Here is a 50,201-nt window from a genome sequence, read left to right as displayed (position 1 = left end):
CGCCGACCCGCAGACGACGGCAACAACGGCTCCAAAATAGCCCAATCGGAATCACTCAAAACAGCAGAACGGGACATCCCCACAGCATCCCAGAACACTGACACCACGTTTAGGAGACACGCCCTAGTTCGGTCACGCGCTCGCGGCTGGAGCGGGCAACCAGCGTGTAGCCCTTCTTCTTGACTGCGGGCAGGGTGAGCACGAAGTAGATGGTGAGGATACTGACGACGATGACGCCTGTCACCCCGTCGATGATGCCCGTGCCGACGCTCAGGAGGCCACCGGCGATGCCGAGAAGCTTGCTGGGGTCGGTGAAGAAGGCGGTGACGCTCGAGAGGATGCCGTCGACGTCGATCCTCGGCCCGACGTTCGCGGTCACCCACTGGAACCAGGCCTGGTCCGGGAGGTTCTGAACGAGCGCCGTCAGCTGGCCGCCGATCACGGACACCTGCGCGGTGACGGCGGGGATGATCGCGAACACGAGTCCGATGACGGCACCGAGCACGATCACACCGTGCACCGCGGAGGCGGCCCAGCGGGGCCAGCCACGAGCCGACGTGCGCTGCAGGAGCGGGTCGAGGGCCATCGCGAGGAACAGGGGGCCAGTCGCCGTGCTCGTCGAACGGTGGGGGGCGTCGGGCTCGTGCTCATGGGCTCAGAGTACCGAACCCGACGCTCGGGGGAGGGGAGAGGGGTGTGGACTACTCCTGCCGGGCCAGCTCGTGGAGCGTCGGGTAGGTGGTGTACCCCTCGGCCGTCGAACCGTAGAGCGTCGACGGGTCGAGCTCGTTCTCGGGGTGGTCGCCCTCCCACCGCTCCACGAGGTCGGGGTTCGCGATGATCGCGCGCCCGACTGCCACGGCGTCGGCGAAGTCGCCCTCGATGAGGGTGGTCGCCTCCTCGCGGGTGGTCATGTGGCTGAAGCCGCTGTTCACGACGGAGCCGCCACCGAACCGCGTGCGGAGCTCCTGCACGAAATCACCGGTCGGGTCGGCGTGCAGAATGCTCACGAACGCGAGTCCGAGCGGAGCGAGGGCATCCATCAGCGCCTGGTAGGTGGCGCGCACGTCGTCTGCGTCGGTCTCGAGCACGTCCTGGATGTTGTGCGAGGGCGAGATGCGGATGCCGGTGCGGCTCGCACCGATCGCCTCGACCACGGCCTCGACGACCGACACGACGAAGCGGATCCGGTTCTCAGGGCTACCACCGAACTCGTCGGTGCGCTGGTTCGACGCGGGGGAGAGGAACTGGTGCAGCAGGTAGCCGTTGGCCGAGTGCAGCTCGACGCCGTCGAGGCCGGCGCGCACGGCGCGGCGGGAGGCTTGGACGAACTCGCCGCGGACGACGGCCAGTTCGTCGGTCGTGAGCTCGTGCGGCACCGGGAACGGCTTCTTGCCTTCGGGCACGTGCACGTCGCCTTCGATGGCGATAGCGCTCGGTGCGATGATGCGGGGCGTCCCGGTGATGTCGGTGTGCGACACGCGTCCGCCGTTCATCACCTGCATGACGAGCTTTCCGCCGCGCTCGTGCACGGCGTCGGCCACGCGCTTCCAGCCGGCCTCCTGCTCGTCGGTCACGATACCGGGCTGGCCGGGGTAGGAGCGAGACTCGGCGCTCGGGTACGTGCCCTCCGTGATGATCAGGCCGGCGCTCGCGCGCTGCGAGTAGTGCTCGACGTTCAGGTCGTTCGGTACGCCGGACGCACCGGAGCGGGTGCGGGTGAGCGGTGCCATCACGAGGCGATTGGCGAGGTCGATGCTGCCGAGGTTGAGCGGCGAGAAGAGATCCACGGAGGTCCTTTCGGGGGTTGCCGCCGTCTGCGGCACCACAACCCCAACGCACGGGGCGTCGACGCATTCCCCCCGTCGCGGCAGAACAGGGGATTCAGCTGGTTGCGGCCGGAGGCGCCGGTGAAGGCGAGGCTCGATTCGCTCGGTTTCATCGGGTTCTGGGCGTTCTGGGCGTTCACAGCGACCTTCTCACGTCTCACAGCGGGCGCGCGGCGGCTGGCCAAGATCCCATGGTGACGCACCGCCGCTCCGCGCGGCGCAGCGGCTCGTTTGCGATTCCGGCAAGAAGAGGCGATCTTGGTCGACTCTTCTTCGGCAAGACGATGGGGGCACGACATATGGTGAAGGGACACCCGTCACGGCAGATCGGCTGGAATGAATGAGCGCTGACACCATCGCCCTCCCCGGCATGCTCCCCTCGCGCATCCTCGCGGCGCTCGGAATCACCGAGACGCGTCTCGAGATCCTGCGGATCCTCCTCTCGCGGCCGGAGACCACCACAGCCCAGCTCATCCGGGCGACCGGTCTGTCGATGAACGGGGTGCGCGCGCACCTCCAGGCGCTCATCGGCTGCGGGCTCGTGGAGGGCCGGCGAGCCACTCACCCGCGCGGATCCGGCCCGATCACCTACTGGCGGGCTGCAGCCGACGATATCGAAGACCTGATGGATCAGCTCTGTCGCTACCTGCTGGCCTGATCGCCGCGGGTCAGCGTGTGGCCGGCCGGTCAGCGCGGGGCCATGCGGGCCAGCGCGGACGGTGCGGCGCAGCCGGGTCAGCGTGGGGCCATGCGGATGGCGCCGTCGAGCCGGATCGTCTCTCCGTTGAGGTATTCGCTGTCGGCTATCGTCAGCACGAGGTCCGCGAACTCAGCGGGTCGCGCGAGCCGGGCGGGGAACGGCACCGACTTCGCGAGCGACTCGTTCACCGCTGGGCCGAGCGCCGCGAGCATCGGAGTGTCGACGATGCCGGGAGCGATGGTGACGACGCGGATGCCGCTCGAGGCCAGATCCCTCGCCGCGGCGATCGTCATCGCGACCACCCCACCCTTCGAGGCGGCATAGGCGATCTGGCCGATCTGCCCCTCGAACGCCGCAACGGATGCCGTGTTGACGACGACGCCGCGCGCCCCGAACTCGTCGTAGGATTCGTCGCCGGCCATCTTCGCGGCGGCGAGCCTCATGACATTGAACGTTCCGACGAGGTTGATGTCGATCGTCTTCTGGAACAGGGCGAGGTCGTGCACGCCCGACTTCGAGAGGATGCGGCGGGCCGGCCCGATGCCGGCGCAGTTCACCACGACCCGCAAGGGGCCGTCGATGCCGTCGATCGCCTGCTGCACCTGATGCTCGTCGGTGATGTCGGCCGCCACGAACCGCACGTTCGCGGGCAGCGTCGCCTTCTCCAGGGCGGCCGCCAGATCGACGCCCGTGACGGTCATGCCCTTCTCGGCCAGGGCCAGGGCCGTTGCCGCACCCAACCCGGAGGCCGCGCCTGTCACGAGAGCGTGTGCGCCGGTGAATTCCATGTTTTGTCTCCTTGGTGTTTCGTCGAGACGGTGTCTCGTGTGGCCGTACAGGTCTCAGCTGGGTGTGCGGAGCCTCAGCGTGCTGTGACTTTCCCGAAGAGCGACGCGATCGGTGCGATGACCAGCGGCCGGGCCGCGATCCAGGTCGCCACCATCACGACGAGCGAGGCGAAGAAGATCCCGAAGCCGATCCAGTTGACCTCATCGCTCGAGCCGTACATGTGGTTCAGGTTGCGGAGTGCGCCCGTGGCGAAGACCAGGGCGACATGCACGATGATGAAGCCGACGAAGAACAGCATCACCGGGAAGTGGATGGCCCGGGCCACCTCGATCGGGTAGGCGGCGTTCAGGCGCGTGGTGCGCTTCGGCCAGATTCCCGACATCCGCACCCCGGTGAGGGCCGCGAGCGGGGCGGCGACGAAGACGACGATGAAGTACATCAGCTGTTGCAGGCTGTTGTAGGTGACCCAGCCGTTGTCGGTCGGCCATTCCAGCGTGAGGTAGTGGATGAGCGCGGAGACGGCATTCGGAAAGACCGCCCAGCTGGAGGGCACCAGCCTCAGCCAGTGACCGGTCGCGAAGATCAGCACGACGAACACCACACCGTTCAGAAGCCACAGCACATCAAGGGCCTGGTGGAACCAGAGGTTGAGGCTGATCCTTCGCTTCGTCTTCGCCCAGCGCGCTGTCCAGAAGGCGCTCGGCCGCTTCTCGGTGCGCACCTGCCAGCCCGAACGGATGATCAGCACGATGAAGAACGCATTCAGGAAGTGCTGCCAGCCGATCCAGGCGGGGAAGCCGGATTCGACGGTGTCGGGCAGCGGGTACTCGCCCGGGTAGGTCTGCAGGAAGTCCTGAACGACGCGGTAGGTCGTGAGGCCGCGCACAGCCAGCACGGCGACCGCGGCCACGAGGAGCAGGGCGAGTGAGCCGAGCACGACCTGCGTGGGTCGCGGCAGGTGCCGCAGCCGGGCGATTCCTGTGGTGGCGCCGGCTGGCGTGGGTGCTGCCGCGCTGGTGCTGGGTGCGGGGCTGGTGCTGGGTGCGGATGCAGCTCTGGTCGAGATGATGATGGGGGACCGCGCACGCGGGGCAGCGGTGCGGGCCGCGTTCGGCGCGCGGGTCGGCGCGGGTGCGGCAGGCCTCTCGCGCGCGGCATCCCGCTCGGGTGCGGCAGTCCGTTCGGGGGTCGTGGGCCGCTCGGGCACGGGAGCTGGCTTGGCGGGAGCGGATGCCGCTTCTGAACCCGCTGCGGCGGCCACCGCCGACGCAGCGACAGCGGGGCCGGTCGGGCCCGTCCCGGCCGACGCCGGTGGCCACGGTTCGGCCCCGGCAACCCGGGGGAGGCCGCGACGGTGAGAGCCCGACGGGGTGCCCACTGCGGGACGTGCTGCCGCCGGAGAACCCTCCGCCGGCGGCAGCGCTGTCACCGGTGCCGCTGTTGCTGCTGCCGCCGCCGCTGTTGTGGCCGCGGTCGTGGCGGCGGGGGCGCCAGTCATCGCGTCGATCGTGGGCGCCGGCAGCGCATCGTCGTCGGCCGGCGGCCACGGTTCCCCGCGGGCCACGCGTGGCAGGCCACGCCGGAGTGGCGCGGCTTCCCCCCGCACAGTGCCAGCCACTACTGCTTCTTCTTCTCGAGGGCCGCGATCAGCTGGGGGACCACCGTGAAGAGGTCGCCCACCACCCCGAAGTCGGCGATGTCGAAGATCGGGGCGTTGCTATCTGTGTTGATCGCCACGATGGTCTTCGCCGTCTGCATGCCCGCCCGGTGCTGGATGGCGCCCGAGATGCCGAGCGCGATGTAGAGCTGGGGCGCCACCGACACTCCGGTCTGGCCCACCTGGAAGCTCTGCGGCACGTAGCCCGCGTCCACCGCCGCCCGCGACGCACCCACGGCGGCACCGAGGGTGTCGGCGAGTTCGTCGACGAGCGCGAACTTCTCCCGCGAACCGAGCCCGCGGCCGCCCGAGACCACCGTGGTAGCCCCACGGAGCTCCGGGCGGGTCGACTTCTCGGTGGTCTGTGTGAACGTCTCGATGGTGGCGACGGGAGTCGTCGAGGCCTCGACCTCGAGGGTCTCGGGCCGGGCATCCGTCGCCGCTGCCCTCTGCTCGATCGAACCCTGCCGGATCGTCACGACGGGGGCGCCGAAGGTGGCGGCCGAGTCGACGGTGTACGTTCCGCCGTAGACGGAGTGGTGGATGACCACGCCCTCATCGTCGCGGGAGATGCCGACGGCGTCGACGCAGATGGCCGAGTGGCTGCGGGCCGCGAATCGGCCGGCGACCTCGCGACCCTCGATCGAGTTGGAGATGAGCACCGCTCCCGGGCGGACGGCCTCGACCGCGGCCTGGAGCGCAGCGACGGTGGGTGTCGCGACCTCGGTGAGTACCTGTGCACTCTCCACGACCAGCACGCGGGCGGCACCGAGCTCGGCAGCGGCGCGCGCTGCGGCCGCCCCGGTGCCGGGTGCCACGACGATCAGCGCCACGGGAGTGCCGATTCCCGAGGCGGCTCCCAGCAGCCCGGCCGCACTCTTCAGCGGTTCACCGTCGGGTGTGGTGTCGACCAGCACGAGGATCGGTTCGCGCATTCTGTCGGTCATTCTCAGTTCCTCGGTCATCTTCTCCTCCTCGGCCATCTCCCGCCCCTCTCAGACGAGCTTGTTCAGGAGGAGGAAGTCCGCGAGCTGCTGCCCACCATCACCCTCGTCGACGATCTTCGTTCCCGCGGTGCGTGGCGGTTTGCGCCCGACGCTCAGCATGATCGACCGGGGGACGCTCTGGTCGGCGGGATCGATCCCCAGGTCTGCAGCACTCAGCGAGACCACGGGCTTCTTCTTGGCCGCCATGATGCCCTTGAAGTTCGGGTACCGGGCTTCGGGCAGGCTCTCGGTGATGGCGACTACCGCCGGCAGGGCTGCGCGGAGTGCCATGGTTCCCGCGTCGGTGAGCCGCACGCCGGTGATTTCGGTCTCGGAGATCTCCACGCTCGAGAGCGAGCCGGCCAGGGGGACCCCGAGGTGCTCGGCGATCATCGAGGGCAGAACCCCGCCGGATCCGTCGGTCGAGAGATTTCCCGTGATGACGAGGTCGTAGCCGGTCTGCGTGATCGCGGCGGCGAGGATCTCGGCGGTGAGCCCGAGGTCGGCACCGGCGAGGGTCTCGTCGGCGATGTGCACGACGCTGGTCGCGCCCATGGCGAGCCCCTTGCGGAGGGTTGTCGACGCCGACTCCGGCGCCATGGTGAGTATGACGACCTCGGTGTCGGGATGTGCATCCCGGTAGGTCAGCGCGACCTCGAGCGAGCGTTCGCCGATCTCGTCGAGCACCGCTTCGCTCGCGGCACGGTCGGCCAGACCCGTCTCTGCATCGAGCGTCCGATCGCCGTAGGTGTCGGGCACTTCCTTGACGAGAACGATGATCTTCACTGGTTCAGCTCCTTGGCTTCTGATTCTGTCGAACACGTCGTTGCGGCCACAAGGTGACGGTCACGTCAGCAAGGTGTTCCACCCATATTGTCACCTGTACCGATGATCTACCAGCACGCCCTAGTTTATTGGTGCACGTCCTTGTAGAGTCGGGGAGAGCGCAGGCATCGAGGCAGGCGAGACGAGAGGGATTGTCCATGGTTCGCGAAATGACCCTGCTCGCCGACGCCCCGGCACCGGATGACCTGACCGACGACCAGCGCGACATCATCGATACCGTGCGCCACTTCGCCCAGGAGGCCCTCGCGCCGCATGCGGTGGAGTGGGACCAGTCAAAACACTTCCCCATCGACGTGCTGCAGCAGGCCGGCGAGCTCGGGCTCGGCGGTGTGTACGTCCGTGAAGATGTGGGAGGCTCGGCGCTCAGTCGGCTCGATGCCGTGCTGATCTTCGAGGAGCTCGCGCAGGGCGACACCACGATCGCCGCCTACATCTCGATCCACAACATGGTGGCGTGGATGATCGACACCTACGGCAGCGACGCGATCCGCCAGCAGTGGCTGCCGGGCCTCTCGGCCCTCGAACTGCGGGGCAGCTACTGCCTCACCGAGGCGGGTGCGGGTTCGGATGCCGCGGCCCTCCGCACCACGGCCGTCGTCGACGGCGACGACTTCGTGCTGAACGGTGAGAAGCTCTTCATCTCGGGTGCCGGATCCTCTGCTGTCTACGTCGTGATGGCACGCACGGGGGGCCCCGGTCCCAAGGGCATCAGCGCCATCGTCGTGCCGGCCGACACCCCCGGCCTCACCTTCGGCGCGAATGAGAAGAAGATGGGCTGGAACGCGCAGCCCACGGCGGCCGTCTGGTTCGACAACGTGCGGGTTCCGAGATCCAACCTGCTCGGCGAAGTGGGTGGCGGGTTCACCATTGCCATGAAGGGGCTGAACGGCGGGCGACTGAACATCGCGGCGTGCTCCCTCGGCGGTGCGCAGTGGGCGTACGACAGGGCCGTGGCCCACGTGAAGGAACGCCAGACCTTCGGACATCCGCTCTCCGACCAGCAGGCGCTCGTGTTCCGGCTGGCCGACATGCGGATCCAGCTCGAGGCGGCCCGCGGGCTGCTGCGCCGCGCGGCCCGGGCGCTCGATGCGGGGGCGCCCGACAGGGTGGAGCTCTGCGCCATGGCGAAGAAGTTCGGAACCGATGTCGCGTTCACTGTTGCGAACGAGGCTCTGCAGTTGCACGGTGGATACGGGTACCTCGCCGAGTACGGCCTCGAGAAGGTCGTGCGCGACCTGCGGGTGCACCAGATCCTGGAGGGCACGAACGAGATCATGAGCCTCATCGTCGGACGATCGATCATCGCGGGCGCCGTATGACGGCTGCCGATTCCGGGCCCTCCGTCGCCGGGCCCTCCGTCGCCGGGCCCTCCGTCGCCGGGTCCACTCTCGCCGAGCCCGAGGTCTCGGAACCTGAGGTCGTGTTCGCCCTGCGGGGGCAGCTCGGCGAGATCGCCCTCAATCGGCCCCGCGCCATCAACGCGCTGACCCACGGCATGGTCACGCTCATCCGGAGGCAGCTCGACGAGTGGGCGGCGGCTCCGGATGTCGCCACCGTCGTGCTGGTCGGCCGGGGTGAGCGCGGGCTCTGCGCGGGAGGCGACATCGTCTCGCTCTACAACGACGCGACGACTGGCGACGGGCGCGCCTCCCTGGCCTTCTGGGCCGACGAATACGCCCTGAACGCAGCCATCGCCCGGTTTCCGAAGCCCTACGTGGCCCTCATGGACGGCATCGTGCTGGGCGGCGGCATCGGCCTCTCGGCCCACGGGTCGCACCGCATTGTGACCGAGCGTTCGAAGCTCGGGCTGCCCGAGACGGGTATCGGGTTCATCCCGGACGTCGGGGCGACCTGGCTGCTGTCGCGCGCCCCCGGCCGGCTCGGCACCCACCTCGCCCTCACGGCCGGAACGGTGCGGGCGGGCGACGCGATCGAGGTCGGGCTGGCCGACAGCTACGTGCCGAGCGAACGGTTGCCCGACTTGCTGGTCGCCCTCGAGACGACCGACGCGGATGCCGCGATCGCTCTGTTCTCGGTGACGCCACCCGACTCGGAACTCGCGGCCGACCGCGGTTGGATCGACGCGGCCTATGCGGCAGACACCGTTCCGGGCATCCTGGCGCGGCTTCGCGCGGATCCCTCGAACGAGAAGGCCCTCGCCACCGCTTCGACCATCGAGAGGAAGTCGCCCATCGCGGTCGCCGTCTCGCTCGAGTCGCTCGACCGGGCGGCCGCGCTGCCCGACCTCGAATCCGCGCTGGAGCAGGAGTTCCGCGTCTCGGCGAACGCCCTCACGTCGCACGACTTCGCGGAGGGCGTGCGCGCCCAGGTCATCGACAAGGACCGGAATCCGCAGTGGGAGCCCCGCTCGGCGAGCGAGGTCAGCCAGGCGCAGATCGACGCCTACTTCGCCGCTGCCACCTGGCCGGAACCTGTCGACGGATCAGAACCCCCCAACTGACCGGCACCCCTCAACTGACCGGAACCACAAGGAGAGACATGCGCATCGCATTCATCGGGCTCGGGCACATGGGCGGACCCATGGCCATCAATCTCGCGCAGGGAGGCCACGATGTCGTGGGCTTCGACCTCGTGCAGGCGGCCACCGAACCCGCTCGCGGGGCGGGTGTGATCATCGCGGAGTCAGCAGCCGAAGCCGTCGCTGGCGCCGAGGTCGTGATCACGATGCTGCCGGCCGGGCGCCACGTGCTCTCGGCCTACGCGGGCACCACCGAGGCGCCGGGCCTGCTCGCCAGTGCCGCACCCGGAACCCTCTTCATCGACTCGTCGACCATCGCAGTGGACGACGCCCGCCAGGCGCACGATCTCGCGCTCGCGGCAGGCCACCGGGCGATGGATGCGCCGGTCTCCGGCGGCACGGTGGGAGCCGAGGCCGGAACGCTGGCGTTCATGGTCGGCGGCTCACACGAGGACTTCGCCGTGGCCGAGCCGATCCTCGCCATCATGGGCGCGCGCATCGTGCACTGCGGCGGAACGGGACTCGGCCAGGCTGCGAAGGTCTGCAACAACCTGATCCTCGGCATCACGATGATCGGGGTGAGCGAGGCCTTCGTGCTCGGCGAGAAGCTCGGGCTCACGAACCGGGCGCTGTTCGACGTGGCATCCAATGCCAGCGGGCAGTGCTGGGCGCTCACCACGAACTGCCCCGTGCCCGGCCCCGTGCCTTCGAGCCCCGCCAACCGTGACTACCGGCCCGGTTTCGCCGGAGCGCTGATGGCGAAAGACCTCGGCCTGGCCGAGCAGGCCATCACCTCGACGGGCGTCCACGCCGAGATCGGTCTGCTCGCCGCCGCGATCTACCGTCGGTTCGCCGACGGGGCGGGTGCCGGCCTCGACTTCTCTGGCATCATCGACGACATCCGCGTTACCAGTGAAGAGGGAGTGGCAGCATGACCGACTACGAGAACATCCTCGTCGAGCGCCGGGGGCGCGTCGGCCTGATCACGCTGAACCGGCCGAAGGCGCTCAATGCGCTCAACGCCGCACTGATGCGGGACGTTGTCGCCGCAGCAGAGGAGTTCGACGCCGACCGCGGCATCGGCGCGATCGTGCTCACCGGCTCCGACAGGGCCTTCGCCGCGGGCGCCGACATCAAGGAGATGGCGACCCTCAGCTACCAGGAGGTCTACCTTGACGGACTGTTCTCGGGCTGGGCCGCCTTCACCGAGGTGCGCACGCCGATCATCGCCGCGGTTGCGGGCTATGCCCTCGGCGGCGGCTGTGAGCTGGCGATGATGTGCGACATCCTGATCGCCGCCGACACCGCGACGTTCGGTCAGCCGGAGATCAACCTGGGTGTGATCCCGGGTATGGGCGGCACGCAGCGCCTCACCCGCGCGATCGGCAAGGCCAAGGCGATGGACCTCATCCTGACCGGTCGCACGATGGGCGCGGAAGAGGCGGAGCGCTCGGGCCTCGTGGCACGGATCGTTCCCGCGGCCGAGCTGCTCGACACGGCTCTGGAGGTCGCGACCACGATCGCGTCGAAGTCGCTCCCGGTCGCCTACGCGGCGAAGGAGTCGGTGCAGGTGGCGTTCGAGTCGACTCTCGCCGAGGGCCTCCGCTTCGAGAAGCGCGCCTTCCAGGCCCTGTTCGCGCTCGCGGACCAGCGCGAGGGCATGGCGGCCTTCACCGAGAAGCGGGATCCGGTCTTCGTCAACGGCTGAGCCGCCCGCGTCGCCCCACCTTCATCGCGGGGGCAGTTCGGGCCCGAGAACCGCAGGGTTCAGGGCCCGAACTGCCCCCGCGATTGTGCGCGGGCGGCGCGCACGGGGTGCGGGGCAGGTCAGAGGGGGTCGGGGATGGTGGGTGGGTCGCCGAAGTCGCCCGATTCGCGCCGGAAGCGGGCGAGGATGCCCACCAGGCTCGACAGCTCCTCGTCGGGAAAACCCGGCTGCGAGAACACGCTCGCGTTGAGCGCCTCCGTGGCGCGGTCGGCGAGGTCCCGGCCGGCCGGCGTGAGCTGCAGCAGTGTCGCGCGTCCGTCGGTCGGGTGGGCCGAACGCTCGACGAGCTGATCGCGCTGCAGCCGGTCGACGGTGTTCGAGACGCTCGTCGGATGCACCTGCAGTCGTGCCGTCGCGCTCGACATCGGCAGCGTGCCCCCGCGCGAGAAGGCGAGCAGCCGCAGCAGTTCGAATCGGGCGAACGAGAGCCCGAACGGTTTCAGCGCGCCCTCGACCCGCGCGAGCACCAACTGCTGTGCGCGCATGATCGAGGTGACCGCGGCCATGCCCCCCGCAGCATCCGACCAGCCGTGGTCGAGCCACTGGCGCTTCGCTTCTGCGATCGGGTCGATCGGCAGAGGTGACGGGACGGGCACGCAGTCTTCCCTTCGGCGGCGGTGTCCCCAAATCCTACCGCCCCCCACTTCGGCGCCCCTCGTATCGCCCCCGCTCCTGAGCCGCCGGAGGGACGCATATCGCGCCACGGGCTGGGGGGGTGGGACGATTTGGGACCCTTCGGGGCCGCGGGCGGGGGCCGAGGGAGGGGCGGGGCCGAGAGAGGGGGGCCGAGGAAGAGGGGGGAGCAGGCGGGTCAGAGGGACTGGAGGATGACCGCGGAACCCTGCCCGCCGCCGCCGCAGATACCGGTGGCGCCGAGCGAGCCGGGCCCCTCGGCCTCGAGGCGGCGCGCGAGATGGCCGACGATGCGGGCACCGGATGCACCGATCGGGTGTCCGAGCGCGATGGCACCGCCGTGGGCGTTGACGATGGCCGGATCCACCCCGAGCTGGCGCGTCGAGTGCACCGCGACCGCGGCGAACGCCTCGTTGATCTCGATCGCCCTCAGGTCGGAGACGCTGTGGGTGGTCTTGGCGAGGGCCGCCAGGATGGCGTTCGCCGGCTGGGCGTGCAGCGAGACATCCGGACCCGCGACGAAGGCGTGCGCGAGCACCCGGGCGATGGCGTGGATGCCCCGGGCCGCCGCCGCCTCTTCGCTCATCAGCACGACGGCGGCCGCACCATCCGTGATCTGCGACGAATTGCCGGCCGTGATGGTGCCGTCGGGGCTGAACGCGGGGCGGAGCCCGCCGAGCGACTCGGTTGTGGTGTCGGCGCGCAGGCCGTCGTCGGCTGAGACGACGGTAGGGCCCTTCCGCCCTGGCACGCTGAACGGCTCGATCTCGCCGGCCAGGAACTCGCTCGACGCGGCCAGTCGCTGGTGCGAGGAGGCGGCCCACTCGTCCTGGTCGGCGCGGCTCAGGGTGAGCCCGGCGTTCCGTTCCTCGGTCGAGGCGCCCATCGAGCGGTGTTCGAACGCATCGGTGAGGCCGTCGTGATCCATCGTGTCGATGAGCTCGATCGCCCCGTAGCGCTGCCCGGCACGGGATCCCGACCACGCATGCGGGGCCAGGGTCATCGACTCCTGGCCGACGGCCACGACGATGTCGGCCTCGCCCGCATCGATCAGTCGCACGCCCGACACGATGGCCTCGGTGCCGGAGAGGCACACGGCATTCAGGGTGATGGCGGGCACGGAGAACGGGATGCCCGCGCCGACCGCCGACTGCCGGCCGGGGTTCTGGCCGGAAGCACCCTGGAGCACCTGGCCGGCGTAGACGATGTCGACGTCGTCCCCGGTGAGACCGGCGCGGCTGAGGGCGGCGCGGATGGCGGCTGCTCCGAGCTCGGTGGCCGGAACGGTGGCGAAGCGGCCGTTGAACTTCACGAACGGGGTGCGGGCGTAGCCCACGATGACGGTGCTCATGCGGGGATTCCTTCGGTGCGGGGTGCTTGGGGTGTGGTTGCGGTGGAAGTGGTTGCGCCGCGGGCGGGTGCGCCTCTGACGGTGGTGTGGGTGGTTGCTGCGCCAGTGGCGGTCGCCGCGGCGACGGATGAATCGAGCGCGACGGTGAACGTCGCGCCGGTCTTCGCGCGCACATCGTCGACGCTCACGCCGGGAGCGGTCGCGCGCAGCACCAGCGCCCTGTTCTCGATGTCGAAGACCGCGAGATCGCTGATGATCCGGTCGACCACCCCGGCGCCGGTGAGCGGCAGGTCGCACTCGGCCACGATCTTCGTGGTGCCGTCTTTCGAGACGTGATCGGTGACCACGACCACGCGGGGGGTGCCGGCGACCAGGTCCATCGCGCCGCCCATGCCCTTCACGAGTCTGCCGGGGATGGTCCAGTTGGCGAGGTCACCGTTGCCCGCGACCTGCAGGGCGCCGAGGATCGCGATCGCGACATGGCCGCCCCGGATCATTCCGAAGCTGGTGGCCGAATCGAAGTAGCTGCCGCCGGGCAGCAGGGTCACGGTCTGCTTGCCCGCGTTGATGAGGTCGGCGTCCTCCTCTCCCTCGAAGGGGAACGGGCCCATGCCGAGCAGGCCGTTCTCGCTCTGCAGGGTGACGTGCACCCCGTCGGGCAGATGGTTGGCGACAAGGGTCGGGATGCCGATCCCGAGGTTCACGTACTCTCCGTCGTGGAGTTCTGAGGCTGCGATGGCGGCCATCTCGTCGCGGGTCCAGGGCATGGTGTTCTCCTTCGTTTCGCCGGGGCCGGTCTCAGGCGGCCGCGGTAGCGACTGCGTCGGCAGCGGCGCGCGGGCGGGTTGTGCGCTGTTCGATGACCTTCTCGCGCGGCATCGTCGCAACAAGGCGTTGCACGTAGATGCCGGGGGTGACGATACCGTTCGGGTCGAGGTATCCGTCGACGATCTGCTCGGCCTCGGCGATCGTGATCCGGCCCGCCGTCGCCACGAGCGGGTTGAAGTTGCGGGCGGTGTTGCGGTAGATCAGGTTGCCTGCGGCGTCGGCGCGCCAGGCGTGGACGAGGGACAGGTCGGCCACGATGCCCCGCTCGAGAACGTAGGTCTCGCCGTCGAACTCGGCGAGCGGCTTGCCGTCGGCGACGGGGGTTCCGACGCCGGTCTTCGTGTAGAAGCCGGCGATGCCCGCCCCGCCCGCGCGGAGGCGTTCGGCGAGGGTGCCCTGGGGAGCGAACTCCACCTCGAGTTCACCGCTCAGGTACTGCTGGGCGAACAGCTTGTTCTCCCCCACGTAGGAGGCGATCACCCTGCTGACCTGGCGGTTCTCGAGCAGGATGCCGAGGCCCTGGCCGTCGACGCCCATGTTGTTCGAGACGATCGTGAGGTTCCTGGCGCCGCTGTCGCGGAGTGCCTCGATCAGGTCGGAGGGGTTGCCGGAGAGGCCGAAGCCGCCGACGGCGACCGTCGCCCCGTCGTTCACGGCATCGGCTACAGCCTCTGCGGCGGTGTTGAACAGTGTGGACATGACACTCCTTCGGGCCCGGACATGTCCACGTGGTGGTCGTCGACACGGTCTCACCATCGACGTTAGGGGGAGGCTCGAGCGCTGTCAAAGGTCGCGGTCTTCTCGGAAAGCATGCCAATCGCACTCTGACCACGAGGCGAGAGTATGCTCACAATATGGACAATCTTTCGGCGATCTATGGCTGAACCGGTGCGCGGGGCCCAGCTCGTCTCGCGCGTGAGCCGCATCCTGAAAGTCGTGTCCGAGCATCCGGACGGCCTCACGGCCGCCGCCGCCGCTCACGCCACCGGGTTCACGCGGCCGACCACCTACCGGCTCCTCGCCTCCCTCGCCGCGGAGGGTTTCGTCGACCATGACACCGCCCGCGGCCGGTGGTTCCTCGGGCCGGAGCTCTACCTGCTCGGCTCGCTCGCTGCCGACCGGTACGACATCACGGATGCCGCCAGGGACAGCGTTCGCAGTCTGGCGAAGGAGACGGGGGAGAGCGCCTTCTTCTCCACCCGGCGAGGAAACGAGACCGTCTGCCTGCTGCGCGAGGAGGGCAGCTTCCCCGTGCGGTCGTTCGTGCTTTCCGAAGGGGTTCGGTTCCCGCTGGGCGTGGCATCCGCGGGGCTGGCGATCCTCTCGTTCCTCAGTGAGGGGGAGGTCGACGCGTACCTCGCCAGGGTCGACCTGACCGAGCGCTGGGGAGCGCAGCACGCCGAACACCTCCTGCGGCAGCGCATCGGAGAGACCCGCGAGCGGGGTTACGCGGTGAACCCCGGGCTCATCCTCGAGGGCAGCTGGGGCATGGGGGCTACCGTCTTCGATGCGACCGGCCGGCCCGCGTGGGCGCTCTCGCTGACCGGGATCGAGTCGCGGTTCCGTGTCGGACGGCAGGCCGAGCTCGGCCAGCTGCTGCTCGACCACGCGCACGGGGTCGGCCAGCGCCTTGCGTCTGCTTCTCCCGGCGTGCCGGCCCCCTCGAGGAGTCGAAATCCGACCTAGAACCGGCCTGTTGGGGCGGAAATCGACTCCCCGATGGTGTGGCTGTGGGTGCTGGTGCCGGGGCGGGATGGTGCGTGCTGGGCCAGGCCCTGAATGAAGAGCAGCACGCCGAAGTCGAACGCCGAGGTGCCCTCGTCGGTCTGCAGGCCGGCCGCCACGCCCAGGCTGTCGTACTGCAGGCGCTGCTGCTCGTGCGAGACGTGGCCGAGGATGAAGTGCAGCAGAGCTGCGGATGCCCGGCTCGCGGTCTCGTCGTCGAACTTTCCGCGACCGATCGCCGCCCTCAGCCGGGTGAGCGGAACCGAGGCGCCGAGCCCGAGGGCGAAGCTGCTGGAGACGACCTCGGCCCCGTCGCGGTAGGCGAGCAGCGCGTCGCGGAGGCTCTGCGCTTCTGCGGCGGTGACGATCATCCAGTCGCCGGCAGCAGCGCCGGGGCCAGAGCCAGCAGCGGGCAGCGCCCGCCCGCGCGACGCGATGCGGTCGGAGAGTTCGGCAAGCAAGGTCTGCTTGTTCGGGAAATGCCAGTACAGGGCACTCGGTTGCACGTCGAGGGCGGCGGCGAGGCGTCGCATGGTGAGTTCGGGCAGGCCGTGCTCGTCGAGGATGCGGAGGGCCGTCTCGGCCACGTCGTCGCGGGTGTGCCGGGCAGGGCGCGGGGGGTGCCCCTGAGCGGATCCACGCGGCGAGGTCATGAATCCCACTATAGTGAACACCGTTCAGGTGAACAGTGTTCAGGAGACCAGACATGACCGATCAGACCGTCCAGCCCACCCCGGTGAAGCCGGTAAGCCGGTGGCACATCGACGCCACGGACATCGCCCGCATCGCCGTGTTTGCCGCGATCACCGCCGTGCTCGGGCTGCCCGGCGCGTTCCCCGTCTTCGGCTCGGTGCCGATCACGGCGCAGACCCTCGGTGTGATGCTCGCGGGAGCCGTACTCGGCGCGTGGCGCGGGGCGCTTTCGATGGTCGTGCTCCTGGTGCTCGTCGCACTCGGCCTGCCGCTGCTCGCCGGCGGACACGGCGGTCTCTCGGTGTTCGTCGGCCCGACGGCCGGCTATCTGTTCGGCTGGATCGTCGGCACCTTCGTGATCGGCGCCATCGTGCACGCGGGCGGCCGCACACTGACCTGGCCGCGTACCATCGTCGGTGTGCTGGTCGGGGGGATCCTCGTGGTGTACGCCATCGGCATCCCGGTCACGGCACTGGTGCTGCGCCTCCCGATCGGCCCGACCGCGCTGCAGGCCACCGTCTTCCTTCCGTTCGACCTCATCAAAGCCGCCATCACCGTGGTCGTCACGATGACCCTGGTGCGGGCGTACCCGCGGGCGTTCCGGATGCGGCCGAGGGATCGTGCGTGACGGGATCCATCACCTTCAGCGACGTCTCGGTGCAGCTGGGTGACCAGCTCGCGCTCGATTCGGTGTCGCTGAGCCTCGACGCCCAGCGCGTGGCGGTGATCGGCGCGAACGGATCGGGCAAATCCACCTTCGCCCGCGTTCTCGGCGGCCTGGTCGCGCCGTCCCGCGGAACGGTGTCGGTGCTCGGGGTCGATCCCCAGCGCCAGGCGGCGGCGCTCCGCAGGCTGGTCGGCTTCGTCTTCAGCAACCCCGACGCCCAGATCATCATGCCGACCGTCGCCGAAGACGCCGCGTTCTCACTGCGGAGCGAGAAGCTGCCCCGCGCGGAGTCCGCCGAGCGCGTGCGCCAGACCCTCCGCGAATTCGGCCTCACCGACCTCGCGGATCGCGCCGCCCACGACCTGTCGGGTGGCCAGAAGCAGTTGCTCGCGCTCGCGGGAGCGGTCATTCGTCGGCCCCAGCTCATGATCGCCGACGAGCCGACGGCGTATCTGGATGCCCGCAACAGCCGCCAGATCGCCGACCACTTGCTCGCCCCGAACGACCGACAGCTCGTTCTTGTGACCCATGATCTCGCGCTCCCGCTCCGCTGCGACGTGGCGGTGCTCTTCGAGGGCGGGCGGATGATCGGCTGCGGCGACCCGGCCGACATCGTGTCGCAATACGAGGCGAGCCTCTCGTGCTGACGCTCGCTCGTGATGGCCGCTGGGGCGATCTCTGGCCGCGCGCGGTGGCGCTGTGCTGACGCTCTACCGTCCGGGCACCGGCTGGCTGCACCGTGCTCCCGCCGGTCCGAAGGTGTTCGGGCTGCTCCTCATCGTGCTGGCGGTGTCGATCCTGCCGTCGACCTGGTTGTCGGCAGCAATCGGGGCAGCGGGGGCCGTCGTCTGCTATCTCGTGTCGCGCATCGGGATGGTCGAGCTCGGACGCCAGATCGTCTCCCTGCGCTGGATCGTCGTGGTGACGTTCGGCTTCCAGGTGATCTTCCTGCCGATGGAGTCGGCCGTCGCGAACACGACCCGTGTCGTCGCGGCGATCGTCGTCGCCGCCCTGCTCGTGCTGACCACGCGCGTCGGCGACCTGCTCGATGCGTTCGAGCGGGGCCTCGGCGTCTTCAGCCGGTTCGGACTCGACCCGGAGCGGGTGGCGCTCGTGCTCGCCGTGGCGATCACCACGGTGCCCGTGCTCGCGCGGCTCGCTGTGGGCGTGCGCGAGGCCCAGCGTGCCCGGGGTGCGCGGCTGGGGGTGCGGTCCTTCGTCATCCCGTTCCTTGTGGTGTCGCTGAAGCACGCCGACGACCTCGGCGATGCCCTCACGGCACGGGGTGTGGTGTGACGGGCCCGCGCGTGCTGGGGGCGACCGTCGACGCCCAGACCCGCTGCATCCACTACCACTCAGAGCTCGACGTGATCGCGATCCGGTTCGCCTGTTGCGGCGACTACTACCCCTGCCATCTCTGCCACGCGGAGAGCGCCGGGCACGAAGCGCGCGTCTGGCCGGTCGCGCGGCAGGATGCGCTCGCAGTGCTCTGCGGAGTGTGCCTGGCCGAGCTGAGCATCGCCGACTACCTGGGCGTCGACGCCTGCCCCCATTGCGCCGCCGCCTTCAACCCCGGCTGCCGCCTGCACGCCTACCTCTACTTCGCCCCTCGGTAGCTCGCGGGCCCGGGCGGGTCAGGGGGCGGGCGGCAGGGTCCGGACTTCGCCGAGGGGTATTGGGATGACGGCGTGCTCGCGCTCGTAGTCGGCCTCGCGGCCAGAGCCACCCCTTCTCGTCGAAAAAATCAGTCCACCGCCCAGACGCATGGACTTCTGGACAGGTTATTGAGACACTGGAAGGCGTCACATGGGCGCTCGACGACGACGTTGAAGGAGTTCAGATGACCATCCATTCCCCTGCGCAGAGGCCGATCCCGCTTCCGGCAGGCGTTGATGCTGAGACGGCCGCTGCGGTCACGGCTCTGTACACGGAGGGAGTGACGGCCAGGAAAGCCGCGTTCTCCGCGGAATGGGCCGACGAACTGCGCGAAGACATCGAGGTGGCGCTGGCCGAGGCGCAGAGCCGCCCGAACGGCGCCGTCGGGCGCGGCCCGAAACGCTACTACGTCGAGATGCATCCGGAGCAGATGCGAGGCTGGCTCGAACTCGTCGACCACCCGTGGGTGCGTTCGGTGTGCGAGGCGACGCTCGGGCCCGATTACCAGATCATCGAACTCGGATTCGACGTGCCCGGGCCGGGGGCGAAGAAACAGCCCTGGCACCGGGACTTCCCCCTGCCGGACGAGACGCGCGACACCGGTCGGCTGACCTCGCTCGCGTTCAACGCGACGGCCGTCGACACAGACGAGGACATGGGGCCGTTCGAGATCGCCCAGACCACGCAGTTCGACCTTCCCGACGGTTTCGAGCACGAGATGTTCCCGCCGAAGGATGCCTACTCGCGGTATGAGGGCCTGGCCGTCCGCAAGTTCCCGAAGCGTGGGGATCTGTCGGCGCGTTCCGCGCTGACCATCCATCGGGGTACGGAGAACCACTCTGAGAAGTCGCGGCCCGTGCTCGTGCTCGGTGTGGACGCCCCGGGCGCCGGCAACGCCGAGCACCACGACATGGCGGTGACGCGAGGATTCTACGACAGCCTGCCCCAGCGGGTGCGCGACCATCTCGTCTGCCCGGTCGTCGAGGTGCTGACGCCGATCACCCAGAAGCACTCGATCGAGGGCCTGATGATGGGCGAGGCTTAGGGCGAACCCGCCCTTCTCGGGTCAGGCCAGCCGGGGCGGAGCCGCCGCCTGGTCGGGCGTCAGGAACACCCGGGCTGCCTCATCGAGCTGCCCCGTCGATCGACTCAAGGCTTTCTGTCGGTATGTGCGCGTCGAGACGACTGAAACTCCCGAGTCGATGAGTCGAGATGGGGCATGGAGGGGGACTGACAGGTGGCTGGATCGGGTGCGCGCGCCGCATGATTGCTCCGAACGAGCGCCAGGGGGGAGGGTGCCCCCGCGCATGGTGCGAAGATGGGGCAATGAACGACGTCAGGCGGCCTCTGAAGGCCGGTGCAGGCGGCCTCGCGGTCGCCGCCCTCGGAGTGGTGTTCGGCGACATCGGAACAAGTCCGCTGTATTCGCTGCAGACCGTCTTCAGTATCGATGGCGGAGCGGTGAAGGCCACCCCCGACGACGTCTACGGTGTGATCTCGCTGATGTTCTGGGCGGTGACGATCGTCGTGTCGGTGAAGTACGTGTCGATCCTGATGCGTGCCGACAACGACGGCGAGGGCGGGGTCATGGCCCTCGCGGCCCTCGCGCAGCGACTCTACGCGGCCAGGGCGGGTAAGGCGGGGCTCCTCCTCCTGATCGGAATCGTCGGGGTCTCGCTGTTCTACGGCGACTCACTGATCACGCCGGCCATCAGTGTGCTCTCCGCTGTGGAGGGGCTCCGGATCGCGATCCCCGGGGTGGACCACCTCGTCGTGCCGATCGCCGCGGTCATCCTCACCGGCCTCTTTGCGTTCCAGAAGTACGGCACGGGCCGGGTGGGCAAACTCTTCGGCCCGGTGATGCTGCTCTGGTTCGCTGTCATCGCGGCCGCCGGAGTGCCGATGATCATCCAGGATCCCGGAGTGCTGGCGGGCCTTTCCCCCACCTACGCGGTGATGTTCTTCGTGTCGCACCCGGTGATCGCGTTCGCGGCGATGGGTGCCGTGGTGCTGGTCATCACCGGCGCAGAGGCGCTGTACGCCGACATGGGGCACTTCGGTCGCCCGCCGATCCGCCGTGCCTGGTTCTTCGTCGTGTTCCCCGCCCTCGTGCTGAACTACCTGGGGCAGGCGGCGCTGATCCTGAAGGATCCGGAGGCGCGCGCCAATCCGTTCTTCCTCCTCTTCCCCGACTGGGCCCGGCTGCCGGTTGTGATCCTTGCGACGGTCGCCACGGTCATAGCGAGCCAGGCCGTCATCTCGGGTGCGTTCTCGTTGACCAGGCAGGCCGTGCAGCTGGGGCTTCTGCCACCGTTGACCGTGCGGCACACCTCGGAGAAGGAGGGCGGGCAGGTCTATCTGCCGGCGGTGAACACGCTGCTGTTCCTCGGTGTGATGACCGTCATGCTGGTCTTCCGTTCCTCGGAGGCCCTGGCCACCGCCTACGGCGTCTCGGTCACAGGTGCCCTGGTCGTCGACACCCTGCTGCTCCTGCTCGTCGCCCGCCGTCTCTGGGGGTGGGGCCCGTTGAAGATCGGGCTCGCGGCGCTCGTTTTCGGGGGGCTCGAGCTCACCTTCCTGAGCGCCAACCTCTCGAAGGTCGTGCACGGAGGGTGGGTGCCCCTCCTCGTCGCCTTTGCCGTGATCCTCGTGATGACGACGTGGCGGAAGGGCCGCGCACTCGTCATCAAGGGCCGGATCGTCAAGGAGGGCTCGCTGTCGGAGTTCGTGCAGGCCGTGCGCGACAAGCAGGTGCTGCGGGTGCCCGGCATCGCGATCTTCCTGCACCCCAACAGGGACTCGACCCCGTTGGCGCTCCGGGCGAATGTGGAACGCAACCGGGTGCTCCACAAGCGGGTCATCATCGTGACGGTCGTGATCGAGAACGTGCCCCACATCCACCCGAAGGAGGCATTCGAGTACAACGACCTCGACTTCTCCGACGACGGCATCAACCACGTCAGGGTGCGTTTCGGCTTCTCGGACACCCCGAACATCCCGAGAGCCCTCCGCAGGGCGTGTGCTCTCGGAGTGCTCGACCTGAAGGCCAAACAGATCGACGCGGCATCCTATTTCGTCTCCCGCGGAGCGATCCGGCCGACCCGTGCACCGGGAATGACGGCCTGGCGGAAGTCACTCTTCGTGGCCCTCGCCCAGAACGCCGCCAACCCGGCGGCACGGTTTGCCCTGCCCGCCAGTCGCACCGTCACCATGGGCAGCGACATCGACATCTAGCGGCCGACAGCGCCGAGGGCGACCGGTATCTACTTAGTCATCAAGTTTCTTGATTGTAAAGAAGAATGGATGACGACGTCATACCCTCTTTCTGGGGGACGCGGCAGACCGATCCAGGACCCTATGATCGTACGAATCCCTCTGTTCCTAGCGGAGGCAATGAACCGAAAGCTTCTGTCCTATGGCTTTATTGAATCCAGAAACCGACGCGACCGAACCGGCGTCTCTCATCGCGCTCCCGCGCGCCGCCGCCGCGAGCACGGCATCGCACAAGCACGTCATCGCCGACGGGGCCGCTGAGTACGCCGCCGCCCTCCACGACCTCGATCGCCAGCACCGGAAGCTCCGCACAGGATTCGCCGACCACCTGGGCCTCACCCACAACGAGTACGACGCCTTCATGTTCATCGCCGAGCAGCGCACCACCACGCCGAAAGAGCTTGCAGCAACCCTACGGTTCACCACTGGTGCGACCACTGCAATGATCGACCGGCTCGAGAACGTCGACCTCGTGCACCGCATCCCGAACCCCAACGACCGGCGAAGCGTTCTCATCGAACCCACCTTCCACGGCGCAGAGCGGGCCGACTGGGTCATCAACATCTTCGTCCGCATCGCGTCGGACGCCGTCAGCTCACACGATACCCTCAGCCCGCAGCAGCTCATCGAGTCGGTGACGCACACCACTGCCACCCTCGCCACCGCGACCACGAAGATCGCCTGACACTCCCATCAGGACTGCCGCGTCCGGCAAGCGCCGGTCAGCGCACGCGCGACGCGACGAACTGCAGGCGTGGGTGTGCGTAGAACTCCTGCCCCTCCACGAGCAGCAGCTCACGGGAGCCCGAGCGGTGCGTCAGGTCGATCAGGTCGAAGACGCTCGATGCCGCCCGCTCGAGTGCGATGCGCGCGTCGTTCGTTTCGCGGTAGTGCGCCGTGAACAGCGCCGCCGTGACATCTCCGGAGCCGTTCGCCTTGAAGGGCAGGTATGGCGTCTCGACGATCCACGCCCCGGCGTCGTCGGCGACGAGCATCTCGATGGTCGACGGATCCCGGTCCGGGCGTTCCACACTCGTCACGAGCACGACGTTCGGACCCATCGCGCGGGCGAGGTCGACCGAGGCGAGGGTCGACTCGAGCGTGGTCGGCGCGGTGCCGGTCAGGTAGCCGAGCTCGAACTGGTTGGGTGTGATGATGTCGGCGATCGGCACCACGCGCTCGCGGAGGAGTTCGGGGATCTCGGGCGCGACGAAGCATCCGGACTTCGCGTTGCCCATCACGGGGTCGCACGCGTAGATCGCCGACGGGTTGGCGGCTTTGACCCGCTTCACGGCGTCGACGATCACGTCGCCGATGCCCACTCCGCCCTGGTAGCCAGACAGCACCACGTCGATCTCGGGCAGCACCCCGCGCTCCTCGATGCCGAGGATGACCTCCCGCACGTCATCCGGTGAGATGAGGGGCCCTCGCCAGGCCCCGTAGCCGGTGTGGTTCGAGAAGTTCACCGTGTAGACCGGCAGCACCTCCACGCCGATGCGCTGCAGGGGAAAGACGGCGGCGGAGTTGCCGACGTGCCCGAAGGCGACGGCGGACTGGATCGAGAGGATCTTCACCTCCCCATTCTCGCAGGGGCGTGGCCGCTCGGGGCCGCCGGACCGGGCTCAGGCGATGCGGATGAGTTTCTTGTTCGCGAACTCCTCGAGGGCGAAGCGGCCCATCTCCCGCCCCGAGCCGGAGCGCTTCACGCCGCCGAAGGGGAGCTCGGCCGCATCCCCGAGCACCAGGTTGACCCAGACCATGCCGGCGTCGATCCCGTCGGCGACCCGCAGTGCCTGCTCGGGGTCGGTCGTGTACACGTACGAGCCGAGGCCGAAGGGGGTGTCGTTGGCGAGTCGCACAGCCTCCTCCTCCGAGGAGACCCGGTAGAGCGCGGCGACGGGGCCGAAGAACTCCTCCCGGTAGGCATCCATCTGCGGAGTGACGTCGGCCAGCACCGCCGGCGGGAAGAAGTTGCCGACCGGCTCGCCACTGGCCAGCACGGTGGCGCCCTGCGTGACGGCACGACCGAGTTGCTCGGTCAGGCGCTCCGTGGCCGCTGCCGATGAGAGCGGGCCGAGCAGTGTGCCCTCGGCGAAGGGATCCGCCGGCTGCGCCTCGGTGAAGGCCGCGGTGAACTTCGACGCGAACTCCTCGTAGAGGTCGTCGAGCACGATGAACCTTTTCGCCGCGTTGCAGGACTGCCCATTGTTGTCGAGCCGGGCATTGACGGCATCCTGCACGGCCGCGTCGAGGTCGTCGGTCGAGAGCAGGATGAACGGATCGGAGCCCCCGAGTTCGAGCACCACCTTCTTCAGGTTCCTGCCTGCGAGCTCGGCCACGGCGGCGCCCGCGCGCTCGGAGCCGGTCACCGAGATGCCCTGCACGCGGGGATCGGCGATCAGCGTGGCGACCTGGTCGTTGTCGGCGTAGATGTTCACGTAGACCCCCGCGTGCGCTCCGGCCTCGGCGACGGCGGTGTCGAAGATCTCCGCGATGGCGGCGGCCGACTCGGGGCACTGCGGGGCGTGCTTCAGCAGGATGGTGTTGCCCACCACGATGTTCGGTCCGGCGAAGCGGGCGACCTGGTAGTACGGGAAGTTCCACGGCATGATACCCAGCAGCACGCCGAGGCCCGAGCGGCGGACGAACGCCGAACCGGTGCCGTCGCTGAGCTCGATGGCCTCGTCGGCGAGGAGAGCGGCGCCGTTGTCGGCGTAGTACTCGTAGATCGCCGCGGCGAAGTCCACCTCGCCGAGGGCCTGCTCGAGCGGCTTGCCCATCTCGCGCACGACGATGCGGGCCAGGGCGTCGCGTCGCTCGGTGTGCAACTCGGCGACCCGGCGGATGAGCCGAGTGCGGGCATCCACCGTCACCGTGCGGGACCAGTCCGAATAGGCGGCCTGCGCGCTCGCCGCAGCCTCGTCGAGACCGGCAGCAGTGATGGTCGGATATTCGGTGACGGTCTCGCCGGTGGCCGGATCGATCACTGCGTAGTGGCTCATGTCGCTGCTCCTGGAATCTGGGTGGGGAATCTGCGGAATCTGTCGAATCTCTGGTGAGACGCCATCGAAGCGGATCGCGTCGCGACCCAGAGTACTGGTTTCCTGTGTCGATCCACCGGATGGATTTCGCCCATACCGATCCTTTTCACATGCTCGGAGCGCACAATGGATGCACGGTACGAGGTGTGTGGCGGAAGGAGCGGGGATGCTGAGCGAAGGAACCCCGTGGTCGGCGCGTTCGGCCGACAATGCTTCCCAGCACCTGCGCGGCCCCGCGGCCGTCGCTGCCATGGGTCGAAGTGCCGCCACCCAGATCCGGGCCGTCGCGCCGTTGGTGCTGCTCTCGATGACCAGGGTGCTCCCACACTTCGCCGACGAGGAATGCCCCACCTGCGACCTGGTCGACAGGCCCGTGCCGCGGCTCTCGTTCACCGAATGGGACAGTGGCCGCTGGTTCGTCGTCGACCCGCAGTTCGGGATGCTCGGCGAGATCGAACTCGTCGGCACCTGCTACCGGGTCTCCCACGCCGCCGATGCGAAGGGCGCCACCTTCGCATTCGGCTCCCTGCCGCTCGCGGTCTCTTACTTCGAGGAGTACGCGGCCGCGCTGGCGCTCACGCTGTAGCGACCCGTCGCGGCGGGTCCGCGGTCAGGGTTTCGCGGTCAGGGCCCCCTGTCAGGGTTTTGCGACGTCGGCCCGGCGCGAGAGTTGGATCACGCCGTAGACGGCGAGCGCCCCCGCCACGACGAACGCGATGCTGGCCCACCAGGGCGCAGAGGCCGCCTCGCCGAGCACCACGATGCCGATCGTCACGCCCACCATCGGGTCGATCACAGTCAGCCCGGCGACCACCAGGTCGGGTGGGCCCGACGAGTAGGCCGTCTGCACGAAGTAGCTGCCCGCGAGCCCCGCGAGGATGAGCCCGAGGATGCAGAGGATGGTCAGCCAGTCACCGGGCGTGATGTGGAACTTGTCCATGAAGAGGGTCTGGATGCGCTCGATGACGACCTTGGCGAGGGTGGCGACGAAGCCGAACAGGATGCCGGCACCGACGATCCAGAAGATCGGTGTGGCGCGGTTGCGGAAAAGCAGGAACACGGTCACGACGATGGCCAGCACGACGGCGAGGATGATCAACACGATGGCGAGCTGCGTCTCGTTGATCGGCAGGGTCGACGTGGTGAGCGCGGCAACCGTCACGAAGAGGGCGATGCCGCCGACGCAGAAGGCGATAGCGCGGATCGTCGAACGGCTCAGTCGCGTCTTCGTGGTGCGGGAGTTCACCACGGCCGTGATGACGAGGGCGATGGCGCCGAGCGGCTGCACGACGGTGAGGGGTGCGAGGTAGAGACTGGTCAGCTGGAACACGATCGCCAGGGCCAGCATGAGGGTGCCGATCATCCACGAGGGTCGCCGGATCAGCGCCAGCAGCTGCCGGAGGTCGAGCCCGGACTTGCCCTGGCCGCCGGTGCGGGCGTCGACCTTGTTGACACCGCGGTGCTGGTACTCCGCGCCGAGGGCGAGGAACACCGCACCCACCAGCGCGATCGGAATGCCGAGGGACTGCATCGGGGTGAGGGAGACGAGCTCAACGGCCATCGCGCCTGGTCTCGATTCGTACTCGGGTGCCGCAGCACGGGGGAAGAGTTCTCCTTATGAGTATCGGGCCTTTCTACCGCAGCCGTCGACGGGTATCCCCGCCTGTCCTGGTCTGTTGCGTCCCGAGTGCACAGGTGTTAGGCCGTCGGCACGATGATCTGGCGGATGCTCTCGCCGCGGGCGAGCGAGTCCATCGCCTCGTTGATCTCATCGAGCTGGATCTCCGACGAGACGAGGTTCTCGACAGGCAGCAGGCCGCGGCGCCAGAGGTCGACGAAGATCGGGATGTCGCGGGCAGGGATCGAGCTGCCGAGGTAGCTGCCGATGATGGTGCGCCCCGTGGAGACGAGGGCGAGCGGGGAGACGGCTGCGAGATCATCCGGAGCCGGCAGCCCGACGGTGACCGTGCGGCCGCCGGGTGCCGTCAGCGCCAGTGCCGTCTCGAAGGCGACGGCACGGCCGACGGCTTCGATGACCGCGGGGGCCGTGATGCCGGCTTCGACGGCCTCGGCCGGCCCGTAGACCTCGTGGGCGCCGAGCGCCGTGGCCTGGGCGAGCTTGTCGGGGTTGGCGTCGACGCCGATCACCCGGGCACCCTCGACAGCGAGGCCGACGAGCACGGCGGCCATTCCGACCCCGCCGAGACCGACCACGATGAGGGTCTCGCCGGGCGCGAGCCGGGCAGCGTTCAGCACCGCACCACCGCCGGTGAGCACCGCGCAGCCCATGAGTGCCGCGACCTGCGGCGGAACGTCGTCGTCGACGGGAACGATCGAGCGGCGGTCGACGACCGCGTGGTCGGCGAAGGCAGAGACGCCGAGGTGGTGGTCGATGACCTCCGAGCCGTCATGGATGCGCTTGGCCCCGTCGAGCAGCCGGCCGGCGCCGTTGGCGGCACTGCCGTTCTCGCACGGGGTGCGGCCGTCGCTCGCGCAGGAGGCGCAGTGCCCGCAGCGGGGCAGGAACGTCATCACGACGCGCTGCCCGACCGCGATGTCGTCGATCTCGGCGCCCAGCGACTCGACGATGCCGGCGGCCTCGTGCCCGAGCAGCAGCGGCACCGCGCGCGGGCGTACGCCGGTGAGCACCGACAGATCGGAGTGGCAGACGCCGGCCGCCTCGATGCGCACCAGCACCTCGTGCGGGCCCGGGGCATCCAGCTCGAGTTCCCTGATGCGGATCGGCCGCGACTGGGCGAACGGTGGCGGTGAGTCGAGGCTCTCGAGCACGGCTCCGGTGATCTTCATCGGTCACACTCCTTCGGGGATGTCGCGATTCGAGCCTACCCACAACCCGTGGCAGCGGGGCGGGGCGAGTACATTCGAAGACACGACGCCGGTGTTCGGCGTCACCGGACGCCGAAAAGAGAACACCGTGGTCTTCACCTTCGCCCAACCCCGCCAGCTGCGAATCGGTGGGGGTGCGCGGAGCGAGCTCGGCGAACTCGTCTTCGGGCTCGGAGCCAGCCGCCCGCTGCTCGTGACCGACAGGTTCCTCGAGGGCAACGGCGCGGCCGCCGAGTTGATGGGTCTGATGACAGGGGCCGGGCTCCAGCCCGCGCTCTGGGCCGAGACCGTTCCCGACCCGACGACGGATTCGCTGGTCAGCGGGCTCGCGGCGCTCCACGAGCACGGCGCCGACCTGGTGATCGGCTTCGGCGGAGGCAGCCCGATGGACACCGCCAAGGCGCTCGCGCTGCTCGCCGTGCAGGGCGGGAGGATGGCCGACTACCGGGCTCCGCGGCGGAACGACGGCCCCGCGCTCCCGGTCGTCGCCATCCCGACCACCGCCGGCAGCGGGTCGGAAGCCACGCAGTTCACGATCATCACCGACAGTGGCTCGAACGAGAAGATGCTCTGCACCGGCCCGGCCTTTCTGCCGGCCGCAGCGGTCATCGACTTCGAGCTGACCCTTTCGATGCCCGCGCGTCTCACGGCCGACACGGGAGTGGATGCTCTCACCCACGCCGTCGAGGCGTACGTCAGTCGCCGCGCGAACCGGCTCTCCGACGCGCTGTGCCTCACGGCGATCGCCTCGATCGGCGCGCACCTCCGCCGGGCGTACGCCGACGGAACGGATCGAGATGCCCGCGAGGCCCTCATGCTCGCCGCGACGCAGGCAGGCATCGCGTTCTCGAACTCCAGCGTGGCCCTCGTGCACGGCATGAGCCGGCCCATCGGGGCGCACTTCCACGTCGCGCACGGGCTGTCGAACGCGATGCTGTTCCCCGCGGTCACCGCCTTCTCGGTGGGCTCCGCCACCGCCCGCTATGCCGATTGCGCCCGGGCTCTCGGCTGCGCGAGCGTCGGAGACGATGATGCACGCGCGGCCAGCGCCCTCGTCGAGGAGCTGCAGGCACTCTGCCGCGACCTGGCGGTTCCCACCCCGGAGGCCTTCGGCATCGACGAAGCGGCCTGGACTGCGACGATCCCCACGATGGTGCAGCAGGCGATCGCCTCCGGCTCCCCCGCCAACAACCCCCGCATCCCCACCCCCGACGACATGGCCGCCCTCTACGCCACCATCTACCGCTGACCCCCCTGACCCCCGCCCCCTCCACTCGCCCTGTGCAGAGGAGATCTGTGGGCAAAAATGGCCGTTCGACACCTACCGTGCCGAGCTGACCACGTTCGCCTTCACCGGCGAGGGTGACGGGCGGATCACGGTCCCCACCGACGCGTGCCTCGACGACTCCGTGCCGGGCTGGCAGTTGCACACCAATCGGGTCGACCTCACGGGCTACAGTGTCACGACGGCGGACGGCGACACGTCGCTGCCCACGGTGGAGATCGTCGCCACCCGCCCCGCGAGCACCGTCGCCTTCGGGATCGTCCTGCTCGGCCTGATGGCGGTCATCCCGGTGCTGGTGCTCTTCGTGGCCATCAGCGCCTACACCGGCCGGCGCCAGGTCGAGGCCACCCTCACCAGCTGGATCGGCGCGATGCTCTTCGTCGTCATCCCCCTCCGCACCTTCCTGCCCGGCTCGCCTCCGGTGGGCTCCTGGATCGACTACCTCGTCGTGCTCCGGGTGATCGTGGGTCTCGTCACCGGGCTCACCATCTACATCCTGCTGAAGGGACCCCTATCGCGCCCACGAAGCGAGTTTGGCGCGATATGGGTCCCTTCGTCGCGAGTGACGTGCGGTGGTGTAGGAGGAGGGGTTCGTGGGGCGGGGACAGGGGCGCGCGGGGCGGTTCACCGCGGGGCGTGCCCAGTGACCGTCCACGCGGTCGCGGCGATGGTGAAGGGGATGGCGGGGAGCAGTTCGCGCGCGTGGCGCTCGAGTGCGGCACGACGATCCGGGTCGAGGGAGGCGACATAGGCGCCGGCGGGCCCGATGCCGAGTGTGAAGGGATCCCACCAGTCCGCGAACGTCGGGAAGGTGATCCTGACCGTCAGCTCGCCGGTGGTGATGTCGGCCAGGCCGGCACCGGTGAACATCTCCAGCAGGTCTCCCTCGCCTGTGCCCCGGGTGATCTCGTACACGGATGCCTCGGGGTCCAGGTCGAGCGCTGCCTGCTGGAAGATTCCCAGAGGCCCCCGGTTGCCCTGGAAGTCCCACACGTTGGCCGCGATCCTTCCTCCCGGCCGGGTGACGCGCGCCATCTCGCGGATGGCTGCCACCGGGTCGGCGATGAAGTGGATGACGAGCTGCGAGAGCGTCAGGTCGAACGTGTCGTCGGGGTAGGGGAGGGACTCGGCCCAGGCGATGCGGATGTCCGTGCCGGGGAATCGCGATCGCGCCGCGCTCACGAACGGCTCCGACGGATCGACGGCGCTGACCTGGCCGGGGCCGAGCGCCTCGATGAGCTCCCTTGTCAGAGCTCCGGGGCCGCACCCGACATCGAGCGCGAGCGCGTCTCTCGGTGGTGCGATCCCGTCGACGAAGAGCTTCGCCAGAGGTGTGGAGAAGCGACCCATGAACCGGTCGTAGGAATCTGCGTTCTCGAAGTGGGGTGTCATACCCCATTGTCGCCCCGCCGGCCTGCCAAGAGAGTGAAACCGTGGACATGGTTCAGCGTCCCCGCGCCCCCGCTCTGGCGCGTCTCGGCGCGCAGCTCCTGAATCGTGGCGGTCAGGCCGTGCGGTACATGCTGAAGTCCGAAGTGTGGATTGCCGCGGCATCCATCACCGTGCGGAGATTGTAGGCGGCGCAGTCCCTGAAGGTGCCGATGCTCGGGCGGCGGGTCGAGCGTTCGAGGACACCCTTCGATGCGCCGTTCGACCCGATGCCGGCCCGGTGCACCATCCATTCGATGTCGGGAGCCTCGTTCGTCAGGTACTCCATCACGGCTTCATTGTCGCGGTGTTGGCCGTCGTAACCGCGGGCGAGTGTCTTCCTGATCGCCCAGAGCGCCGGCGACAGTGGCCGGCCTGGCGCCCTGCTCAGCCCGCCGGCCTGGTAGAGGAAGCGCTTCACGCCGTTCCTCCGCATCGCGGGCACCAGGCGCCGCACGAATTCGGTGTTGACCTTCTGTTCTCGCTGCTGCTCCACGTCGCCGAGCATCGAGACCACGATGTCGGTGCCGCGGACGAGGTCGTCGAGGTCGACGCCCCCGGCCGTGTCGCTCACCGATCCGCGGATCACCTCGAGATCGGGATGCTCGATGGTGAGCTTGGAGGGGGTGCGGGCGAGGGCGCGCACCCGGTGTCCGGCCTGGAGTGCGAGCGAGGTGAAGTGCTGGCCGGTCTGCCCGGTGGCGCCGAACACAAGGAAGGTCTGCGGTTTTGTCGGTGAAGTCATGTCGCCAGACTAGACAGTGTCTAGTAAATAGTCAATGTCTAGTCCGGGGGTAGACTGAGGGCATGACATCGCGGCCCTTCCATCACGGGAACCTGCGCGCGGTACTGCTCGAACAGGCCGAGCAGGTACTGCGGGAGGGCGGGGTCGACGGTCTGTCGCTCCGCGAGCTCGCCCGTCGGGCCGGCGTGAGCCACGGCGCCCCCCGCAGCCACTTCATCGACAGGCAGGCCCTGCTCGATGCCCTCGCCGAGCAGGGCTTCGACCGCCTGGCCGAGAAGGTCGGTGCGGCGATCGCGACCCCGGGTTCGTTCGAGGAGCGCTTCCGCCGTGTCGGCCGCGCCTACGTCGACTTCGGCGTCGACGACGCGGCCCTGATGGAACTCATGTTCGCCGCAAAGTCGAACCATCCCACCCCGGCGCTCGAGGCCGCGGCCGCCCGCCTCTTCGACACCCTCGACGGTGCGATGCCCGCCCGGTCTGGCGACCTTGCCGAGCCCGGCGCGCCTGTCGGCCCCGGCGACTCGCCCGCAGAGCTGCGCATCCGCTTCAAGCTCCTCTTTGCCGCAACGATGCAGGGCACCGCCACCCTCATCACCTCCAGCCGGATCACCCGCGCCCAGGGCGACACCATCGTCGCCGACGCGGCCGCCGCCCTCCTCGCCTCAGACCTCGGCACCCGCCTCCTGAACCCGCTCAGTCGCCCCCGCTGAGCGGCCGGCTGCTGTACCTCCTTTGCGCTGGGATCGGAACGTATTTGCCCATTCCCCATGCACGTGGTCAAGCTCGTGACGACCTACGCCCCCCGCCAGTTGGCGAACATGCTCGCGGTGGTCGACCGCGACGCGAGCAGGATGGCCGCGGAGTCCGTGCGCGTCTTCGTTGATGCAGCCCGGGGCAAGACGATCCTGAAGACGAGCAGCCGGGCCGTGGAGGCGGCCCAGCGAGGGGAGACATTCGATCAGGCGCGCCTGGCGCTGTTCCGGCAGGTGGCAGCGGATCTCCAACGACTGCCGCCGGTTCAGAGGTTCGTGACCGATCCGCAACGAGCTCGGATGGTGCCGTTCTACGAGGCGTACTTCTCCAACTCCATCGAGGGATCGACTCTCACAACCGCGACGGCCGGTAACGGCCCCGAAGGCCTCCACGTCGTGAGGGCGTTTGCTCAGAACTGGGTCGCAAGAGGGGAGTTCTCTCACCTTGAGACCGGAGACCGCTACGTGCAGGTCACGCACTCTGGCTCACGTCTGCGCCACAGACCTCGGTGCCGCCCTCGCGATCCTGGCCACGACCACCCTCGGCGCAGAACTCATCGAGCGGGTGGTGCCTCTGGACGACCTGGCAACCCAGCCCGATCGTTTGGCCGCGGGCCAGGTCGATGGCAAGATTCTCATCGACCCCTGGTTGTAGGAGCCCGGCCCCGGCCGCCGATCCGGGCCCTGCAGAGGCCCCGGCCGCATCCATTCACGAACCTCGACGAAGCGGAAGAAACATGACGATCGCCCCCACCTCTGCCACTGCATCTTCGGCTTCGGCCGAAGCCGACCTGCTCGCCCGGGTGCCCTCGCAGCTCTTCATCGGTGGCGAGTGGGTGGATGCCCGCGCGGGCGCCACTCTCGACGTGCACGATCCCGCGACGGGCCTCGTCATCAAGCAGATCGCCGATGCGCGGGCCGAAGACGGCCTCGCCGCTCTCGATGCCGCCGTCGCCGCGGCCGACGAGTGGGCCGAGACGGCGCCCCGCGCGCGGGGCGAGATCCTCCGCGGCGCCTTCGACCTGCTGCAGGAGCGCCGCGAGGACTTCGCCCTGCTCATGACGCTCGAGATGGGCAAGCCCCTGGCCGAGGCCCGGGGCGAGGTCACCTACGGCGGCGAGTTCCTGCGCTGGTTCAGCGAGGAGGCCGTGCGGATCGGCGGCCGCTACGGCCGGAACCCCGAGGGCACCGGCTCGATGATCGTCTCCGAGCGGCCGGTCGGGCCCGCGTTCCTCATCACCCCGTGGAACTTCCCGCTCGCGATGGCGACCCGCAAGATCGCCCCCGCCCTGGCCGCAGGATGCACGGCTGTCGTCAAGCCGGCCTCCCTCACGCCGCTCACCACCCTTCTGCTCGCGACCCTCCTCGAGGAGGCGGGTCTGCCCAAGGGTGTGCTGAACATCTTCACCACCAGCACGACCAGCGCGGTCTCAGACCCGATCATCGCCGACCCGCGCCTCCGCAAGCTCAGCTTCACGGGCTCGACCGCGGTCGGCCAGCAGCTCATCAAGCAGTCGGCCGAGAACGTGCTGCGCATCTCGATGGAGCTCGGCGGCAACGCCCCGTTCGTGGTCTTCGAGGACGCCGACCTCGACAAGGCCGTGGAGGGCGCCCTGGCGGCCAAGTTCCGGAACATCGGGCAGGCCTGCACGGCCGCAAACCGCTTCATCGTGCACAGCTCGGTCGCGTCGGAGTTCGCGTCGCGACTCTCCTCTCGCGTCTCCGCGTTCCGAATGGGTCGCGGCACAGAGGAGGGCGTCACCGTCGGCCCGCTCATCAACGACGCAGCCGTCACGAAGGTGGATGCGCTCGTGAGCGACGCCGTGTCACGGGGTGCCACGGTGCAGACCGGTGGGCATCCGGTCGACGGCGACGGCAGCTTCTACGAGGCCACCGTCATCACCGGCGTGGCGGCGGGCAGCGACATCCTCCGCGAGGAGATCTTCGGCCCGGTGCTCTCTATCGTCGAGTTCTCCGACGAAGATGAGGCCGTGCGTCTGGCGAACGACACCGAATACGGCCTCGTCAGTTACGTCTTCACGGAATCGCTCGCCCGTGGGCAGCGGATGATCGACAAACTCGACACCGGGATGATGGGTTTGAACGTGGGTGTGCTCTCGAATGCCGCGGCGCCCTTCGGCGGTGTGAAGCAGTCCGGCCTCGGCCGCGAGGGCGGCACCGAGGGCATCCGCGAGTACCTCTCGACGAAGTACACCCTCATCCCGAACTCCTGACCCCCGCAGGCACCCGCGCCGCCCCGCTCGGCCCGTGCGCAATTCAGGATAGGAGCGGAGCCATGCACGATACGGGCTCGGCGTCGCGAATATCCTGAATTGCGCACGCGGCATCGGCGCGCGGGGTCAGGCGAGCCAGACGAACTCGTGCGGGGCGAGGGTGAGGCCGGCGGTGAGCGGCACCGCGTGGCCGGTCACGAGGTCGGTCCGGTCGGCGACGAGGTCGCCGTGTGCGGCGGCAGGGTGCGCCGCTGCTCGAGCGCCTGCGCGAGCAGGTTCACCTCGCGGGTGGCGAGGGAGTTCCAGATGAGAGCCATCTGCAGTGGGTTTGTAGCTCAGTTGGCACTCATCTGGCCGGATGTACAGCACCACGTCATCCGGATGCACGATCGCCTCCGACTTGAACAACAGCGACGGCGCGGCGATGCGGCAGACCGCGTTGAACGCCTGCAGCAGCAGGTGCGCCTCGGGCAGGTTCTCGCTCGCCGTGCCGAGTTGTTTCCAGATGAAAGCCACGGCATCCATTCGCAGGATGTTCACCCCCTGGTTCGCGAGGGAGAGCAGCTCCCCGGCCATCGCCCGGAACGCCGCGGGGTTCCGGTAGTTCAGGTCCCACGGGAACGAGTGGAACGCCGCCCACACCGACCGCCCGTCGGCGAGCGGCACGAACGAGCCCGGTGGTCATCCGGGAAGATCTCGCGGGTCGTCAGCTCGTACCGGTCGGGCATCGCGCGGTCATCGAAGATCAGGTAGAAGTCGTCGTAGAGCGGATCGCGCGCGAGCGCGCCCTTCGCCCAGGCATGCTCGTTCGAGGTGTGGTTGAAGACGAAGTCGACCACGAGCGAGAGACCGTTTCGCCGGAGCTCCGCCGCCAGCGCGGTGAAGTCGGCCATCGTCCCGAGATCCGGGCGAAGAGGGAGGGGAGGCGGGGCGGCTCAGCGCCGAGCCGTTCGTCGAACGTGGTCATAGTCACGAATCTTGGTAAGTGTCGCGGCCGTGTTCCACCCCGTGGCGGGGCTTCGCCGCTACAGCGCGCGGAGTCGGGGGAGGACCTCTTCGCCGTACAGCGTGATGAACCGCTCCTGGTCGTGACCGGGCGCGTGGAACACGAGGTGGCGGAACCCCAGGTCGATGTACTGCTGGATGCGTTCGACGTGCTCGTCGGCATCCGTCGACACGATCCAGCGCGACGCGACCCGTTCGATCGGCAGTTCGTCGGCGAGGCGTTCCATCTCGCTCGGGTCTTCGACGCTGACCTTCTCCTCGGGGCTCAGCGCGAGCGCGCCCCAGAACCGGGTGTCTTCGAGCGCGCGGGCGCCGTCGTGATCGAACGAGACCTTCATCTCCATCAGCCGGTCCACGGCGCCCTCGGCCCGCTCGCCCTTCGCGATACCGTCTTCGAGCGCGGGGACCAGGGTGTCGGCGTACAGAGACGGCGCCTTACCCGAGGTCGTGATGAACCCGTCGGCGATGCGGCCGGCCAGGCGCGTCGCCGCGGGCCCGGATGCGCCGATGTAGATGGGCACGGGCTTCTCCGGGCGGTCGTAGATGGTGACGTTGTCGACCGTGTAGTAGTCGCCGTTGTGGGTGACGCGGTCTTCTCTCCAGAGGCGCTGGATGAGCAGCACGGCCTCCTTCAGGCGGGCGAAGCGCTCCTTGATGTCGGGCCACGGGATGCCGAGGGCGGCCTCGTTCAGCGACTCACCGGTGCCGACGCCCAGGATGACGCGCTCGGGGAACATCTCACCGAGGGTGCCGAACGCCTGCGCGATGACCGCCGGGTGGTAGCGGAACGTCGGCGTCAGAACCGAGGTGCCCATGACGATCTTCGACGTGCGGGCGCCGAGCGCCCCCATCCACGGGATCGCCGCCGGGGCGTGCCCTCCCGTGTGCCGCCACGGCTGCAGGTGGTCGGAGATGAAGATCGACTCGAAGCCGGCCTGTTCGGCCTGCACCCCGAAGTCGAGCAGCTGCGTCGGGGTGAACTGTTCGGCGGACGCCTTATAGCCGATGGTGAGCTTCTGGTCTGTCATCACATGTCCTTCTCTGGAAGGTCGGCCCGGGTGGATAGGATTTCACTATGTACCCTCACGTTGCCGACTCTTCACGTTACGACACAATGCAGTACAACAGGGTCGGCTGGAGCGGTCTCAAGCTCCCCGCGATCTCGCTCGGCCTCTGGAACAACTTCGGCAACGACAAGCCGCTCGACACCCAGCGGGCGATCATCCGCCGCGCCTTCGACCTCGGCGTGACGCACATCGACATCGCCAACAACTATGGCCCGCCCCCCGGATCGGCGGAGTCGAACTTCGGGCGCATCTTCGCCGAAGACCTGCGTCCCTACCGTGACGAGCTGATCATCTCGTCAAAGGCGGGCTACGACATGTGGTCGGGCCCGTACCAGGTGTTCGGCTCCCGCAAGTACATGCTGTCGAGTCTGGATGCTTCGCTGAAACGTACCGGCCTCGACTACTTCGACATCTTCTACTCGCACCGGCCCGATCCCGAGACCCCGATCGAGGAGACGATGGGTGCCCTGGCGCACGCGGTGCAGAGCGGAAAGGCGCTCTACGCCGGCATCTCGAACTACAACCCCGAGCAGACCCGTGCCGCTGCGGCGGCGCTCGCCGAGTTCAAGGTGCCGCTGCTCATCCACCAGCCGCGCTACAGCATGTTCGACCGCACTCCCGAAGACGGGCTGCTCGACACCCTCGCCGACCTGGGCGTCGGCAGCATCGCGTTCTCACCGCTCGCGCAGGGCCTCCTCACCGACCGCTACCTCGGCGGAACCGTGCCCGACGGGTCGCGGGCATCCGAGGGTCGCTGGCTGCAGCCGGGCGAGATCGGCGAGATGTACCTCTCGCGGGCGCGGGCACTGAACGACATCGCAGCGTCGCGCGGGCAGAGCCTCGCCCAGCTCGCCCTCACCTGGGTGCTGCGGCAGCCCTCGGTCACCACGGCCCTGATCGGCGCCTCGAGCGTCGCGCAGCTCGAGAACAACATCGCCGCGGTGCACGCTGCGCCGCTCACCGCGGAGGAGATCGCGCTGATCGACCCGCTTGCCGTGCACGGCACGACGCTCCGCTGACGGGCGCGGCGCCGCGCGCCGCGCCCAGGCCTGCGCCCCCCGCCCCCCGCCCCGCACCCCATCCAGTGGGCGCTTCGGGCCCGCTGACCGGGCCTCGGAGGTCCCGAACCGACCACTCGATGGCGCGATCCCCCCGCACCCCCCCCCGTTCGAGTGAACAATGCGGTCACGGGGCCCCACGTGTGTCAGGCTCATCCCACAATACAAGGGGATCATCGATGAAGGCTTTCACGCGCTCAGCCCGGGCGTTCCGCATCACGTCGGCAGGCACGCTCGTCGGGGTGTCGATCGCCGTGCTCGCGGGTTGTGCGCCGTCGACTCCGGCCGCGACCCCTGCGCCCACCGTGACCGTGACGGTCACTCCCACGTCGAGCCCGACGCCGACGTCGAGCGCGAGCGCCTCGCCCGCGGCGACGACCGGCAGCTCGGTCACGATCGCCTGCTCGTCGCTGGTGGCCGACTCGACCGTCGCAGCCATCAGCCCCGACTTCGCAGCCGATCCGGGTGCTGAGGTGTCGGGCGACAACAGCTTCGCCACGATCGTCGGCCTCGACGGAAAGCTCTGCTCGTGGCTGAACTCCGCAAGCGGGTCGAGCATCTCCGTCGGAGTCGCCGACCCTGGCTCGGCAGCCCTCGCGACGAACGAGGCGAAGATCAAGGCGTCCGGTACGGCCAACGCAGCCCTCTCCGGCACGTCGGGCAACCGCGGCTACGTCGAGAGCAGCACCGAAGCCCCCGTGTTCGACATCTTCACCGAGTCGGGTTACTGGATCTCCATCTCGTCGGTCATCTTCGACTCACCGAGTTCGGCCGACAGCGTGCTGTCGAACATCCTGCAGACCCTGCCGAGCGGCTGATCCGGCGGGTCGCGGTGGCGAACACAACCGACGCGACGCCGCGTCAGCGCCCGCGGAGCAACCACGGGCGGAGCGCCCGCGTCACGAACGGCAGCGCGAGGTACGTCATCACGGGCGTGAGCGCCAGCACGGTGACCAGCACCCGCGCCCAGACCGGCCAGTCGCCGAGCAGGGGCGCCACGAGGTAGTTCGCCAGCACGCTGAGCGGATAGAACACGATGAAGATCGACACCATCTGCTTCCACCGCGGGGGAGTGCGCGGCGCCGCGCTGATCACCTCGACGGCGGAGGGCTCGTCGAACCACCCCTCGATGCCGGTGCGGCGCTCCTGGTTGCCGTGCTCCACGAGCCCCTGCCCGGTGGAGACCCACCACGCGCGCTCGGCCGACTTCTCCCACACGTCGAGACTGGCGCTGTCGGCGAAGCGGAACAGCATGTGCCAGTCGCCCGACGTCGGGTCGGGCCTGATCCACCCCGACCCGAGGTATCCGGGGTACGTGCTGATGAGATCCTGCCCCGATCGCGCCCAGGCGGCGGCTTCGCGCGCCCGGTCGGGAGAGACGGTGCGGGTCACGGCCACGGTGATGGGTCCGGCAGTGCGTGCTTCCTGGGGCTCGGTCATGCCTCCAGTCTGCATCCGCGCGGGCGTCTGGTCTGCACCGGGGGCGTGCGCGTCAGTGTTTGGACTTCCGCCGTCTGGCCTTCACCGTCGACTGGATGCGCACCCACAGCTCGCTGTACGCATGCGCGGCTTCGGACTGGGGTGCATACAGGCCGACGGGAGCTCGCTCGCTCCCCATCCGTTCGATGACGACCGTATTCGGAACGACGATGTTCGACACCGATTCGTGGGCCCGCGGGAGCTGAACCACGGCGTTGCGGTGCACGGCCTTCCGGCGGTCGACCATCGACAGGAACCCGAGAATGGGGGAGCGGGTCGGTGAGGAGGCAACGAAGTCGACGACCTGCTCCAGGGATCGGAGCGACAGCGGCGACGGCACGAGGGGAACGACCACGAGATCGGCCGCGAGCACCGCGTTCTCTGCGACGAGCCCCGCACCGGGCGGGCAGTCGAGGATGACGACGTCGTAGTCGTCCGCGACACGCTCGAGGACGCGCCGGATCCGACCCGTCGAATCCTTCGCATGATCGAGAACCACATCGAGCTCCCGGTAGCTGGCGTCGGCCGGCAGGAGGTCGAGGCGGTCGAAGGTCGTCGAGCGGATCGCGGCACGCACCCGAGTCGTGCCGTCGACGAGGGCCTCGGCGCCGCCCTTGAGCTTCGGCTTCACCTGCAACAGATAGGTCGCCGCCCCTTGGGGGTCGAGATCCCAGAGCAGCACGCGGAAGTCCTGGGAGGCCTCCCACGCCAGGTTCACCGCGGCGGTCGTCTTGCCCACACCGCCCTTGGTGCTGTACACCGCCACGATCTTCATGTGACGGCCTCCGGATCCAGCGAGCCGAGTTCGTCCTGCTCGCCCCCATTCGCGGTGCGCGGGCAGTCTGGTTCGACGACGAAGCTGGCCATGTCCCATTGTCTCCACTTGCGCGCCACTTCCCGGGAAGGCTGGCCTGGCAGCTGTCGCTCAGCGCGGATTGGGTCGGCACATCAACTCCGGGACCCTAGCCTGCCTCCTGATTCCCATTCGGGAGGAGCTGAGGCAATGTGGGGCAAATAGAGCGGGACAGTGGCGTATCTCCTCCCGGACGGGTGGGGCGGAACGGGCCGGGCCGCCTCAGACCGCGCGCCCGCGCCGGAGTGCCGCGATGAACCCGCCCACGAACGAGTCGCCGAGGCCGATCGTGGGCGGGGAGGGGGTCGTCGAGCACGGCTGAGGCACGGGTGGTAGCGTGGGATCCCGGTTCGATTATCGAACCGACTGCCTGGTCCAAAGGAGCATTATGCCCACCGCCGTCATAGTCGATGTCGTCCGAACCGCGTCAGGGAAGGGCAAGCCGGGCGGGTCCCTGTCGGGCATCCATCCGTCCGACCTCATGGGGCATGTGCTGCGGTCCCTGCTCGAACGGAGCGGACTCGACTCGCTCCGCATCGACGACGTTCTGCTCGGCTGCGTCAGCCAGGTCGGCGACCAGAGCCTGAACATCGCCCGCACTTCGGTGCTCGCAGCGGGATTCGACGAGCAGGTGCCTGCCGTCACCATCGACCGCCAGTGCGGTTCGAGCCAGCAGGCGGTCCACTTCGCGGCGCAGGGCGTGCTGGCCGGTGCCTACGACATCGTCATCGCGGGCGGTGTCGAATCGATGAGCCGGGTGCCGCTCGGGTCGTCGTCGGCTGGCGGCACTCCGTTCGGTGAGTCGTTCCGGGGCCGCTATCCGGAGGGCCTGGTGAACCAGGGCGTGTCGGCCGAACTGATCGCCACGAAGTGGGGCCTCGATCGTCTCGCGCTGGATACCTTCGCCGCCGAGTCGCACCGGCGCGCTGCGGCAGCGACAGAGGCGGGGCTGTTCGACGGCGAGGTTCTGCCCGTGGAGCTGCCGGGCGCTGTCACCGGTTCCACGCCGTTCGCACGCGACGAGACGATCAGGGCCTCCACGACAGCCGAGGGCCTCAGCGGGTTGCCGGCTGCGTTCCGCACCGACGAGCTGGCGGCGCGATTCCCCGACGTCGAGTGGAACATCACCCCGGGGAACTCGTCGCCCCTCACCGACGGGGCCTCGGCGACCCTCATCATGAGCGAGCAGAAGGCTCTCGAGCTCGGCCTTCGTCCGCGAGCCCGGTTCGTGGACTTCGCCGTCGTCGGCGACGATCCGCTCTTCATGCTGACCGGCCCGATCCCCGCGACCCACAGGATACTGGAGCGCTCAGGCCTTTCGTTCGACGACCTCGACGCCTACGAGGTGAACGAGGCGTTCGCCTCTGTGCCGCTCGCCTGGTCGCACGAGTTCGACGCGGATCCGGCAAAACTCAACCCGCGCGGCGGAGCGATCGCCCTCGGGCATGCCCTCGGATCGTCGGGCACTCGGCTGCTCGGAACGCTCCTCAGCCACCTCGAGGAGACGGGCGGCCAGTACGGGCTCCAGACCATGTGCGAGGGCGGCGGCATGGCCAACGCGACCCTCATCGAGCGACTCTGACGATGGATGCCCGGCCGGAAGGAGTCGTGACCGGAGTGTGGCACGACGGTGCTGTTCCCGGGCCGATCGTGGTCGGTCGACCGCGCGAGTGCAGCATCGCCGACGCCCTGGCTGTCATCGGCGACCGCTGGTCGCTGCTCATCGTGCGCGAGCTCGGATTCGGGGTGACGCGGTTCACCGACATCCGGTCGAACACGGGGGCGCCGCGGGAGATCCTCACCGCCAGGCTTCGCAAGCTCGAGGCGGAGGGGGTGATCATCCGCACGCCGTACCAGCAGCGGCCGGCCCGGTTCGAGTACTCGCTCACCGACGCCGGCCGGCAACTCGGCCCGGTGCTGCAGACGCTCCGTGGCTGGGGTGAGGCGTTCGCCTGAAGCTGGGCGGCGAGAGGGCGTTCAGAGCCTCGCGATGCGGTCGATGTCCTCGAGGAAGGCCGCCGCGACATCCGATGACACCGTCGCCCGCGTCTCGCCGATGGCGTGCAGGTAGTCGGCTGTCTGCGGGCCCGTCGCTCGCACCGCGCCATCCTGCTCCGGATAGAGCGCCGCCTCGAGCGCTCCCTGAGAGGCCTTTCGAGCGGCGTACTCGATGTCGGCGGGCGAGAACCCGTCGGTGCGGGCGACCAGCGCCGGCAGGTCGACGCCCTCCAGCGACTGGGGCGGGATGTAGCGTGCCCAGATCGACGCGCGGGCATCCTCATCGGGCAGGCCGATCGGAATCACGTAGTCGAACCGGCCGTGACGGAGAAAGGCCGTGTCGAGCGCCCGGATGAAGTTGGTGGCGCACACCAGCAGGCGGTTGGGCTGGTCACGGAAGGTCGGGATGATCTTCAGCAGTTCGTTCGTCACGCCCTGCATCGCCGACGGCGGCTCGCCTCCGCGCTGCACGGCGATCTCCTCGACCTCGTCGATGAATACGACGGCGTGCTCGAGGTCGGCGATCTTCGTGAAGGTCTCCCGGAGAGCGCCGGCGAGGCCCGCCGGATCGCTCGCGAGGCGGGAGGGGAAGACCTCGACGAACGACCACTCCAGGCGTGAGGCGATCGCCCGGGCGAAGGTCGTCTTGCCGGTGCCGGGTGGCCCGAACAGCACCACGGCGCTCGGCGGCTGCACGCCGAACCGTTCGGCGAGGTCGCTGTTCGCGAGCGGCATGACCAACCGGCGTTCGAGCAGTTCCTTCTCCTTCGCCATGCCGCCGATCGACGTCCAGAGGCCGCGCGGCAGGATCCGTCCGCCCAGCTCGCTGAGCGCACTCAGCTCGTTGCGCTGCACGGGGATGCGGCGTTCGAGGTAGCGGAGGTTCTTCTTCGTCTCGAAGCCCTGCTCGCTGAACGCACCGACCCGCACGACGTTCTCCGGCAGCAGCACCGAGAGCTTCGACAGACCGAGCGGTGCCATGCGTTTCTCGAGTGCGGCGAGGAGCTTGCCGCCGATGCCGAGGCGTTGGTGCTTCTCGGCAGTGGCGAGGAAGACGATCCAGCCCTGGGCATGGGCGGCCCGGCCGACAGCGGCACCGATCACGACGTCGTCGATCACCGCAACGACGGCGTGGTCCTGCTGGCAGGAGGCGAGCACTTCGGGCAGGCTGTAGACCGGTTCGGTCTGGGCCAGGCGCATCTCCTCCCAGAGGTGCAGGATGCCGTCGATGTCGTCGGGCTGGAAGTCGCGGATCCGGAACGGGCTCATGGGAGGACTGTCCGTCAGGCCCGTGCGCGGGGGCGTGTCGACCAAAGCGACACGGCGATGAGCAGCGGCTGGCCGAGCAGTCGGAGGGCGCGCTTGCGGTCGGAGTCGAGCCCGAAGGCGTCTCTGTGGTGCACGAGCTGCGCGATGTTGCCGGGGAACACGGCCACGAAGAACGCCGCCGCGATGCTGCCGACCGCCGTGCGGGTGCGCCCCCGTGTGAGCAGAAGCGCCGCGCCCAGGCCGATCTCCGCCACGCCGGAGGCGAGCACCGTCGTGTCGGTCTTCAGCGGCACGAATTCCGGCACCTGCGCGCGGAAGTCGTCGCGCGCGAAGGTGAGGTGGCTCGTGCCGGCGAAGACGAGGGCCCCGCCGAGCAGGACGCGGGCGATGGTGCGTGCGGGGGAACTCGATGCGCTGCGTCTCATCGCGCCATCCTACCGACGCTGCTTCCGTGCTGTCTCGGTTCCCTCTCACCAGCGCAACATGCGAAGTCTCGCGGCGACCTGGCCCAAGCGCGCTGCAATTTACCAGCAAGCTGTTGGCAAATTGCCGTGGGGGCACATCACCGTGATGCTCGACCGTCTCGAACATCAGCCTGCGCGCAATGGGTACGCCGCTGAAGCGGTCGTGCGCGGGTGGTCGCGCAACGTCCTGCTGAACCAGATCAAGAACCGCACGCTGGAGCTGTCGGGTTCTGCGCCGAGCAACTTCGAGTCCAGACTTCCATCGCTGGATTCCGAGCTCGCGCAGCAGATCGGATGGTCGAGACACTCCGGGAGTCGGGGCTGGGGTTCTATGTCGCCCTGGTCGACGACCAGCTCAGACGGGAGGCGCATGCGCCGACCGTCGGCATCCCCATCTGCGGAAGCCGCAACGATCACACGGTGCGGTACTCGCTCGGACGATCGGATTCCCCGATGGCCGTGGCGACCTACGCCTATGAGTCTTTGCCGCCTGAGGAGCAGGCAGCGCTTCCGGATGCCGACGCCCTCGCCTCGGTGCTCTGACGAGTGGGTGAGCAGTCTGTGACAAGCCGCAGACGGGGTGGCGGCAGTGGGTCACTGCTGGAGGACGCTCCGCACCGACGCGAGGTACGCGGCACTGTCGAAGGCGGGGAAGACGGCCGACTGCACGATGTACCCCTGGGCGAGCCCGACCGCCGCGGGCATCAGGGTCGCGGTCCACTCGCGTGCCGCGACCTCATCGAGGGACTCGTGTTCGACGGCCCACCTCATGAAGTAGTGGTCGAAGGCCTCCCTGATGTCGGCGAAGACCGTCCACAACAGTTCGCGCACCCCGTCTTCGACCATCGCCTGCGCCCAGACCTGAAGGAGGAGGGACGGCTTCGCGACATCGCCCGACAGTCCCGTCATCATGCGCGTGACCACCTCGGCGGGGGAGGGCGCCGACTCACCGGCCAGTTCGCGGAGGTCGGCTATCCGGTGTCCGATGACTTCGCGCGCAGCCGCCATCATGATGTCGTGCTTGCCCTCGAAGTGCCCGTAGATCGCGCCGGCCGAGAGCCCGGACTCCGCGATGATGTCGGACATGGATGTCGCGGCGAGCCCTCGCGCCTGGAAGCAACGGAGCGCCGCTGCCGTGATCTCGTCGCGCCGGGCTTCCCGATACTCGGCAGTAACTTTCGGCATCATCACCTCGTCAACTAAAAAAGAACATTCGTTCTTGACACCGAGTCTACGTCGACCGCATCATATAAAGAAGGAACGTTCTTTTTTGAAAGGCTCAGGATGACCGACAGCACGCTCGTGACAGCACCACCCTCTCCGACCCCCTGGCGCCGCATCATCGGCATCGGGGTTGCGCTCGCGGTGGTGGTCGGCGTCATCGTGCTCGCCTTCTCCTGGCCGTCTGTCACCTCGTCGGTCAAGAACATCCCACTCGCGGTCGTCGGCCCCGAGAGCGCCGTGACCCAGGTGGAGGCTGCTCTGACGGCGGCGTCGCCCGGCACCTTCGCTCTCGCCGGGGCGGAGGACCGAGCCGCAGCGGTTTCGAAGATCGAGTCCCGCGAGGTCTACGGCGCGATCGTGCTCGGCCCGTCACCCGAGGTGCTCACGTCGTCTGCCGCGAGCCCGGTTGTGAGCCAGTTGCTCGGTGGTCTGGCTCCGAGAATCCAGGCGCAACTCGCAGCAGCGACGGCAGCAACGGCAGCTGCCGGTGGCGGGTCGAGCCCTGCCGTGACCGTCATCGTCACCGATGTCGTGCCGCTCGCGGCATCCGACCCCCGCGGCTCCGGCCTGACCGCTGCGGCGTTCCCGCTCACGCTGGGTGGGATGCTCGGCGGAATCCTCGCCTCCATTCTGATTGTGGGGGCATGGCGCAGAGTCGTCGCGATCACGGTCTACGTGGTGGTGGCAGGGATTGCGCTCGAGGCGATTCTCGGGGGCTGGTTCGGCGCCCTGCAGGGGAACTATTTCGTGAACGCCGGAGCCATCGCGCTGACGCTGCTCGCGGTGAGCGCGACGATCGTGGGTGTCGCGTCGCTTGTCGGGCGGGCGGGCATCGCGGTGGGGCCGGTGCTGTTCCTGCTCATTGCGAACCCGATCTCGTCGGCAACCCAGCCGCTCGAATTCCTGCCGCAACCATGGGGCGCTGTCGGCCAGTGGTTCCCGCCGGGAGCCGGCTCGACGCTGCTCCGCGACCTCTCCTACTTCCCTGCCGCGAACCTGCTCTTCCCCTGGCTCGTGGTGGCCGGGTGGGCGGCGCTCGGTATCGTGCTGGCGCTGGCGGGTCACTTCCGTGAGGGTGTGCGGGCCCGGTTCACCAACGAGGAACCGCCGGTCCGCGCCGGGCACACCGGGGAGGGCGCGCACGCAGCTCACGCGGCCCACGCGCACCCGGCGCACGCGGCCTGACCGGCCCGCCCAAGTGGTGGTGTCGGGCGGCGGGGTGTCGGGCGGCGGGAGGTCAGGCGTCGCCGTCAGGCGGCGGAGCCGCCGGCGACCGCGTAGCTCCAGAGCTCGCTGCTGACGCCGACGTGGGCCGGCGCGGGCTGGCCGGAGCGCTCGGCTTCGCTGCGGTGGCCGTGGCCGAAGGCGGGGGAGCTCACCCAGGCCTGGAAGGACTCCTCGTCGCTCCACCGGGTGACGACGAGCCAGGTGGTGCGGTCATCCAGAGGCTTCAGAAGTTCGAATCCCTCGAAGCCGGCCTGGCCGTCGACAGCGCCGGCTCGTGCGGCGAAACGGTGGGCGAGTTCGTCGCCGCTGTCGGCGGACACGGTGATGGCGTTGATCTTGATGACGGTCACGGGGTTACATCCATTCTGCGAGGCGGCGCGGTCTGCGTGTGATCCATCGTCGCACCCGCTGCTGGGAGTGCGCGGCCTCGGGCCGGGTGTGGCCGTCCGATGCATGCCTGGCGGATCACTGGTCGAAGCGCCCGAGGGCATCCTGGACGACCTCGCGATCGGTGCGGCTCACAGCGGCACGGCCTCAGCCCGCACGCTGTCGGCCAGATTCGTTCGGAGGCTGGTGCTCGGAACCACGTCGACCGGGGCGCCGACAATTTCGGTCGCAGCGGCTTCGAGGCGAGAGAGGCCGAACAGGCCGACCGGTTTGGCGAAGTCGACAAGCAGATCCACGTCAGAATCGGGCCCGTCTTCTCCCCGGGTGAGACTCCCGAAAACCCGGACATTCCGGCCGCCGGCCGACGCCAGAAGGCTGAGGAGCGGTTTACGATGCGACACCAGCGTCTGCGCCAACGCCGTGTGCCCGTGAAATCGAAGCAGTCGTGATACTTCAGGTTGGCTGCGACCGATCGCTTCACCGATCTGCCGCTGAGAGAGGCCTGCCGCTGCCCCTGAGCGGGCGCTCTCGACAAGCAGTTTTCGGGACTGCGCGTGCAGTTCATCCGCCCTGCGCGCAGTGGCTCGCAGTCGAGACAGTGCTTCACGGTCGGGCATATAGCACATGCTATCACCTGCTGCTGGGAGTGCGCGGCCTCGGGTCGGGGTGAACTCAGAAGTGGGTCAGGCCGTTGCCGGCGATCACGGCGCCGACGAGCACACTGACGGCGATGCTCAGAACGCGGCTGTGGGCGGCGAGGCGCGAGCGTGCGCTGGTGAGCCAGGCGGTCGCGCGGGCCGGATCGACGACCGTGAAAATGACGGGCCCGGCCGAGCCGCGCGAAGAGGCCTGGTCCCCTCTTCGCCTTCGCAGCCGGCGGGTGGACGGCGGACGGCCATCAGGATGCCGCGTGCAATCAGAATCGCACCCAGCACGACCTCGATCACCGCCACCACAGGGTTGTGGGCGCGTTCGGCGGGCAGAAGCGGGTGCCCGATCCCCGCAGCCAGGGCGAGAGTCACCAGGGAGGTGCCGGCGGTGAACCCGATGGCGTGGGCGGTGCCGTTCGCCCGGGCTCTCCTCGAGAGCAGCACAACCGTGACCAGGGCGATCGGCACAGAGCTGAACGCCCCCGCTATGGCGAGGGGAAGCAGGAGGCCGATGGTCGCCAGAACGTCCACGGTTGCCGACCTTCATGTGTGATCCGACCATAGGGTGCGCCCGTCACGATCACGACGATGATCGCCCCGAGCACCAGCCCGAAGACTGCCGACAAGGCGGTGTCGGCGAACCACGCGTCGACGGGCCCAGCGGCTTCGATCGCATGGGTGACGACGTGCACGAGGTCGTACGGGGCGTGCCAGAACGTCTCGGCCAGGTTTGCGATCACCAGGTGGCCACCCACCCAGAGCATGGCGACCGTTCCGATGACGCTGATCACCTGAAAGACGGCGGGCATCGATGTCTACAACGAGAAGGACGGCCGCCGCGGGCGCTCCGGGAGCTCTCGGCGGCCAGCGCGTCGCGCACGAACGGCTGCATCTTCTGCGCCTCGGCGCATTCGCGGTTCGCGGCGTACCACTCCAAGCGCCCGGATGACGTGCAGCGCCTGCTCGAGGACGGCACTTCCGCTCCGCAGGAGGATGCCGCGTGGCGAGCCGTGATCGACGCCTCGGTGGCACTGACGACCACGCCGAACACGTTCGATGCGTCGCACGTGGGGGACCCATATCGCTCCATGGTCGCCCATCCACCGCGATATGGGTCCCCTCGCCACCGCGAGGCCCGGGTCTGGCGCGCGCTCGAGGGTCAGTTCGAACGGAGGTGGCGCCTCCTACGGGTGAGGCCGAGCGTCAGGGCGCCTCCGAGAAGCAGCTCGAGGCCGGCGAGGCCGCTCGCGGCGGCGCCATCCATTCCCGTTGCGGCCAGCTCGGGGTTCGAGCCGCCGGCGACGGCCGTCGCAGACGGTGAAGGTGCCGCGGTCGGACCGGCGGTCGCGGTTGCAGTTGGCTCGGGAGTGGGCGTCGGAGTCGGCGTCACCGTGATGGCGTGCACCAGCTCAGGCGTCGTCGAAGGTGCGACGCGGTGCAGGGTGGCCTGCTCGTAGTCGTACGACATCGACAGCAGCTCGGCGTCATGACTTCGCTGGGCGACGAGCTCGAGACCAGCGGATTCGCCGGTCGACGTGAAGCCAGCCGGCAGAGACACCGACGGCACACCCGTGTTCGCGCCGACGTCGCAGAACGTCGTACCCGACCAGTCCGGCGTCGCGGATCCCGCGCTCGTGGGCATGGCCAGCGCGTCGAGGTCGTGGTCGACGAAATAGGCGTCCATCGCCTTCTTGCCCGCCTCCTGATCGGCGATCGCCTGGTCGTAGGTCGGGTTCGGTATGTCAGCACCGGCCAGGAAGAAGTCGATGTCTCCCTGCGTGAGCGACGACTTTCCGTCGGCGATCACGTCTTCGAAGGTGAGCTTGTCCGTCGGCTCCGCCAGTGCGGCGAGGCCCTCGGGCCAGGTCGCTTCGGTGGTGGCGAAGAACGAGGCGATGCTCGAGCGCATGTCGGTGTAGCCGGCACTCTTCAGAGTGCCCGAGACGAAGGCGTGGTTGAAGTCGGGCACGGGCACGATCTCGGCGCCCTGGGCCTTCAGGTCGGCGACAGCCTGGTCGAAGAGCGCGATCTGCTCGGCGAAACCGGGGCGGGCCTGCTCGGCGGCGGTGTAGTCGTACTGTACGTAGCCGATGCGCTTGCCTTCGAGGGCGGTGTCGCTGAGGCCGGCCACGTACTGGTCGGTTTGCTGCTGGTTGGCGATGACGGTTCGAGGGTCGGCCGGGTCGTAGCCGGCCAGCACCTCCATCAGCAGGGCAGCATCCGTCACGGTCTTGGTCATCGGGCCGGAGACGTCCTGCGGCGCGCTCAGCGGCAGAACGCCCGCGACGCTGGTGAGCCCCATCGTGGGGCGGTAGCCGACGAGGCTCTCGTGGGCGCTCGGGCCGACGATCGAGCCGCAGGTGTCGGTGCCGAGACCGGCGGGGCCGAAACTCGCCGCGACGGCCGCGCCCGTTCCTCCGCTGGAGCCGCTGGCGCTGTTGGCCTGGTTGTATGCGTTGTTTGTGCGCCCACGCTCAGAGCTGAGGGTGTAGGTGCCGTGCCAGGCGAACTCGGACATGTTCGTCTTCGCCAGGATGATCGCGCCGGCGTCCCGCAGCCGTGCGACCGCGGTCGAGTCGAGCTTCGTCTGGTAGGTGCGGAGTGAGACGCTGCCGGCGGTCGTCGGCATGTCGAACGTCGCGTAGTTGTCTTTCACCAGGATGGGCACACCGTGCAGCGGGCCGCGGAGCTGGCCGGCCGCGCGTTCGGCGTCGAGCGTCGCCGCGGTCGCCAGAGCTTCGGGGTTCTCGCGGATGATCGCCGCCAGCCCGGGCTGTGATCCGTAGGGGGTGTCGTAGGCCGCGATGCGGTCGAGGTACTCCTGCGTCAGCGCGACAGACGTCGTCTCGCCCGACGCGAGCAGCGCGAGGATGTCGGTGACGCTGAGGTCGACGACGTCAGGTGCTGCAGTGACGGGTGCTGCAGTGACAGGTGACGCGGCGGTCGGAGTGGCGAACACAGCCGGTGCGAGGGCGGCGGAGCTGACGACAAAGCCGGCGCAGATGGCGGTCACGGCGGCGGCGCGGGAGAACGACCGCAGGGAGGAGCTTCGAGGGGGCAACGCGGATCCAAACTCTGAGAGAACTGACAGTAGATGTCAGTTTCGCTCAGGCAGGTTTCCCGGGTGTTTCAGAAGGGCGTCGTTCGCGTGACCGTCGGGCGGTCATCCGCTCGTCGGAGCGCTGACCTTCCGGCCACGCCTCAGGATGCGCGACACGCCCGCCATGATGGCGACGACGATCGCGCCGAGCACCAGCCCGAAGATGGCCCACAGCGCGGTGTCGGCGATCCACACGACGACGGGCCCG

The 50,201-nt window shown here is 68.9% G+C and carries 53 protein-coding genes and 5 pseudogenes (1 of these 58 only partly in view); 27 read left to right on the top strand and 31 right to left on the bottom strand.

Annotation, left to right across the window (positions count from 1 at the left end; all coding sequences use genetic code 11):
• Window positions 1–109 precede the first annotated feature (109 nt).
• A complete protein-coding gene (locus tag B7R22_RS16660) occupies window positions 110–586 on the bottom strand; it encodes an AI-2E family transporter (protein WP_116412806.1) in 477 nt (158 codons plus the stop codon).
• Between the two features lie 115 nt (window positions 587–701).
• Window positions 702–1,790, bottom strand: a complete 1,089-nt coding sequence (locus B7R22_RS16655; RefSeq protein ID WP_116412805.1) for an alkene reductase — start codon at window positions 1,788–1,790, stop codon at window positions 702–704.
• A gap of 379 nt (window positions 1,791–2,169) precedes the next feature.
• Here B7R22_RS16655 and B7R22_RS16650 point away from each other — a divergent pair, with 379 nt between their 5' ends.
• Complete coding sequence (locus B7R22_RS16650) at window positions 2,170–2,487, top strand: ArsR/SmtB family transcription factor (RefSeq protein ID WP_116412804.1); 318 nt, start codon at window positions 2,170–2,172, stop codon at window positions 2,485–2,487.
• 77 nt (window positions 2,488–2,564) lie between these two features.
• Here B7R22_RS16650 and B7R22_RS16645 read toward each other — a convergent pair whose 3' ends face one another.
• The 4 genes from B7R22_RS16645 to B7R22_RS16630 form a co-directional block, all read right to left on the bottom strand.
• Entirely contained in the window at window positions 2,565–3,317 is a 753-nt protein-coding gene (locus tag B7R22_RS16645; protein WP_116412803.1) for an SDR family NAD(P)-dependent oxidoreductase, read from the bottom strand.
• Between the two features lie 74 nt (window positions 3,318–3,391).
• Window positions 3,392–4,882 (bottom strand): cytochrome b/b6 domain-containing protein, encoded by a 1,491-nt coding sequence (locus tag B7R22_RS16640; RefSeq protein ID WP_253259143.1) that lies wholly within the window; start codon window positions 4,880–4,882, stop codon window positions 3,392–3,394.
• A 53-nt stretch (window positions 4,883–4,935) separates the two neighbouring features.
• On the bottom strand, window positions 4,936–5,922 hold the full coding sequence (locus tag B7R22_RS16635) for an electron transfer flavoprotein subunit alpha/FixB family protein (RefSeq protein ID WP_116412823.1): 987 nt from the start codon (window positions 5,920–5,922) through the stop codon (window positions 4,936–4,938).
• Window positions 5,923–5,970: 48 nt separating this feature from the next.
• The gene (locus B7R22_RS16630) at window positions 5,971–6,747 is read right to left on the bottom strand and encodes an electron transfer flavoprotein subunit beta/FixA family protein (RefSeq protein WP_116412802.1); all 777 of its coding nucleotides are present in this window, start codon (window positions 6,745–6,747) and stop codon (window positions 5,971–5,973) included.
• A gap of 197 nt (window positions 6,748–6,944) precedes the next feature.
• On the opposite strand from B7R22_RS16630, the gene B7R22_RS16625 reads away from it, so the two are divergent.
• Genes B7R22_RS16625 through B7R22_RS16610 form a run of 4 tightly spaced genes read left to right on the top strand, consistent with a single transcriptional unit; the run spans window position 6,945 to window position 10,994 of the window.
• A complete protein-coding gene (locus B7R22_RS16625) occupies window positions 6,945–8,126 on the top strand; it encodes an acyl-CoA dehydrogenase family protein (protein WP_253259142.1) in 1,182 nt (393 codons plus the stop codon).
• Window positions 8,123–9,268 (top strand): enoyl-CoA hydratase/isomerase family protein, encoded by a 1,146-nt coding sequence (locus B7R22_RS16620; protein WP_116412801.1) that lies wholly within the window; start codon window positions 8,123–8,125, stop codon window positions 9,266–9,268. The genes B7R22_RS16625 and B7R22_RS16620 overlap by 4 nt, the downstream gene beginning before the upstream one ends.
• Before the next feature lie 38 nt (window positions 9,269–9,306).
• Window positions 9,307–10,221, top strand: a complete 915-nt coding sequence (gene mmsB, locus B7R22_RS16615) for a 3-hydroxyisobutyrate dehydrogenase (protein ID WP_116412800.1) — start codon at window positions 9,307–9,309, stop codon at window positions 10,219–10,221.
• Window positions 10,218–10,994, top strand: a complete 777-nt coding sequence (locus B7R22_RS16610) for an enoyl-CoA hydratase (protein WP_116412799.1) — start codon at window positions 10,218–10,220, stop codon at window positions 10,992–10,994. The genes mmsB and B7R22_RS16610 overlap by 4 nt, the downstream gene beginning before the upstream one ends.
• 119 nt (window positions 10,995–11,113) lie before the next feature.
• Here the strand turns inward: B7R22_RS16610 and B7R22_RS16605 are convergent, their stop codons facing one another.
• From B7R22_RS16605 to B7R22_RS16590, 4 genes and pseudogenes are all read right to left on the bottom strand, one after another.
• Complete coding sequence (locus B7R22_RS16605; RefSeq protein ID WP_116412798.1) at window positions 11,114–11,650, bottom strand: MarR family winged helix-turn-helix transcriptional regulator; 537 nt, start codon at window positions 11,648–11,650, stop codon at window positions 11,114–11,116.
• 215 nt (window positions 11,651–11,865) lie between these two features.
• The gene (locus B7R22_RS16600; protein ID WP_116412797.1) at window positions 11,866–13,038 is read right to left on the bottom strand and encodes an acetyl-CoA C-acyltransferase; all 1,173 of its coding nucleotides are present in this window, start codon (window positions 13,036–13,038) and stop codon (window positions 11,866–11,868) included.
• A 113-nt stretch (window positions 13,039–13,151) separates the two neighbouring features.
• Window positions 13,152–13,805: pseudogene (locus B7R22_RS16595) on the bottom strand (CoA transferase subunit B); the annotation flags it as partial.
• 31 nt (window positions 13,806–13,836) lie between these two features.
• Window positions 13,837–14,565, bottom strand: coding sequence for a CoA transferase subunit A (locus tag B7R22_RS16590; protein WP_116412795.1), 729 nt, complete (start codon window positions 14,563–14,565; stop codon window positions 13,837–13,839).
• Between the two features lie 177 nt (window positions 14,566–14,742).
• On the opposite strand from B7R22_RS16590, the gene B7R22_RS16585 reads away from it, so the two are divergent.
• Window positions 14,743–15,552 (top strand): IclR family transcriptional regulator, encoded by an 810-nt coding sequence (locus tag B7R22_RS16585; protein WP_116412794.1) that lies wholly within the window; start codon window positions 14,743–14,745, stop codon window positions 15,550–15,552.
• Here B7R22_RS16585 and B7R22_RS16580 read toward each other — a convergent pair.
• The gene (locus B7R22_RS16580) at window positions 15,549–16,244 is read right to left on the bottom strand and encodes a TetR family transcriptional regulator (RefSeq protein ID WP_116412793.1); all 696 of its coding nucleotides are present in this window, start codon (window positions 16,242–16,244) and stop codon (window positions 15,549–15,551) included. The genes B7R22_RS16585 and B7R22_RS16580 overlap by 4 nt on opposite strands.
• 53 nt (window positions 16,245–16,297) lie before the next feature.
• Between B7R22_RS16580 and B7R22_RS19975 the strand changes: the two genes are divergently transcribed.
• From B7R22_RS19975 to B7R22_RS16550, 7 genes are all read left to right on the top strand, one after another.
• Window positions 16,298–16,912: a biotin transporter BioY gene (locus B7R22_RS19975; protein ID WP_253259141.1), complete on the top strand. Its 615-nt coding sequence runs from the start codon at window positions 16,298–16,300 to the stop codon at window positions 16,910–16,912.
• Window positions 16,909–17,598: an energy-coupling factor ABC transporter ATP-binding protein gene (locus tag B7R22_RS19970; RefSeq protein ID WP_253259140.1), complete on the top strand. Its 690-nt coding sequence runs from the start codon at window positions 16,909–16,911 to the stop codon at window positions 17,596–17,598. Before B7R22_RS19975 ends, B7R22_RS19970 begins: the two co-directional genes overlap by 4 nt.
• Window positions 17,599–17,650: 52 nt before the next feature.
• Window positions 17,651–18,247: an energy-coupling factor transporter transmembrane component T family protein gene (locus tag B7R22_RS16570; protein ID WP_116412791.1), complete on the top strand. Its 597-nt coding sequence runs from the start codon at window positions 17,651–17,653 to the stop codon at window positions 18,245–18,247.
• Window positions 18,244–18,567, top strand: coding sequence for a CHY zinc finger protein (locus tag B7R22_RS16565; RefSeq protein ID WP_116412790.1), 324 nt, complete (start codon window positions 18,244–18,246; stop codon window positions 18,565–18,567). The genes B7R22_RS16570 and B7R22_RS16565 overlap by 4 nt, the downstream gene beginning before the upstream one ends.
• A 224-nt stretch (window positions 18,568–18,791) precedes the next feature.
• Window positions 18,792–19,652 (top strand): phytanoyl-CoA dioxygenase family protein, encoded by an 861-nt coding sequence (locus B7R22_RS16560; protein ID WP_116412789.1) that lies wholly within the window; start codon window positions 18,792–18,794, stop codon window positions 19,650–19,652.
• Window positions 19,653–19,933: 281 nt separating this feature from the next.
• Window positions 19,934–21,841 (top strand): potassium transporter Kup, encoded by a 1,908-nt coding sequence (locus tag B7R22_RS16555; protein ID WP_116412788.1) that lies wholly within the window; start codon window positions 19,934–19,936, stop codon window positions 21,839–21,841.
• A gap of 181 nt (window positions 21,842–22,022) precedes the next feature.
• Window positions 22,023–22,565, top strand: coding sequence for a MarR family winged helix-turn-helix transcriptional regulator (locus B7R22_RS16550; RefSeq protein ID WP_116412787.1), 543 nt, complete (start codon window positions 22,023–22,025; stop codon window positions 22,563–22,565).
• A gap of 37 nt (window positions 22,566–22,602) precedes the next feature.
• Here B7R22_RS16550 and pdxY read toward each other — a convergent pair whose 3' ends face one another.
• Both pdxY and B7R22_RS16540 read right to left on the bottom strand, forming a co-directional pair.
• Entirely contained in the window at window positions 22,603–23,454 is an 852-nt protein-coding gene (gene pdxY / locus B7R22_RS16545) for a pyridoxal kinase PdxY (protein ID WP_116412786.1), read from the bottom strand.
• A 48-nt stretch (window positions 23,455–23,502) separates the two neighbouring features.
• Window positions 23,503–24,882 carry an NAD-dependent succinate-semialdehyde dehydrogenase gene (locus B7R22_RS16540; protein ID WP_116412785.1) on the bottom strand — a complete coding sequence of 460 codons (1,380 nt, stop codon included), beginning with the start codon at window positions 24,880–24,882 and terminating at the stop codon, window positions 23,503–23,505.
• A 205-nt stretch (window positions 24,883–25,087) separates the two neighbouring features.
• On the opposite strand from B7R22_RS16540, the gene B7R22_RS16535 reads away from it, so the two are divergent.
• Window positions 25,088–25,507 carry a hypothetical protein gene (locus B7R22_RS16535; RefSeq protein ID WP_116412784.1) on the top strand — a complete coding sequence of 140 codons (420 nt, stop codon included), beginning with the start codon at window positions 25,088–25,090 and terminating at the stop codon, window positions 25,505–25,507.
• Window positions 25,508–25,558: 51 nt separating this feature from the next.
• On the opposite strand, the gene B7R22_RS16530 is transcribed toward B7R22_RS16535, so the two are convergent.
• Window positions 25,559–26,482 carry a DMT family transporter gene (locus B7R22_RS16530; protein WP_116412783.1) on the bottom strand — a complete coding sequence of 308 codons (924 nt, stop codon included), beginning with the start codon at window positions 26,480–26,482 and terminating at the stop codon, window positions 25,559–25,561.
• Between the two features lie 137 nt (window positions 26,483–26,619).
• Window positions 26,620–27,729 carry an alcohol dehydrogenase catalytic domain-containing protein gene (locus B7R22_RS16525; protein WP_116412782.1) on the bottom strand — a complete coding sequence of 370 codons (1,110 nt, stop codon included), beginning with the start codon at window positions 27,727–27,729 and terminating at the stop codon, window positions 26,620–26,622.
• Window positions 27,730–27,748: 19 nt separating this feature from the next.
• Between B7R22_RS16525 and B7R22_RS16520 the strand changes: the two genes are divergently transcribed.
• Window positions 27,749–29,017, top strand: coding sequence for an iron-containing alcohol dehydrogenase (locus B7R22_RS16520; RefSeq protein WP_172582501.1), 1,269 nt, complete (start codon window positions 27,749–27,751; stop codon window positions 29,015–29,017).
• Window positions 28,902–29,540: pseudogene (locus B7R22_RS19965) on the top strand (DUF4436 family protein); the annotation flags it as partial. The gene B7R22_RS16520 and the pseudogene B7R22_RS19965, both read left to right, overlap by 116 nt.
• Window positions 29,541–29,677: 137 nt before the next feature.
• Here B7R22_RS19965 and B7R22_RS16510 read toward each other — a convergent pair.
• Both B7R22_RS16510 and B7R22_RS16505 read right to left on the bottom strand, forming a co-directional pair.
• Window positions 29,678–30,445: a class I SAM-dependent methyltransferase gene (locus B7R22_RS16510; RefSeq protein ID WP_116412780.1), complete on the bottom strand. Its 768-nt coding sequence runs from the start codon at window positions 30,443–30,445 to the stop codon at window positions 29,678–29,680.
• Between the two features lie 112 nt (window positions 30,446–30,557).
• Window positions 30,558–31,226 carry an NAD(P)-dependent oxidoreductase gene (locus B7R22_RS16505; protein WP_116412779.1) on the bottom strand — a complete coding sequence of 223 codons (669 nt, stop codon included), beginning with the start codon at window positions 31,224–31,226 and terminating at the stop codon, window positions 30,558–30,560.
• Window positions 31,227–31,288: 62 nt separating this feature from the next.
• On the opposite strand from B7R22_RS16505, the gene B7R22_RS16500 reads away from it, so the two are divergent.
• The 3 genes from B7R22_RS16500 (at window position 31,289) to B7R22_RS16490 (ending at window position 34,212) form a co-directional block, all read left to right on the top strand.
• Window positions 31,289–31,936: a TetR/AcrR family transcriptional regulator gene (locus B7R22_RS16500; protein ID WP_116412778.1), complete on the top strand. Its 648-nt coding sequence runs from the start codon at window positions 31,289–31,291 to the stop codon at window positions 31,934–31,936.
• A gap of 487 nt (window positions 31,937–32,423) precedes the next feature.
• On the top strand, window positions 32,424–32,633 hold the full coding sequence (locus B7R22_RS16495; protein WP_147305432.1) for a hypothetical protein: 210 nt from the start codon (window positions 32,424–32,426) through the stop codon (window positions 32,631–32,633).
• Between the two features lie 82 nt (window positions 32,634–32,715).
• A complete protein-coding gene (locus B7R22_RS16490; RefSeq protein ID WP_116412776.1) occupies window positions 32,716–34,212 on the top strand; it encodes an NAD-dependent succinate-semialdehyde dehydrogenase in 1,497 nt (498 codons plus the stop codon).
• A 224-nt stretch (window positions 34,213–34,436) separates the two neighbouring features.
• Here B7R22_RS16490 and B7R22_RS16485 read toward each other — a convergent pair.
• Window positions 34,437–35,126 (bottom strand): annotated as a pseudogene (locus B7R22_RS16485) (alpha-amylase family glycosyl hydrolase); the annotation flags it as partial.
• Window positions 35,127–35,237: 111 nt separating this feature from the next.
• The gene (gene fgd / locus B7R22_RS16480; protein WP_116412775.1) at window positions 35,238–36,245 is read right to left on the bottom strand and encodes a glucose-6-phosphate dehydrogenase (coenzyme-F420); all 1,008 of its coding nucleotides are present in this window, start codon (window positions 36,243–36,245) and stop codon (window positions 35,238–35,240) included.
• A 47-nt stretch (window positions 36,246–36,292) separates the two neighbouring features.
• On the opposite strand from fgd, the gene B7R22_RS16475 reads away from it, so the two are divergent.
• Together B7R22_RS16475 and B7R22_RS18885 are read left to right on the top strand one after the other, a co-directional pair.
• The gene (locus B7R22_RS16475) at window positions 36,293–37,303 is read left to right on the top strand and encodes an aldo/keto reductase (protein ID WP_116412774.1); all 1,011 of its coding nucleotides are present in this window, start codon (window positions 36,293–36,295) and stop codon (window positions 37,301–37,303) included.
• Window positions 37,304–37,521: 218 nt separating this feature from the next.
• A complete protein-coding gene (locus tag B7R22_RS18885; RefSeq protein WP_147305431.1) occupies window positions 37,522–38,160 on the top strand; it encodes a hypothetical protein in 639 nt (212 codons plus the stop codon).
• A gap of 43 nt (window positions 38,161–38,203) precedes the next feature.
• Here the strand turns inward: B7R22_RS18885 and B7R22_RS16460 are convergent, their stop codons facing one another.
• The 3 genes from B7R22_RS16460 to B7R22_RS19560 all read right to left on the bottom strand — a co-directional run bounded on the left by B7R22_RS16460 (window position 38,204) and on the right by B7R22_RS19560 (window position 40,001).
• Complete coding sequence (locus B7R22_RS16460; RefSeq protein WP_116412771.1) at window positions 38,204–38,782, bottom strand: antibiotic biosynthesis monooxygenase; 579 nt, start codon at window positions 38,780–38,782, stop codon at window positions 38,204–38,206.
• A gap of 52 nt (window positions 38,783–38,834) precedes the next feature.
• A complete protein-coding gene (locus tag B7R22_RS16455; RefSeq protein WP_116412770.1) occupies window positions 38,835–39,596 on the bottom strand; it encodes a ParA family protein in 762 nt (253 codons plus the stop codon).
• Window positions 39,597–39,896: 300 nt separating this feature from the next.
• The gene (locus B7R22_RS19560) at window positions 39,897–40,001 is read right to left on the bottom strand and encodes a carbohydrate kinase family protein (protein WP_147305430.1); all 105 of its coding nucleotides are present in this window, start codon (window positions 39,999–40,001) and stop codon (window positions 39,897–39,899) included.
• A 61-nt stretch (window positions 40,002–40,062) separates the two neighbouring features.
• Here B7R22_RS19560 and B7R22_RS16450 point away from each other — a divergent pair, with 61 nt between their 5' ends.
• The gene (locus B7R22_RS16450; protein WP_116412769.1) at window positions 40,063–41,256 is read left to right on the top strand and encodes a thiolase family protein; all 1,194 of its coding nucleotides are present in this window, start codon (window positions 40,063–40,065) and stop codon (window positions 41,254–41,256) included.
• A 2-nt stretch (window positions 41,257–41,258) separates the two neighbouring features.
• On the top strand, window positions 41,259–41,630 hold the full coding sequence (locus B7R22_RS16445; RefSeq protein WP_116412768.1) for a winged helix-turn-helix transcriptional regulator: 372 nt from the start codon (window positions 41,259–41,261) through the stop codon (window positions 41,628–41,630).
• A gap of 21 nt (window positions 41,631–41,651) precedes the next feature.
• Here B7R22_RS16445 and B7R22_RS16440 read toward each other — a convergent pair whose 3' ends face one another.
• Window positions 41,652–42,941 (bottom strand): ATP-binding protein, encoded by a 1,290-nt coding sequence (locus B7R22_RS16440; protein WP_116412767.1) that lies wholly within the window; start codon window positions 42,939–42,941, stop codon window positions 41,652–41,654.
• A gap of 14 nt (window positions 42,942–42,955) precedes the next feature.
• A complete protein-coding gene (locus B7R22_RS16435; RefSeq protein ID WP_116412766.1) occupies window positions 42,956–43,366 on the bottom strand; it encodes a DoxX family protein in 411 nt (136 codons plus the stop codon).
• On the opposite strand from B7R22_RS16435, the pseudogene B7R22_RS20330 reads away from it, so the two are divergent.
• Together B7R22_RS20330 and B7R22_RS19955 are read left to right on the top strand one after the other, a co-directional pair.
• A pseudogene (locus B7R22_RS20330) lies at window positions 43,329–43,559 on the top strand (hypothetical protein); the annotation flags it as partial. The gene B7R22_RS16435 and the pseudogene B7R22_RS20330 sit on opposite strands and share 38 nt — an antisense overlap.
• Window positions 43,560–43,699: 140 nt before the next feature.
• A complete protein-coding gene (locus B7R22_RS19955; protein WP_253259139.1) occupies window positions 43,700–43,948 on the top strand; it encodes a PDDEXK nuclease domain-containing protein in 249 nt (82 codons plus the stop codon).
• Window positions 43,949–43,999: 51 nt separating this feature from the next.
• On the opposite strand, the gene B7R22_RS16425 is transcribed toward B7R22_RS19955, so the two are convergent.
• Window positions 44,000–44,590 carry a TetR/AcrR family transcriptional regulator gene (locus B7R22_RS16425; protein WP_172582499.1) on the bottom strand — a complete coding sequence of 197 codons (591 nt, stop codon included), beginning with the start codon at window positions 44,588–44,590 and terminating at the stop codon, window positions 44,000–44,002.
• A 99-nt stretch (window positions 44,591–44,689) separates the two neighbouring features.
• Between B7R22_RS16425 and B7R22_RS16420 the strand changes: the two genes are divergently transcribed.
• Window positions 44,690–45,814, top strand: coding sequence for a hypothetical protein (locus B7R22_RS16420; RefSeq protein ID WP_116412764.1), 1,125 nt, complete (start codon window positions 44,690–44,692; stop codon window positions 45,812–45,814).
• Between the two features lie 65 nt (window positions 45,815–45,879).
• On the opposite strand, the gene B7R22_RS16415 is transcribed toward B7R22_RS16420, so the two are convergent.
• From B7R22_RS16415 to B7R22_RS16400, 4 genes are all read right to left on the bottom strand, one after another.
• The gene (locus B7R22_RS16415; RefSeq protein ID WP_116412763.1) at window positions 45,880–46,206 is read right to left on the bottom strand and encodes an antibiotic biosynthesis monooxygenase family protein; all 327 of its coding nucleotides are present in this window, start codon (window positions 46,204–46,206) and stop codon (window positions 45,880–45,882) included.
• A 168-nt stretch (window positions 46,207–46,374) separates the two neighbouring features.
• Window positions 46,375–46,860 carry a nucleotidyltransferase family protein gene (locus B7R22_RS20140; RefSeq protein WP_116412762.1) on the bottom strand — a complete coding sequence of 162 codons (486 nt, stop codon included), beginning with the start codon at window positions 46,858–46,860 and terminating at the stop codon, window positions 46,375–46,377.
• A 117-nt stretch (window positions 46,861–46,977) separates the two neighbouring features.
• A complete protein-coding gene (locus B7R22_RS16405) occupies window positions 46,978–47,424 on the bottom strand; it encodes a GAP family protein (protein WP_116412761.1) in 447 nt (148 codons plus the stop codon).
• Complete coding sequence (locus B7R22_RS16400) at window positions 47,379–47,702, bottom strand: DUF808 family protein (protein ID WP_116412760.1); 324 nt, start codon at window positions 47,700–47,702, stop codon at window positions 47,379–47,381. Before B7R22_RS16400 ends, B7R22_RS16405 begins: the two co-directional genes overlap by 46 nt.
• Here B7R22_RS16400 and B7R22_RS16395 point away from each other — a divergent pair.
• Window positions 47,601–47,891 (top strand): annotated as a pseudogene (locus B7R22_RS16395) (carboxymuconolactone decarboxylase family protein); the annotation flags it as partial. The gene B7R22_RS16400 and the pseudogene B7R22_RS16395 overlap by 102 nt on opposite strands.
• A 161-nt stretch (window positions 47,892–48,052) precedes the next feature.
• Here B7R22_RS16395 and B7R22_RS16390 read toward each other — a convergent pair.
• Complete coding sequence (locus tag B7R22_RS16390; protein WP_172582497.1) at window positions 48,053–49,954, bottom strand: amidase; 1,902 nt, start codon at window positions 49,952–49,954, stop codon at window positions 48,053–48,055.
• A 102-nt stretch (window positions 49,955–50,056) separates the two neighbouring features.
• Window positions 50,057–50,201 carry the 3' end of a DUF808 family protein gene (locus B7R22_RS16385; RefSeq protein ID WP_253259137.1) on the bottom strand. Its footprint extends 383 nt past the window's final position, so the window shows 145 of its 528 coding nt (coding positions 384–528); the start codon falls outside the window, past its right edge — the gene reads right to left on this strand; its stop codon occupies window positions 50,057–50,059.

The sequence above is a fragment of the Subtercola boreus genome, assembly GCF_003399635.1.
Classification (GTDB): domain Bacteria; phylum Actinomycetota; class Actinomycetes; order Actinomycetales; family Microbacteriaceae; genus Subtercola; species Subtercola boreus_B.
The sequence above is the reverse complement of the archived record's forward strand: the minus strand, read 5'-3'. Positions and strand labels throughout refer to the sequence as shown.

What these genes read in the sequence shown, in the direction of transcription:
- B7R22_RS16660 (WP_116412806.1), bottom strand. Translation starts at nt 586, where the DNA reads ATGGCCCTCGACCCGCTCCTGCAGCGCACGTCGGCTCGTGGCTGGCCC.
- B7R22_RS16650 (WP_116412804.1), top strand. Translation starts at nt 2,170, where the DNA reads ATGAGCGCTGACACCATCGCCCTCCCCGGCATGCTCCCCTCGCGCATC.
- B7R22_RS16645 (WP_116412803.1), bottom strand. Translation starts at nt 3,317, where the DNA reads ATGGAATTCACCGGCGCACACGCTCTCGTGACAGGCGCGGCCTCCGGG.
- B7R22_RS16635 (WP_116412823.1), bottom strand. Translation starts at nt 5,922, where the DNA reads ATGACCGACAGAATGCGCGAACCGATCCTCGTGCTGGTCGACACCACA.
- B7R22_RS16625 (WP_253259142.1), top strand. Translation starts at nt 6,945, where the DNA reads ATGGTTCGCGAAATGACCCTGCTCGCCGACGCCCCGGCACCGGATGAC.
- B7R22_RS16620 (WP_116412801.1), top strand. Translation starts at nt 8,123, where the DNA reads ATGACGGCTGCCGATTCCGGGCCCTCCGTCGCCGGGCCCTCCGTCGCC.
- mmsB (WP_116412800.1), top strand. Translation starts at nt 9,307, where the DNA reads ATGCGCATCGCATTCATCGGGCTCGGGCACATGGGCGGACCCATGGCC.
- B7R22_RS16610 (WP_116412799.1), top strand. Translation starts at nt 10,218, where the DNA reads ATGACCGACTACGAGAACATCCTCGTCGAGCGCCGGGGGCGCGTCGGC.
- B7R22_RS16600 (WP_116412797.1), bottom strand. Translation starts at nt 13,038, where the DNA reads ATGAGCACCGTCATCGTGGGCTACGCCCGCACCCCGTTCGTGAAGTTC.
- B7R22_RS16590 (WP_116412795.1), bottom strand. Translation starts at nt 14,565, where the DNA reads ATGTCCACACTGTTCAACACCGCCGCAGAGGCTGTAGCCGATGCCGTG.
- B7R22_RS16585 (WP_116412794.1), top strand. Translation starts at nt 14,743, where the DNA reads ATGGCTGAACCGGTGCGCGGGGCCCAGCTCGTCTCGCGCGTGAGCCGC.
- B7R22_RS16580 (WP_116412793.1), bottom strand. Translation starts at nt 16,244, where the DNA reads ATGACCTCGCCGCGTGGATCCGCTCAGGGGCACCCCCCGCGCCCTGCC.
- B7R22_RS19975 (WP_253259141.1), top strand. Translation starts at nt 16,298, where the DNA reads ATGACCGATCAGACCGTCCAGCCCACCCCGGTGAAGCCGGTAAGCCGG.
- B7R22_RS16560 (WP_116412789.1), top strand. Translation starts at nt 18,792, where the DNA reads ATGACCATCCATTCCCCTGCGCAGAGGCCGATCCCGCTTCCGGCAGGC.
- B7R22_RS16555 (WP_116412788.1), top strand. Translation starts at nt 19,934, where the DNA reads ATGAACGACGTCAGGCGGCCTCTGAAGGCCGGTGCAGGCGGCCTCGCG.
- B7R22_RS16550 (WP_116412787.1), top strand. Translation starts at nt 22,023, where the DNA reads ATGGCTTTATTGAATCCAGAAACCGACGCGACCGAACCGGCGTCTCTC.
- B7R22_RS16540 (WP_116412785.1), bottom strand. Translation starts at nt 24,882, where the DNA reads ATGAGCCACTACGCAGTGATCGATCCGGCCACCGGCGAGACCGTCACC.
- B7R22_RS16535 (WP_116412784.1), top strand. Translation starts at nt 25,088, where the DNA reads ATGCTGAGCGAAGGAACCCCGTGGTCGGCGCGTTCGGCCGACAATGCT.
- B7R22_RS16530 (WP_116412783.1), bottom strand. Translation starts at nt 26,482, where the DNA reads ATGGCCGTTGAGCTCGTCTCCCTCACCCCGATGCAGTCCCTCGGCATT.
- B7R22_RS16525 (WP_116412782.1), bottom strand. Translation starts at nt 27,729, where the DNA reads ATGAAGATCACCGGAGCCGTGCTCGAGAGCCTCGACTCACCGCCACCG.
- B7R22_RS16520 (WP_172582501.1), top strand. Translation starts at nt 27,749, where the DNA reads ATGTCGCGATTCGAGCCTACCCACAACCCGTGGCAGCGGGGCGGGGCG.
- B7R22_RS16510 (WP_116412780.1), bottom strand. Translation starts at nt 30,445, where the DNA reads ATGACACCCCACTTCGAGAACGCAGATTCCTACGACCGGTTCATGGGT.
- B7R22_RS16505 (WP_116412779.1), bottom strand. Translation starts at nt 31,226, where the DNA reads ATGACTTCACCGACAAAACCGCAGACCTTCCTTGTGTTCGGCGCCACC.
- B7R22_RS16500 (WP_116412778.1), top strand. Translation starts at nt 31,289, where the DNA reads ATGACATCGCGGCCCTTCCATCACGGGAACCTGCGCGCGGTACTGCTC.
- B7R22_RS16490 (WP_116412776.1), top strand. Translation starts at nt 32,716, where the DNA reads ATGACGATCGCCCCCACCTCTGCCACTGCATCTTCGGCTTCGGCCGAA.
- fgd (WP_116412775.1), bottom strand. Translation starts at nt 36,245, where the DNA reads ATGACAGACCAGAAGCTCACCATCGGCTATAAGGCGTCCGCCGAACAG.
- B7R22_RS16475 (WP_116412774.1), top strand. Translation starts at nt 36,293, where the DNA reads ATGTACCCTCACGTTGCCGACTCTTCACGTTACGACACAATGCAGTAC.
- B7R22_RS18885 (WP_147305431.1), top strand. Translation starts at nt 37,522, where the DNA reads ATGAAGGCTTTCACGCGCTCAGCCCGGGCGTTCCGCATCACGTCGGCA.
- B7R22_RS16460 (WP_116412771.1), bottom strand. Translation starts at nt 38,782, where the DNA reads ATGACCGAGCCCCAGGAAGCACGCACTGCCGGACCCATCACCGTGGCC.
- B7R22_RS16455 (WP_116412770.1), bottom strand. Translation starts at nt 39,596, where the DNA reads ATGAAGATCGTGGCGGTGTACAGCACCAAGGGCGGTGTGGGCAAGACG.
- B7R22_RS16450 (WP_116412769.1), top strand. Translation starts at nt 40,063, where the DNA reads ATGCCCACCGCCGTCATAGTCGATGTCGTCCGAACCGCGTCAGGGAAG.
- B7R22_RS16445 (WP_116412768.1), top strand. Translation starts at nt 41,259, where the DNA reads ATGGATGCCCGGCCGGAAGGAGTCGTGACCGGAGTGTGGCACGACGGT.
- B7R22_RS16440 (WP_116412767.1), bottom strand. Translation starts at nt 42,941, where the DNA reads ATGAGCCCGTTCCGGATCCGCGACTTCCAGCCCGACGACATCGACGGC.
- B7R22_RS16435 (WP_116412766.1), bottom strand. Translation starts at nt 43,366, where the DNA reads ATGAGACGCAGCGCATCGAGTTCCCCCGCACGCACCATCGCCCGCGTC.
- B7R22_RS19955 (WP_253259139.1), top strand. Translation starts at nt 43,700, where the DNA reads ATGGTCGAGACACTCCGGGAGTCGGGGCTGGGGTTCTATGTCGCCCTG.
- B7R22_RS16425 (WP_172582499.1), bottom strand. Translation starts at nt 44,590, where the DNA reads ATGCCGAAAGTTACTGCCGAGTATCGGGAAGCCCGGCGCGACGAGATC.
- B7R22_RS16420 (WP_116412764.1), top strand. Translation starts at nt 44,690, where the DNA reads ATGACCGACAGCACGCTCGTGACAGCACCACCCTCTCCGACCCCCTGG.
- B7R22_RS20140 (WP_116412762.1), bottom strand. Translation starts at nt 46,860, where the DNA reads ATGCCCGACCGTGAAGCACTGTCTCGACTGCGAGCCACTGCGCGCAGG.
- B7R22_RS16400 (WP_116412760.1), bottom strand. Translation starts at nt 47,702, where the DNA reads ATGCCCGCCGTCTTTCAGGTGATCAGCGTCATCGGAACGGTCGCCATG.